Raw genomic sequence first — 57,671 nt, 5'->3', positions numbered from 1 at the left:
CGCATGGCCGCAGCGAGTGGCGCCGGGCTTCGGTGTTGCCGGTGGCCCGGCTGCCCGGCCTTTCCCGGGCTGAAGGGGATCGGCCGGATCGAGGCCGAGCGGACCGGCACGGACGGGAAGCGCGTCGCCTCGGTCCGATACATCGTTTTGTCCCGGCTGCTGTCGCCGGCCCGGCTGGCGACAGTCATTCGCACCCATTGGAGCATCGAGAACCATCTGCATTGGACGCTCGACGTGGTGTTCCACGAAGACGATGCCCGAACCCGCAAGGACAACGCGCCGCAAAATCTCGCCGTCATCCGCCGGCTTGCGCAGAACATCTTGCGTGCCCATCCGCTCGACAAGCCGATGGCCAGCAAAATGCGGCGCGCTCGCTGGAACAAAGAGTTCTTCTTCGAGCTCTTTACATACATGCGATAGCCCTCCCCCCGCGGGAGGGGTAGGGGGAGGGGGTGTCGATCAAAGAGAACCGGCGGCGGTCTCTTGAAAGGCGGGTAGTTGCGGCCTCTCTCATTCGCGCGCGGACGCGCGCAGACCCCTCCCCCTACCCCCTCCCGCAAGGGGAGGGGGAGGCTACAAGAGGAATGCCTGCGGACGCTCTCACGCCGTCTCCGCCGCCTTCAGCCCCAGCTCCTGCTCCATCGCCTGGCGCATCCGGAACTTCTGGATCTTGCCGGTCACGGTCATCGGGAAGGCGTCGACGAAGCGGATGTAGCGCGGGATCTTCTGGTGCGCGATCTGGCCGTCGCAGAAGCCGCGCACCTCGTCCGCCGTCAGCGTCTCGCCCTCGCGGACCCGGATCCAGGCGCACAGCTCCTCGCCGTATTTCGGGTCGGGCACGCCGAACACCTGCACGTCCTGGATCTTCGGGTGGCGGTACAGGAACTCCTCGACCTCGCGCGGATAGACGTTCTCGCCGCCGCGGATCACCAGGTCCTTGATCCGGCCGACGATGTTGCAGAAGCCCTCGTCGTCGAGCACCGCCAGGTCGCCGGAATGCATCCAGCCGGCGGCGTCCACCACCTCCGCCGTCTTGTCCGGCTGGTTCCAGTAGCCCCGCATCACCGAATAGCCGCGGGTGCACAGCTCGCCGCGCTGGCCGCGCGGCACGATCCGGCCCTCGGGGTCGACGATCTTGACCTCGAGATGCGGGTGGATCCGGCCGACGGTGGAGACCCGCCGCTCCAGCGGGTCGTCGACCGCGCTCTGGAAGCTGACCGGGCTGGTCTCGGTCATGCCGTAGCAGATGGTGATCTCGCGGATGTTCATCTGGCCGACCACCCGCTTCATCACCTCGATCGGGCAGGGCGACCCGGCCATGATGCCGGTGCGCAGGCGGGAGAGGTCGAACTCGGCGAAGCGCGGATGGTCGAGCATGGCGATGAACATGGTCGGCACGCCGTAGAGCGCGGTGCAGCGCTCCTCCGCCGCCGTGGCCAGCGTCGCCAGCGGGTCGAAGCCCTCGCCCGGATAGACCATGGCGGCGCCGTGGGTGACGGCGGCCAGGTTGCCCATGACCATGCCGAAGCAGTGGTAGAGGGGCACGGGGATGCAGATCCGGTCCTGTTCGCTGAGCGCCAGGCCGCGGCCGACGAAACAGCCGTTGTTCAGGATGTTGTGGTGGCTGAGGGTGACGCCCTTGGGCGAGCCGGTAGTGCCGCTGGTGAACTGGATGTTGGCCGGGGCGTCGAATTGCAGCGTGCCGGCCAGCTGCGACAGCCGGTCCCGCTCCGCCGCGCCGCCGAGGCTAGCGACGCTGTCGAAGGGGATGGTGCCGGGGGCTGCTACGCCACTTGGGCCGCCGATCTGGATGACGCTGCGCAGCGCCGGCAGCTTCGCCGCCCGCAGCCGGCCGGGGTCGGCCGTTGCCAGCTCCGGCGCCAGGGTGTTGAGCATGCCGAGATAGTCGCTGGTCTTGAACGCGGTGGCGGTGACCAGCGCGGCGCAGCCGACCAAGTTGAGCGCGTATTCCAGCTCGGCCAGGCGGTAGGCCGGGTTGACCGTGACCAGGATCAGCCCGGCCTTGGCGGCGGCGAACTGGGTCAGCGCCCATTCCGCCCGGTTCAGCGACCAGATGCCGATGCGGTCGCCGGGCGAGAGGCCGAGGGCGAGCAGGCCGGCGGCGAAGGCTTCGGCGCGGTCGGCGAGGTCCCGCCAGCTCCAGCGGATGCCCTGGGCCCGGTCGATCAGCGCCGGCCGGTCGGGCCAGCGCGCGGCGGCGCGGTCCAGCGCCCGGCCGATGGTCTCGCCCAGCAGCGGCGCGTCGGCGATGCCGCTGACATAGCTCGGTTCGCTGACCATTGGCGCCTCCCGATCCGCCTCGCTGTTGGAGGCAGTGTAGCGGTCGGGCGGAAAACGGCTAGTCGATCCAGCCGCGCACGTCGTTGGCGGCCACCAGCGCCTTGTCGAAGGCGCGGAGGTCGAAGCGGCGGGCCTCGTCTTCTTCGGCGGCGGTCAGCGGGTCGGCCCGGCGCATCTCGGCCTCCGCCTCGGCGTCGAGGCCCTGCCGCAGCAGGTCGGTGGCGTGCTTCCAGTTGAGCCGCTGCCGCGGGCCCGGGCCGGCGCCGGTCTGCGCCCAGTCGCGCAGGCCGATGCAAAGCGAGGTAAAGAGAAGCAGGCCGGGATCGCTGTTCGCTTCCTGGCTCATGGGGACTCCAAACGGTTCTGTTCCGGAATGACATGGTCCGGAGGCGCAGACGGGCAACCGGAACCGGGCGTCGGCGGGCTGTGCCGGCCCGCTCGCCGTCCGGACTAGACCGAAGAGGAGGAAGCGTCAACGACCGATGACGGGAGACGGGAGAACGGCAGGCCGTCCTCCCCGTCCCGCGGATCAGGCCGGCCGCGCCTGTGCGACCGTGATCATCCAGGACACGCCGAAGCGGTCCGCGACCATGCCGAAGCGCGAGGAGAAGAAGGTCGGGGCCATCGGCATCTGGATCTGGCCGCCTTCGGCCAGGGCGGCGAAGACCTTCTCCGCCTCGGCGTCGCTCTCGGTCTCCAGGGCCAGGGAGATGCCCTTGAACTCCGGCTTGCCCTGGCACATGCCGTCGGACGCGAACAGCATCGTGCCGCGGATGGTGACGCAGGCATGCATCACCTTCTCGGCCATGTCGGCGGTCATCGGGCCGCATCCCTCCTGGGGCGGCGCCTCCGGCTGCGGCGGCGCGTCCTTGAAGCGGAACAGCTGCTCGACCTTGGCGCCGAGGGTGCGGGTGTAGAATTCGAGCGCCTCGTCGCAGCGCCCGTCGAAGAACAGGTAGGGCTTGATCGCCTGGGAAACGGATTGCATGGCGGCGTTCCTCTCCTGGATAGGGGCCCGGATCGGCGCGGCGGATGCCGGCGCCGATCCGAGGACGGTGCGCGGCACCAGAATCCGACAGCGCCGCGGAATATTTTTGCCCCGGTCCGCCGATCCTACGCGGTTCCGGCGGCGATGCCGAGCCGGCCGGTTTTCATCCGCGATTCCAGCGGGTTGGCACTCTCATGCCGAGAGTGCCAAAATTTTTGAGGAAGGTTCTTGAAGCCGATTTTCGGCCTTCCTATGTCGGCATCCGTCGGGCCGGCGCCCCCTGCATTTCAGCGGCGCCGCCCTGCCCACATGACGCTATTGGCAAGACAGGAGTCCGCAATGACATTCCGTCCGCTGCACGATCGCGTGGCCGTCCGGCGCCTCACCAGCGAGGAGAAGACCAGGGGCGGCATCATCATCCCCGACACCGCCAAGGAGAAGCCGCAGGAGGGCGAGGTGATCGCCGTCGGCCCCGGCGCGCGGGATGAACGCGGCGAGCTCGTGCCGCTCGATGTGAAGGTCGGCGACCGCGTGCTGTTCGGCAAGTGGTCGGGCACCGAGGTCAAGATCGACGGGGAGGAGATCCTGATCATGAAGGAAAGCGACATCATGGGCGTGCTGGACGGCGCCGCCCTGCGCCAGGCCGCCTGAGGCGCCCGCGTGGTCGTGTTTCGTTGAGGAGGAATGAGCATGGCTGCCAAGGATGTGAAGTTCGCCACCGACGCGCGGGAGCGGATGCTGCGCGGCGTCGAGATCCTGGCCGACGCGGTCAAGGTCACGCTCGGGCCCAAGGGCCGCAACGTCGTGATCGACAAGTCGTTCGGCGCGCCGCGGATCACCAAGGACGGCGTGACCGTGGCCAAGGAGATCGAGCTCTCCGACAAGTTCGAGAACATGGGCGCGCAGATGGTGCGCGAGGTCGCGTCGAAGACCAACGACCTGGCCGGTGACGGCACCACCACCGCGACCATCCTGGCCTCGGCGATCGTGAAGGAGGGCGCCAAGGCCGTCGCCGCCGGCCTGAACCCGATGGACCTGAAGCGCGGCATCGACAAGGCCGTCGAGGCCGTCGTCGCCGAGCTGCGGACCAACGCGCGCAAGATCACGCGCAACGACGAGATCGCCCAGGTCGGCACCATCTCCGCCAATGGCGACGCCGAGATCGGCCGGTTCCTGGCCGAGGCGATGCAGAAGGTCGGCAACGAGGGCGTGATCACGGTCGAGGAGGCGAAGAGCCTCGACACCGAGCTCGAAGTCGTCGAGGGCATGCAGTTCGACCGCGGCTACGTCTCGCCCTACTTCGTGACCAACCCGGAGAAGATGCGGGTCGAGCTCGAGGACGCCTATGTCCTGATCCACGAGAAGAAGCTGTCCTCGCTGCAGGCGCTGGTGCCGCTGCTCGAGGCGGTGGTGCAGTCGGGCAAGCCGCTGCTGATCATCGCCGAGGACGTCGAGGGCGAGGCGCTGGCGACGCTCGTGGTCAACAAGCTGCGCGGCGGCCTGAAGGTCGCGGCGGTCAAGGCCCCGGGCTTCGGCGACCGGCGGAAGGCGATGCTCGAGGATATCGCGATCCTGACCGGCGGCACCGCGATCTCCGAGGACCTCGGCATCAAGCTCGAGAACGTCACGCTCGACATGCTGGGCCGCGCCAAGCGGGTGGTGATCGAGAAGGAGAACACCACCGTCATCGACGGCGCCGGGTCCAAGGACCAGATCCAGGGCCGCTGCAACCAGATCCGGGCGCAGATCGAGGAGACCACCTCGGACTACGACCGCGAGAAGCTGCAGGAGCGCCTGGCCAAGCTGGCGGGCGGCGTCGCGGTGATCCGCGTCGGCGGCGCCACCGAGGTCGAGGTGAAGGAGCGCAAGGATCGCGTCGACGACGCGATGCACGCGACCAAGGCTGCGGTGGAGGAGGGCATCCTGCCCGGCGGCGGCGTCGCCCTGCTGCGCGCGGCCAAGGCGCTGGACGGCCTGACCTGGGACAACGACGACCAGCGCACCGGCATCGATATCGTCCGCCGCGCCCTGCAGGCGCCGGCGCGTCAGATCGCGCTCAATGCCGGCGAGGACGGGTCGCTGATCGTCGGCAAGGTGCTGGAGTCGGACGAGCACGCCTTCGGCTTCGACGCCCAGGCCGGCGAGTACGGCGACATGTACGCCAAGGGCATCATCGATCCGGCCAAGGTCGTGCGCACGGCGCTGCAGGACGCGGCGTCGGTCGCCGGCCTGCTGATCACCACCGAGGCGATGGTCGCCGAGCTGCCGAAGAAGCCGGCCGAAACCCCGACCCCCGGCGCGGGCATGGACTACTGAGGAAGACCGGATCCGCGGGAAGGCGCAAGCCTTCCCGCCCTCATCAGCCCTCATCATTGGATATCGCTTCGGAGGTATCGCGATGGTGTTCAGAGCCATTCCCGGCCGGTTCCGGGGGGCCCTCGGCGGTGGGCTGGTCGCCCTGACGCTGGTCCTGTCCGGCGCGACGGCCCCGGCCGCGGGCACGCTGCCGCCCTTCGCCGGCCCGCAGTTCAACTCGGTCGCCCCGATCCTGCAGCAGGCGACGCCCGCGGTGGTGAACATCGCCGTGCGCGGCCATGTGCGCGAGCGCAATCCGCTGTTCCAGGACCCGTTCTTCCGCCGCTTCTTCGACATGCCGGAGGTGGTCGAGCGCGAGGTCCAGTCCGCCGGATCGGGCGTGATCGTCGATGCCCGGCAGGGCTATGTCCTGACCAACAACCATGTGGTGGACGACGCCGACACGATCGAGGTCACCACCAAGGACAACCGGCGCTTCAAGGCCCGGCTGGTCGGGCGTGACCCGGCGACGGACATCGCCGTGCTGCGGATACCGGGCGGCTCTTCGCTGACGGAGATGCCGCTCGGCGACAGCGACCGGCTGCAGGTCGGCGACTTCGTCCTCGCCATCGGCAACCCGTTCGGCCTGGGCCAGACGGTGACATCGGGCATCGTCAGCGCCCTCGGCCGCAGCGGCATCGGCCGCAACGGCGGCTACGAGGATTTCATCCAGACCGACGCCTCGATCAATCCGGGGAACTCCGGCGGCGCGCTGGTCGACCTCAACGGCCGGCTGATCGGGATCAACACGGCGATCCTGTCCGCCACCGGCAGCAGCGTCGGCATCGGCTTCGCCGTGCCGATCAACATGGCGCGCGCGGTGATGGACCAGATCATCCGCAACGGCTCGGTCCAGCGCGGGCGGATCGGCGTCTCGATCCGGGATCTGACGCCCGAATTGTCGCAGTCGCTGCGGCTCGACAGGACCGGCGGCGCGGTGGTGGTCTCGGTCGATCAAAGGTCGCCGGCGGCGCGCGCGGGGATCAGGGCCAACGACCTGGTCGTCGCGGTCGACGGCGCCCCGGTGCGAAATTCGTCCGAACTTCGGAACAAGATCGGCCTCTCACCGGTTGGCAGTCGCGTGGAACTCACGATCGAGCGGGACGGCAGGACCCAGACCCTCGCGGTCGAGGTGGCGCCCAGCGGACGCTCGTGATCGGCATGTCCCGGTTCGGGGCTTGAAAAGAGAGGACCAGAATGACCGGTTCCGCTTCTTCGATCAGCGCACGCGTGCTCGCCGCCTATCGCTCCAGCCGGAAGGCCGGGGCGGACGAATGGGCCGCGTGCGACAAGGCCTTGGAGGTGTTCCGCCGGGCTCATCCGGAGGCCTCCTCGGACTTCGCCAACACCTTCGTCTCCGACGTGCTGCGCGAGGCTTACCCGCCCACCCGCATCGCCAGCCTGGCCCGGAGGGCATCGCAGGTGCCCCGGCGGACGATACCCCCGGCGGGACAGCTGGTCCCGCAGGGCAGGGCGGGAAGCGGCGCCCGCCTGTAGCCGCCGCGCGCCCCTGTACCGTCTTCCGCCGACACGGCCCATGGCGGGCCGCATCGCGCAGCCCGCCGATTTCATCGCCCATTCATCTCAGGTCCGACGATGAAGATCGCCCAGATCGCTCCACTCTACGAAGCCGTGCCGCCGAAGCTCTACGGGGGTACCGAACGGATCGTCGCCCATCTGTCCGACGCGCTGGTCGATCTCGGTCACGACGTCACCCTGTTCTCCAGCGCCGACGCCCATTCGCGGGCCACGCTGGTGCCGATGCGCGACCAGGCCTTCCGGCTCGACCCCAGCCCGCTCAAATCCGACTACGCCGCGCATCTGTCGATGCTGCACGAAGTCCGCCGGCGGGCCGACGAATTCGACATCCTGCATTTCCATGTCGACCTGATCCATTTCCCGCTGTTCGAGGCGATCGCCCCCCGCACCGTGACCACCCTGCACGGCCGGCTGGACCTGAAGGACCTGCCGGAGGTTTATCGCCGCTGGCCGGACTACCCGCTGGTGTCGATCTCGGACTCCCAGCGCCTGCCGCTGGCCGGCGCCAACTGGGCGGCGACGGTGCATCACGGGCTGGCGGAGGACCTGTTCCAGCCGACGATCGCGCCGCGGGACGGCTATCTCGCCTTCCTCGGCCGGATCTCGCCGGAGAAGCGGCCGGACCGGGCGATCGAGATCGCCCGGCGCTCCGGCCGGCGGCTGCGCATCGCGGCCAAGGTCGACGCCGCGGACCAGATCTACTTCAAGGAGACGATCGAGCCGCTGCTGTCCGATCCCCTCGTCGAGTTCATCGGCGAGATCGGGGACGGCGCCAAGGCGGAGTTCCTCGGCAATGCCGCCGGGCTGGTGTTCCCGATCGACTGGCCCGAGCCCTTCGGCCTGGTGATGATCGAGGCCATGGCCTGCGGCACGCCGGTGATCGCCTGGAACTGCGGTTCGGTGCCGGAGGTGATCGACCACGGCGTGAGCGGCTTCATCGTCCGGTCGATGGAGGAGGCGGTGGAGGCGGTCGAACGGCTGCCGGAGCTGGATCGCGGCGAGATCCGCCGGAGCTTCGAGCGGCGCTTCTCCAGCCGGGTGATGGCGGAGCGGTATCTCGAGCTGTACGGCCGGCTGGCCGGCGACGGCGGCGTTCCCACTACCCTGCTGGCCGCCGAGTGAGCCGGCCCGAGCCCGAGCTGACTCCGGCCGAACCGGTCCCGGAGACTCCGCCGCCGCCCGACGCCTCGGCCCGGCGCGTGCCGCTGCGCATGTACGCGCTGAAGCATGGCGACACCTTCCTGGTGGCCGACGCCCTCGGCAACATCGCCGGCGACGATGATGGGCTGTTCCACAACGACCCCCGCATCCTGTCCCGCTTCATCGTCCTGCTCGGCGGCGAGCTGCCGTCGCTGCTCGGCGCGGGCCTGAGCCAGGACAACGCCGTCTTCACCAGCCATGCGACCAACCGGACGCCGTCGCCGCTGGGCGATGAGGGGCTGCCGGAAGGGGCGATCCATCTGCAGCGGTCGATGCTGCTGTGGGACGACCGGCTGTACGAGCAGATCCGGATCGAGAATTTCGGCCAGGCCGAGGTGCGGGTCCCGCTCGCGATCCGCTTCGGAGCGGATTTCCGCGACATGTTCGAGGTGCGCGGCGCCTCGCGGCTGCATCGCGGCCGGCTGGCCGGGCCGGAGGTGCGCGGCGACGCGGTGGTGCTGCGCTACACCGGGCTGGACAAGGTCGCGCGCCAGGCGGTGATCCGGTTCTCGGAGGCGCCGCAGCGCCTCGACGGCGACACGGCGGAGTTCCTGTTCCGGCTGCCGGGGCACGGCGCCTTCGACCTGTATGTCGAGGTCGGGGCGGAGGAGGCGGCCGAGGCGCCCGGCCGGGTCCGGTTCCGCCACGCCACCGCCCGGGCCAAGCGGCGGATGCGGACCCTGTCGCGGCACGGCACGGTGCTGCGCAGCTCCGGCCGGCTGTTCAACGACTGGATCGACAAGTCGCGGGCCGACCTGTCGCTGCTGGTCACCGAGCTGCCGACCGGGCCCTACCCCTATGCCGGCATCCCCTGGTTCTCGACCACCTTCGGGCGCGACGCGATCATCACCGCGCTGCAGACGCTGTGGCTGAGCCCGGTGCTGGCGCGCGGCGTGCTGCGCTTCCTGGCGCAGCACCAGGCGCTGGAGGCGTCGGCCTTCAAGGACGCCCAGCCCGGCAAGATCATGCACGAGGCGCGCCGGGGCGAGATGGTCGCGCTGGGCGAGCTGCCCTTCGGCGAATATTACGGCGGGGTCGACACCACGCCGCTGTTCGTCATGCTGGCCGGCGCCTATGCGAGCCGGACCGGCGACCTGGCGCTGATCGACGAGCTTTGGCCGGAGCTGCTGCGCGCCATCGGCTGGGTCGAGCGGGTGGCCGACGGCAATGACGGCGGCTTCCTCGACTACGCCCGCAGCTCGGAGAAGGGGCTGTCGAACCAGGGCTGGAAGGACAGCCACGATTCCGTCTTCCACGCGGACGGGCGCTTCCCGGAGGGGCCGATCGCACTGGTCGAGGTGCAGGGCTATGCCTTCGCCGCCCTGCGCACCATGGGCGATCTGGCGGCCCAGCGCGGGCTGGCCGACGATGCGACGCGGTGGCGGGTGCGGGCCGAGGCGCTGCGCGTCGCGGTCGAGGACCGGTTCTGGATGGAGGATCTGGGCTTCTACGCCCTGGCGCTGGACGGCCATGGCCAGCCTTGCCGGGTCCGCGCCTCCAATGCCGGGCATCTGCTGTATTGCGGCCTGCCGGCGCCGGACCGGGCGGCCAGCGTCGCGCGGCAGCTGCTCGACACGCCGTTCTACTCGGGCTGGGGCATCCGCACCCTGGCCCGCGGCGAGGCCAACTTCAACCCGATGTCCTATCACAACGGCTCGGTCTGGCCGCATGACGGGGCGATCTGCGCCGCCGGCCTGGCCCGCTACGGCGAGCGCGCCGGTGTGGTCCGGCTGCTCAGCGGCCTGTTCGAGACGGCGGTGAACTTCGACATGCGGCTGCCGGAGCTGTTCTGCGGCTTCCCGCGGGCGCGCGGCGAGGGGCCGATCGCCTATCCGGTGGCCTGCCTGCCGCAGGCCTGGGCCTCGGGCGCCGTGTTCATGACGCTGCAGGCCTGCCTCGGCCTCCGGGTCGACGGCGCCCGCAACCGCATCCGCATCGACCGGCCGCATCTGCCGATCGGGATCGAGACCCTGACGGTCGAGGCGCTGCCGGTCGGCGAGCGGCAAGTCACCCTGACCTTCCAGCGCATCGGCGACCGGGTCGTGGTCTCCCCCCAGGGCGCCCGGCCGCCGGAGGTCGACATCATCATCCGGATGTGAGGCCACCCGCCCGGCTGACCTGGTTCCCGCCCGGCGCTAGCATGGCGGCAAGGGGAGCCGGAGGCGGAACCATGGGCAATGGCTGGGAGGAGTCGGCGGAGGCCTGGATCGCCGACATGGGTGAGCACGGCGATTTCACGCGGCGCTTCGTGCTCGACCCTGTGATGACCGGGCGGATCGCCGGGCGCGGCTTCGCCACGGCGCTGGATGTCGGCTGCGGCGAGGGCCGGTTCTGCCGGATGCTGCGCCGCCACGGGATCCGACCGGTCGGCATCGACCCGACCGCGGCGCTGCTGCGGCGAGCACGCGCGCTGGACCCGGGGGGCGACTATCGCGAGGGCCGGGCCGAGCAGCTGCCGTTCGAGGCCGGCGCGTTCGACCTGGTGGTCAGCTACCTGACCCTGATCGACATCCCCGATCTCGACGCCGCCGTCGCCGAAATGGCGCGGGTGCTGCGCCCGGGCGGCACGTTGCTGATCGCCAACCTGGCCAGCTTCGTCACGGCGAACGGGGAGGAGGCCCACTGGGTGCGCGACGATGCCGGCCGGCCGCTGCACTTCCCGGTCGACCGCTATCTGGAGGAGCGGACGTACTGGACCAGCTGGCGCGGCATCCGGATCCACAACCGGCACCGTCCGCTCGGCCGCTATATGGCGGCGCTGCTCGGCCAGGGGTTGATCCTCTCGTTCTTCGCCGAGCCGGACGCCGTCGCGGGCGCCGATCCGGACGCGGCGGCGCGGTACCGGCGCGCGCCGTATTGCCTCGTGATGGAATGGACGAAGCCGGGCTGAGGAGATTTTCGCGGCGCATCCTATGAACGAATGACGCCTCGCCGGCCGGGGGCTGCCATCTTGCCGATGGCACCCCCGACGGCGTTCCCGCGCGCATCCCGCGGGCGCTCCAGCCGCGGCAGGCGGAGCGACGGTCCTGTACCGGCGCCCCGGGGGGCCACAGCGCCCGTGTCTGCGGGATCGAGGGACCCTTCGGACGGATGCGCCGGTCCTATTGCAGCATCGCCTCCGGCAGCGGCGAGCCGTGGTACTTCTGGTAGATGTCGTTCAGCTTCCTGTTCTTCAGATTGGCCGACACCCACTCGTTCAGCTTCTCCATCAGCCGCGGCTCGCCCTTGCGCAGCCCGATGGCGAGATCGAAGGTGCGGATCAGGAACTTCGGCTCGAAGGCCCGGTCAGGGCTCTTCTCCCGGATCTGGTTCACCAGCGTCGCCGAGGTGGCGACGATCTGGGCCTGGCCGGAGACGGCGGCGGTCACCATGGTCGCGTCGTCGTCGTAGCGCACCACCTGGAAGCCTTTCTCCGCCGCCAGCTTGGTCAGCTCCGTGTCCTGGGTGGTGCCGCGGGTGACGGTCACCGACTTGCCTTGCAGATCGGCCCAGTCCTTGATCGGCGCGTCCTTCGGGGCGCCGATCACCGACTGCAGCGCGGCATAGGGCTTGGAGAAGTCGATCACCTTCGCCCGCTCCGGCGTCACCGACAGGGTCGAGATGATGATGTCGGCCTTGCCGGTCTGCACGTTCGGGATGCGGGTGGCGCCCGTGGTCTGCACGAACTCCAGCTCCAGCCCCCAATCCTGGGCCAGGAGCTGGGCGGTCTCGACGTCGGAGCCGACCGGCTTCATCTGGCCGTCGATCATGCCCGAGGGCGGGATGGCGAGATCGGTCGCGATCCGGATCTTCTTGGCGGCCATGATGTCGTCCAGCAGGTCCGCCCGGGCGCTCACGGCGCCGAGGCTCAGGGCGAAGGCCAGGGCCAGCGCCCGGCTCCAGCGGATGGTCGGCTTCATCTGCGTCTCCTCCATGTTTGCGGATGTTCTGGTTGCGCGCGCGGGGCTCAGAGTTCGTTGGCGACGAACTGCTGCAGCTCCGGCGTTTCGGGGCGGGCGAGGATCTCGGCCGGTCCTTGCTCGTGCACCCGGCCGCGATGCATGAACACGATCCGATCCGCCACCCGGCGGGCGAAGCCCATCTCGTGGGTGACCATGATCATCGTCATGCCGCGGGCGGCCAGGTCCTCCATCACCTTCAGCACCTCGCCCTTCAGCTCGGGGTCGAGGGCCGAGGTGACCTCGTCGAACAGCATCACCTTGGGCTGCATCGCCAGCGACCGGGCGATGGCGGCGCGCTGCTGCTGGCCGCCCGACAGCTGCTCGGGATAGGCGTCGGCCTTCTCGCCGAGCCCGACCTGCTCCAGCACGCCGCGGGCCAGGGCGCGCGCCTCGGCCCGCGGCACCTTCTTCACCGAGACCGGGGCCAGGGTGATGTTCTGCTCGATGGTCAGGTGCGGGAACAGGTTGTAGCTCTGGAACACGATGCCGACGTCCAGCCGCAGCCTGCGCAGGTCGATCCCCGGATCGCTGACCCTATGGTCGCAGACCGTGATCTCGCCGCCGTCGATCGTCTCCAGCCGGTCGATGCAGCGCAGCGCCGTGCTCTTGCCCGACCCGCTGCGGCCGATCAGGGCCGTGACCTGGCCCTTGCCGACGGCGAAGGACACGCCGTCGAGCACGGTCAGGTCGCCGAAGCTCTTGCGCACGTCCTGCAGCATCACCATCGCGGTCATCGCGTTCTCTCCCTGACTTGTCTTTGTGAGGCCCGTTCAGGCGAGGGCCGGTTTCAGCCGCGGCGCGGGACCCGTCCGGCGCTCCAGCCGCCGGCTCAGAAGCGAGATCGGGTAGCACATGGCGAAGTAGAGAACGGCGATCACCATGTAGATCGCGAAGGGCTGGAAGATCGAGTTGTTGACGATCTGCCCGGCCCGGGCGAGCTCGACGAACCCGACCACCGAGGCCAGCGAGGTGTTCTTGATGATCTGCACCATGAAGCCGACGGTCGGCGGCGTGGCGATGCGGACCGCCTGCGGCAGGATCACCTTGAACAGGCGCTGGGCGCGGCTCAGCGCCAGGCATTCCGCCGCCTCCCATTGCGGCTTCGGCACGGCCTCCAGGCAGCCGCGCCAGATCTCGCCGAGATAGGCGCTGACATAGATCGTCAGCGACACACCGGCGGCCAGCAGCGGCGGCACCTCGATGCCCAGCGTCGGCAGGCCGAAATAGGTCAGGAACAGCAGCACCAGCAGCGGCGTGCCCTGGATCAGCTGGACGTAGCCGCCGACCGCGGCGCGCAGCAGGCGGCTCGGCGCGATGCGGCCGAGGGCGACGCCGAAGCCGACCAGGCCGCCGCCGATCAGCGCCATCAGCGACAGCACCAGGGTCCAGAGCGCGCCCTGCAGCAGGAAGTCGAGATGGTTCAGGTTCAGTCCGGTCTGCATGGCGTCCTCGCGGGTCAGAGCGGCGTGCCGAGCCGGCGGCGGCGCGGGAACAGCACGAGGCCCAGCCCCCAGAAGCCGGCCCGCATGAGGAGCGAGAGGGCGATGTAGAGCAGCGCGACGACGATGTAGGTCTCGAAGGCGCGGTAGGTGTCGGACTGGATGAAGTTGGCGACCGCCGTCAGCTCCTCGGCCGAGATCTGCGAGACGACGGAGGAGGCCAGCATCAGCAGCACGAACTGGCTGGTCAGGGCAGGGTAGACCCGCTCCGTCGCCGGGCGCAGCACCACGTGCCAGTAGACCTGCGCCCGCGACAGGCCGAGGCACTCCCCGGCCTCGATCTGCCCCTTGTGGATGGAGTCGAAGCCGGCGCGCATGATCTCGGCGGTGTAGGCGCCGACATTGATGGTCAGCGCGATCACCGCGACGGTGACGGCCGGCAGCGACAGGCCCAGGCTGGACAGGCCGAAATAGACGACAAAGATCTGCACCAGGAAGGGCGTGTTCCGGATCGCCTCGACATAGACGCCGCACAGCCGCGACAGCCAGACCGACCCGCCGCGCCGGCCGATCGCGCACAGCGTGCCGAGCGCGAAGCCCAGCACGGTCGAAGCCAGCGCCAGGCGGATGGTCAGCCAGGCGCCGTCCAGGAACATCGGCCAGCGCTCGAGCACGACGGAGAAATCGAGGGACACGCCCATCGCCTGCTCCTCTATCCGGCGCCGGGGGAGGGGGCCTGCCCGGTCATGCGGTCATAGACGCGGAACAGGGCCTGGTTGCCGTTGCCGCCCTCGCCATGGGCCCGGGCGTCGAGATACTGGCTGGTGACCAGCGCCGTGGCGGGCAGGGGGACGGCCTTGCCGAAGGCCAGCTCCTGCACCAGGCGCAGGTCCTTCAGCATCAGGTCGATGCGGAAGCCGGCGCCGGCGTCGCCGGAGATCATCGCGGGACCGAGCCGGTCCAGCATCCAGGAGGCGGCGGAGCCGCCGAGCAGCACCTCGCGCATCTGGGCCAGGTCGACGCCGCAGGCCCGGCCCAGCGCCAGCGCCTCGCAGATCGCCTGCAGGTTGATGCCGCAGATCAGCTGGTTGCACAGCTTCACCGTCTGGCCGGCGCCGCTGTCGCCGACATGGGTGATGGTGGTGCCCATGCCGCGCAGCACCGGCAGCGCCCGGTCGAAGGCGGAGCGGGCGCCCCCGGCCATGATCGTCAGCGTGGCGGCGCGGGCGCCCTGCGGCCCGCCGGAAACCGGGGCGTCCAGCAGGTCGATGCCGGCGGCGGCGAGGTCGGCGTGCATCCGCCGCACCGCCTGGGGCGAGATCGTGCTCATGTCGACCACCAGCCGACCAGCCGGCGGCGCCGCCAGCAGGCCGCCGGGGCCGTACACGACCTCCTCCACCTGCGGCGTGTCGGGCAGCATGGTGACGACCAGGTCGGCGCCCTCGGCCGCCTCGGCCACGCCGGCGGCAGGGACTGCGCCCTGCGCCGCCAGCGCGTCGATTGCCGCGGGCAGGACGTCGAACGCTTGCACCGCGTGGCCGGCACGCAGCAGGTTCACCGCCATCTCGCGGCCCATGGTGCCGAGGCCGATGAAGCCGACCGTGTGGCGGGACTCCGCCATGGCTCAGCCCTCCCGCTCCAGCTGCGCCAGCTTCTCGACCCGGCGCTTGAAGTCCTCGCTGGGCTCGAACTCGGCGGCGAGATAGGCCGCGACCAGGTCGCGCGCCAGCCAGGGGCCGATGATCTGGGCGCCGACGCACATGACGTTGACGTCGTCATGCTCGACCGCCTGATGCGCCGAATGCACGTCGTGGCACACGGCGGCGCGGATGCCGCGGATCTTGTTGGCGGCGATGGCGGCACCGACGCCAGTGCCGCAGACCATCAGGCCGCGATCGGCCGCCCCGCCGGTGACGGCGGCGCAGACCGCCCGGGCGATGTCCGGGAAGTCGACCGGATCGGGGGTGTGGCTGCCCACATCCGTCACCGCATGGCCGAGGCCCGCGACGAAGTCGGCGATCTCTCGCTTCAGGGGAAAGCCGGCATGGTCGCAGCCGATCACGATCTTCAACACGAGTCTCCTTGGGCAGTCTGGTCTGGGCTCGGCAGACGGGCCGTCAGCCGGGCGTCGTGGTCTCGAAGGCCTTGCGGCGATACTCGTCGCCGATCTCGAAGTGGCGGCGCAGCAACTCGTCCGAGCGCTGCACGTCGCGCGCTACCAGGGCCTCGAAGATCCGGTGGTGATGGTCGATCAGGAAGGACCGGATGCCCGGGACCTTCAGGATCAGCTCGCGCCGCCCGCGATGCGACCGTCGCAGCAGGTCCGAGATGGCGGCGTAGACGCTGCGCAGCGTCTCCGACCGTCCGGCCTGGACGATGCCGTTGTGGAAGTCGAAATCGGCCTCGCCGCCCGCCACCGGGTCGTCGATCGTGGCCTCGATCCGCTGCAGCGCCGACCGGATGCGCTCGAAATCCGCCAGGGTGGCGCGGCGGCAGGCCAGGCGCACGGCCTGGCACTCGATGGCGATCCGCGCCTCCATCACGTCGTCGATGACGTCGGACTGCTGGGCCAGGACGAAGCTGAAGAACTCGCCCAGGGTCGAGGCGTCCGGCTGACGCACGATGGTGCCGACCCCATGCCGGATCTCGACCGCGCCCAGCATCGCCAGCGCCCGCAGCGCCTCGCGCAGCACCGGCCGGCCGACCTCCAGCCGAGCCGACAGATCGCGCTCCGGCAGCAGCCGGTCGCCGGTCTTCAAGGCGCCGGACAGCAGCTGCTCGCGCAGGAAGGCGAAGACCTTGGCATAGCCGCCGGGTGCATCATCGGGATCGCGGGTGAGCTTGACGATGTCTGTCATAGTGATCTTACCGTGGTAAGACCACTTAATCGCCGAAGGAACCGGCTGTCAATCCATCCGTTTGTCCGGACCAGACCGCTCCGTCGGACGGGGCGGCGCGGCCCGTGCGGCGTAACGCTCCGTCACCTTAACCAGGGGCGTCCGGCCCCCAATATGACCTGCAGCGCCTTGCTCGAAACCAGATGGATCCCGCCGGCCTGTGCCGCACATCGACACCACCGCCCCGTTCCAACCGCTTCCCGCCCGTGAGCCCGAGCCCCCGCGCCTGGTCGGCGTCGAGATCGAATTCATGGGGCCCGGCGCCCGGCATGCGGCGCAGGCCCTGGCCGCTGACCTTGGGGGCGAGGTCGTCGAAGAGGACGCCCATGCCTTCGCGGTGCGGGGCACGGCCCTGGGCGATCTGGCGGTCGAGCTCGATCTGCGCTTCACCCATCCGCAGCGGCACGGCAAGACCCTGCCGCTGCGGATCGGGCCGAAGGCCGCGGCCGGGCTGGGATGGCTGGTCTCCGGCGTGGTGCCGCGCGAGCTGATCGTGCCGCCGCTGCCGGTGGACCGGCTGGCCGAGGTCGACCGCGTCCTGGATGTGCTGCGCGCGGCCGGCGCCCGGGGGCGCGGCGCCACGATGTTCGGGTCGCTGGGCCTGCATTTCAACATCGAGGCGCCGGCTGCGGACCTGCGCCGGATCACGGCAGTCATGGTGGCGTTCGGGCTGATGGAATCCTGGCTGCGCCAGGAGATCGCGGCAGGGCGGCGGCACCCGGAGCGGCACCTGCCGCCGCCCTATCCGGACGCGTTCCTGCATCGGATCACGGCGCCGGACTACCGGCCGGACCAGGCCGGGCTGATCGACGACTACCTGGCCGCGAACCCGACCCGCGACCGCGGTCTCGACCTGCTGCCGCTGCTGCTGGGCCTGGACCCGACGCGGGTGCGGGCGAGGCTGCCCTATGAGAAGATCGCCGCCCGCCCGGTGTTCCACTACCGCCTGCCGCAGGCCCATCTCGGCGAGGCCGGCTGGAGCATCGCGCCGGACTGGAACCGCTGGGTGGCGGTCGAGCGGCTGGCGGCCGACGAGGAACGCTTGGCCGCCGCAGCCAAGGCCTACCGCACCGGGGGCCGTGCCCGGCCCGCCGGTGACGGCCTCCTGGATGCCGCCCTGCCGGCGGCCCCGCGTCAGAACAGGCTGCTCTCCTTGAGATAGGCCGTCGCGACCGCCTCGATCGACTTCTTCTGCACGTCGACCTCGCCATTCAGGCGCTGCATCGTGGCATCGTCCAGCCGGGTGGCCAGGGTTTCGAGCAGGGGCTTGAGGTCGGGATGGGCGTCGAGCACGTCCTGCCGCACCACCGGCACCAGCGCGTAATTGGGGAAGAAGCCCTTGTCGTCCCTCAGCAGGATCAGGTCCATCGCGGCGATGCGGCCGTCGGTCGCCGCCACCACGGAGACGTCGACATCGCCGTTGGCGAGGGCCGGGAACACCAGGCCGATCTCCATCGGCCGGACATTGGCGCGGCCGGCCTTGAAGTCGTAGGCCTTCTGCAGGCCCAGCAGCCCGTCCTCGCGCTTCGGGAACTCCGCCGTGGTCGCCATCACCGGATCCTTGCCGTCTTTGTAGGCGGCGGCGAGGTCGGACAGCGTCGCCATCCCGTCGGTCTTCGGGTTGTTCTTGCGGATGGCCAGCGCATAGGTGTTGTTCGCCTTGGACGGGGCCAGCCACACCAGCCCCCTGGCGCCGTCCAGCTCCCTCACCCTGGCGTAGGTCTCGTCCGGCGTCAGCTTGTCGGTGACCTTGTTGAAGGTGACCAGAGAGGTGCCCGTGTATTCCCAATAGAGGTCGACCTCGCCGCTTTCGAGGGCGGCGCGGACGATGTTGGTGCCCATCCCGTCCTTTTTCTCGACCGTGTAGCCCTTGCTCTCCAGCAGCTGCTTCGTCATCTCGGCCAGCAGGTACTGCTCGGTGAAGTCCTTGCCGCCGACGGTCAGCTCGGCCGCGCCGGCCGCGCCGCCGAAAGCCAGCAGCGCGATCGCCGACAGGATCGCCCGCTTCAACGTCGTCTTGATCATCGTCCTGCTCCCCTGTTTGCCTGTGTCTTCACCGCAGCGGGTTGATCCCGCGCGGCACGAGATGGAGCTGCAGCCGTCCGACCAGGACATCGGTCAGTACGGCCAGCAGCGCCGTCGGGATGGCGCCGGCCAGCATCATCGGCAGGTCGTTCAGCGCGATGCCGGTGAAGATCAGCTCGCCCAGGCCCCCGGCGCCGATCAGGAAGGCCAGCGGCGCGGTGCCGACGCAGATCGACAGGGCGGTCCGGACGCCGCCGAAGATGACGAACAGCGCGTTCGGCAGCTCGACCCGCCAGAACACCTGGCCCGGGGTCATGCCCATGCCCCGCGCCGCCTCGATCAGCGGCGTTGGCACGTTGCGCAGCCCGGCATAAGTATTGCGGACGATCGGCAGCAGAGTCGCCGCCCACAGGCCGAACACCGACGGCACCGTGCCGATGCCGAGCACCGTCATGCACAGCGCCAGCACCGCCAGCGTCGGGATCGTGGTGCCGAGATTGAACACCTGCAGGATCAACTCGGCCGAGCGGCGGAAGGCGGGGCGGGACAGCACGGCGCCGGCCGGCACCCCGGTCAGGATGGCGAGGCCGCCGGCCCAGGCCACCAGCTCGATGTGCTGGACGCCGAGGAAGACGATATCCTCCTCATAGGACAGGATCTCGGCCGGCATGTCGCTCGTCAGTCCCCACAGCACCGACGCCGCGGCCAGCAGCAGCCACAGCAGCGCCGCGATGCCCGGGACGGGGAGGGGACGCCCGGCCGAAGGCGGCTCCACACGCCCGGTCCAGGCCTTGATGTCGCTCATGCCGACGCCCTTCGCGCCGACAGGCCGCGGACGATGGCGGCATAGGTCAGGGCGCCCTGGATCCGGCCCTCCGCGTCGACGCATGGCAGGAGCGGCATGTCATGCGCGAACATCAGCGCCAGGGCGCTGCGCAGGTCGGCGGTCAGCGGGATGGTGGCGCGGATCGGCTCGGCGCAATCGCCGCAGGTGCCGCTGCGGACGGCCCCCGCCCGGCTGCCGGAGACCATGGCGCCGGGCCGTCCGTCCGGATCCAGCACCAGCACAGCCGGGCAGCCGCTGGCCTGCATCAGCTCGCGCGCCCGGCCGACCGGATCCTCGCGCCGGACCGTGCCGGGCCGGCCCAGCGGCACGTCGGCGATGCGCACCAGCCGCAGCCGCTTCAAGGTGCGGTCGGTGCCGAGGAAGGTTTCGATGAACGGGGTCGCCGGATTGGCCAGCAGCTGGTCGGGCGTCGCGAACTGTTCCAGCCGCCCGGCGCGGAAGATGGCGATCCGGTCGGCCATCTTCACCGCCTCGTCCAGATCGTGCGAAACGAAGATGACGGTCTTCCGCAGCGCCGCCTGCATGCGCAGGAACTCGTCCTGGATCGCCTCGCGGTTGATCGGGTCGATGGCGCCGAAGGGCTCGTCCATCAACAGCACCGGCGGGTCAGCGGCCAAGGCGCGGATCACGCCGACACGCTGCTGCTGGCCGCCCGACAGCTCCTTCGGATAGCGGTCCATGAACACCGCCGGCTCCATCGCCACCAGCTCCAGCAGCTCGGCGGCGCGGGCGCGGGATCTCTTGCGGTCCCAGCCCAGCAGGTCGGGCACGACGCAGATGTTCTCGGCCACGGTCTTGTTCGGGAATAGCCCGATCTGCTGGATGACGTAGCCGATCGACCGGCGCAGCTGGATCGGGTCGACCGCCCTGGTGTCGCGGCCGTCGATGAACACGGTGCCGCCGGTCGGCTCGATCAGGCGATTGATCATCCGCATGGTCGTGGTCTTGCCGCAGCCCGACGGGCCGAGCAGGACGCAGATCTCGCCGGCCGGCAGGTCGAAGCTGACCTCGTCGACCGCGGTCACCGGGCCGGCGGGGGTGTCGAAGACCTTGGTCAGGCGGTCCAGCCGGATCATGCCATCGCCCCCCGGGCCAGCCCCTTCGAGGTCAGCCGCCGCTGCGCCAGCGCCAGCAGCAGGTCGACCGCGATCGCCAGCAGCGACACCGCGACCGCGCCGGTGATCAGTTGCCGCGGGTCGGACTGGCTGATGCCGCGCGAGATGAAGGTGCCGAGACCGCCGGCGCCGATATAGGCGGCGATCGCCGTGACGCCGATGTTCATCACCGCGGCGGTGCGGATGCCGGCCATGATCACCGGGATCGCCAGCGGGATTTCGACCTGGCGCAGCCGCTGCGCCGGGCTCATGCCCATGCCGATGCCGGCCTCGCGGAGCGCCGGGTCGACATCGACGATGGCGGTGTAGGTGTTGCGGATGATCGGCAGCTGCGAATAGAGGATGATCGCGATCACGGCCGGCACGGTGCCGATGCCGTGGCCGATCGGCGACAAAAGCGGAATCATCAGCCCGAACAGCGCCACCGATGGCACCGTGATCATCATCGAGGCGAGGTAGAGCACGACGTCGGCCGCCCGCTTCGACTGTGTGATGGCGATGCCGATCGGGACGGCGGTGACGATCGCGATCGTCACCGCGACGGCGACGATCGACACGTGTTCCAGCGCCCGCGCCGCGATCACGTCCAGGTTGTCGTAGGCAAAGGTGAGCGTCTCCATCAGGCCGCGTTCCCGTGATTGCCCCGCCGTCAGAGGTCGAGATAGAGCCTCGCCGCGTTGTCGTAGGTGAAGCGCAGCGGCACCGATCCCTGCACCCGCCAGGCCTCGACCGTGTCGCCTTGCATCAGCCGGCAGGCGGATGCGGTGTCGACCACGGCGCCGCCGTAGAGCCGATTGGCGAGGTTGAGGATGGCGGTCTGATGCATCGCCGCGCTGCCGCTGCCGCAGGCGTCTTTCACCAGCGCGACCCGGAAGCCGAGCTCGACCGCGTCCTTCACGGTCTGGGCGATGCAGGCCTCGGTCCACACCCCCGCGACGAACAGCCATTCGGTGCCCAGCGCCGACAGCCTGTCGGCCAGCCCGCCGCCGGCGAAGGCGCTGGCATCTGACTTCACCAGCACGGGCTCGCCGTCGGCCGGGCCGACTTCGGCGCAGATCTCCGACATCGGGTCGTTGGCGTCGCTGAAGGCCGAGGTGCCGTCGGCCATCACCGGATGGAACGGCTTCGCCCGCTGGGTCGCGAGATCGACCACATAGGCCGAGTGCAGCACCGGGAGGCAGGCCGTCCGCGCTGCCCGCTGCAGCCGCTGCACGTTGCCGAGCACGGCGTCGAAGCCTTCGACCAGGTAGCGGCGATCCTTCCGGTGCTCCTCCTGCAGGTCGACGAACAGCGCCGCCGCCTTCTGCGGCTGGATGGACAGCAGCGTCCTCATCACACCTCTCCGCCCAGCAGCTCGTCCTCGTAGGGGAAGCGCGACAGCACCTCGGTGCCGGTCTCGGTGATCAGGATCTCGTCCTCCAGCTTGACGCCCTCGCGGCCGCCCTTCTCGCCGATATAGCTCTCGACGCTGACCACCATGCCCGGCAGCAGATGGCCCTCCCGGCCGTAGGTCTCGTAGTCCATCGCATGGGCGATGAAGGGCGTCTCGCCATGCATGCCGACGCCGTGCATGACCGAGGTGTAGCGCTGCTCGACGAAGCGGTCGGGGATGGTCCAGGCCTTCTCCGCCACCTCGCGGAAGGCCATGCCCGGCCGGACGATGCCGATGTTGTGCCGGATCTGGTCATGCGCCATCCGGTACAGCATCTTCTGGTGGTCGGTCGGCTTGCCGGGCCCGCAGCGGAAGGTGCGCGAGAAGTCGGAGTAGTAGCCGTAGCAGCCGATCGTGTCGGTATCGAGCGCCACCAGCTCGCCCGGCCGGACCTTGCGGCCGCCGGCCTCGCTGAACCAGGGGTTGGTGCGCTGGCCGGAGGTCAGGAGCCGGGTCTCGATGAACTCGCCGCCCTGGCGGATCACCTCGTGATACATGATGGCGAACAGCTCGTTCTCGGAGATGCCGGGCCTGATCGCCTCGCGCACCGCGGCGACCGCCGCCTCGGCCCCGGCCATCGAAGCCTGCAGGCACTTGATCTCCTCCGGCGTCTTCACCGCGCGCACGGCCAGGATCTCGCCCTGGCAGTCGGTGACGGTGCAGCCGCGCTTCTCCAGCGCCAATGCGTGCAGATGGTTGCAGCGGTCGAGGCCGATCTTCATCGACCCGCCGCCATAGGCCCGCAGCAGGTCGGCGATCTCGTCGGCGAAGGCCCCGGCGCTCTCGCCGTCGCGGTTCGACACCGAGGACCAGACCAGCTTGGACGGCCGCGCCTCGTCGACCGTGTCGAGCACGGTCGAGACGTGGTAGCTCTGCGGATACTCGAACAGGACGATCGGACCTTCGGTCGGGACGAAGAAGTACCGGGTCGAGTTGCGCAGGAAGTACCCGAACATGTTGCGCGATCCGGTGGCATAGCGCTGGTTGTACGGGTCGAACAGCACCACCGCGCCGTAGCCGGATTCGGCCATCCAGCGGCGCAGCCGGGCGAGCCTGCCCTGGCGCAGCGCGTGGACGTCGACGAAGGACGGCTCGGTGTCCGACAGCCACATGCCGACGGCCTCGTCCGCGGTCGCCGGGTGGCGCATCCGCTCGGCGAAATCGACGTCCTCGACGCTGTCGGGGTTGAACACCACGATGCTCATGCGCGTCTCCCTGTTCGGCCCAGGATGCGACGCCCGGCAGACGCTGTTCGTGCGAAAATCCGCAGAGACCGTGCGGAATTCCGCTACATGGTGTTTTGATGGACGACCTCAGCCCCGGCGCGCGGCGCGGGGCGACACGCCCTCCTGCTCGCGGAACGCCCGGGCGAAGCTGGACATGTCGGAGAAGCCGCAGGCCAGGGCGACGTCGCGCACCGGCAGGGTGGAATGGGCCAGCAGATCCGCCGCCCGGCGCAGCCGCAGCCGGCGGTAATAGGCGCCGGGGGAGGTGCCGGCGGCCGCGCGGAAGGCGCGCTCCAGCCTGTCGGCGGAGACGCCGAGGCGGCCGGCCAGATCGGTCATCCGCAGCCGGTCCTCCACGGCTTCCTCCATGATCGCGATCGCCGACAGCACCAGCTCGTCCCGGATGCCGGTGCGCAGCCGCAGCGGCATCAGCTTGCGGTCGACGCTGGAGCGCAGCGGGCTGTGCACGAACCATTCGGCGACGCCGGCCGCCAGCTCGGCCCCGCAATCCGTGCCGATGATGTCCAGCATCATGTCCAGGCTGCCGACGCCGCCGGCCGAGGTGAAGCGCCTGCGGTCGATGACGTAGAGGTCGCGGCGCAGCTCGATCTCGGGAAAGGCCTCGGTGAAGGCCGGCTGGCTGGTCCAGTGCAGGGTGCAGGCATGGCCGTCCAGGAGGCCGGCCCGGGCCAGGAAGAAGGCGGCGTCGGCGACCGCGCCGATCCAGGCCCCGGCCCGCAGGTTGCGGCGGATCCAGGCCACCGCCTGCTCGGCCACCACATGGTCGGCGTCGCCGCCGGAGCACACCACGATGCGGTCGACCAGCGGCGCTTCCTTCGCCCCCAGCACCGGCTCGATGGCGAAGCCGTTCGACGCCCGGACCTTGCCGCCGGACAGGCCGACGGCGATCCAGCGGTAGCACTCCCGCCGGGCCAGGATGTTGGCGGCGCGCAGCGGCTCGATCACCGAGCTGAAGGCCATGGTCGGGAAGCCGGGGAAGACCAGGACGGCGAAGGTGGTCGGCGTCCCCTGCTGTGCGCGTCCGCCTGGGGCCGGTGCCTGAATCACGTTGCGTCCCCGGCGCTGATCGTTGCATCCCTGTCGGACCGCGGAGTGTTCCGCCCGGCGGCGCCGCGGTCAACGTCCCCAGTCCGGATCGCGTCGCATGAGCGTGTCATGGGCCACATCGAGTCCCGCGGAGCTGCGGGCGCATCACGCCCGGGATGCCGAGGAAAGGGCCGGTCCGCTGCCCGGGGATGTGAACGAGTCGGCGGTCGGGGAGGCGGGCGCCTTCCGCGGCGGGCTGCTGTACACGCCGCCGGATCCCGCGCCGGGCGTCGCGATCCTGTATTTCCACGGCGGCGGGTTCGTGGCCGGAAGCCCGACGACCCATCGCTGCGTCACGGCTTGGCTGGCGAAGCTGACCGGGATGCGGGTGCTGTCCGCGCGCTACCGCCTGGCGCCGGAGCATCCGTTCCCGGCCCAGCGCGACGACGCGGTCGCGGCCTGCGCGGCCCTCGCCGCGACGGGCGGGGACAGGCTCGTCCTGGCCGGCGACAGCGCCGGCGCCTGCGTCGCCCTGTGGGGCCTGCGGGGGCTCGATCCGGCGATGCGGGCCCGCATCGCCGGGCTGGCCCTGCTGTATGGCGGGTTCGGCGGCATCGAGGGCGGCAGCATCGCCCGCCGCGGCACGGCGGAGAACGGGCTGGATGCGGAGACGCTGTCGATCATGTACCGGCGCCTCGACCCGCAGGAACCGGGCATCTGGCCGCTGGCCTTCGCCGGCGAGGTCGCCGTGCCGGCCTATGTCCTGGCGGCGGAGCTGGACGCGGTGTTCGACGATTCCGCCCTGCTGTTCCAGCGCCTCGGTCCCCGCGCGGACAGCCGCTTCGCCGTGGCCGCCGGCCAGGACCACGGCTTCCTCAAGGGCGCGGGCAGGGACCCCGCCGCGCTGCGGGAGCTCGAGGCACTCGCCGGCTGGCTCAAGGGGCGCGTCGGCACGGCCTGACGCCATCTCCACCAGGGACGCCACAGGTTACGACGGATGGTCGCCTTGCATCGTATCTCCTGGCCACCGAAGGGATAGCTCATCAATCGAATTGAATAATCGGAAGCCCGAATTTCGAGCTTTTGCCCTGTTCCTCGCGAATAAATACTAGAGGCGTTCTTTGAGGTGGTGAAAATTATGGGCCGATCCACTCATTTTCGGTTGATGAACCCACTTGAACCGCATACCCGGAACGTCACGATTGGTGGAAACCGCACCAGCATCCGGCTGGAGCGGCAGTTCTGGAGCGGGCTCGAGGAAATCGTGACACGAGAGGGCGTTCCCATGAACGCCCTCGTGAGCCGGATACGGGCCTCACAACGGGGTGACGGCAGCCTGTCCAGCGCGGTTCGCGTCTTCATCCAGGCCTACTTCTTTGCGCTGGCCCACAACCGCCGTCCGGTCGTTCCGAAGGGCTACGCCTAGCGGAGCCGGACCTGGCACAGCCGGGCCGTGCGGCGGAGAGTTGATGGTCATGGCCGAGTCCGCATGCCGTCACGGATTGCGCCGGGTTGCCGAAGCGCCGATACGCGTTGGCGGCCGCTGCCTTCGGGCGGCGATCATCGTGATCGCGGCCGCAAGTCTCGTCGACGGTGCGCAGGCCCAGCTCCAGATCGACCCGCCGGCCCCGCTGCTGAACCCGGACCGCCCGCCGGCGAAGCCGGTCCCGGCCTATCCGCTGGTCAAGCCGGGGCTGCCGGCACCGGGACCGGGGATCGGGCAGCCGGCACAGCCTGCGCCGGGGGAGCAGCCTTCTTCGGCCACATTCCGCGTGCGGCAAAGCAAGACGCATCCAAACGGCATGACCATCCTGGTCGATACCGTGAGCTTCCTGCCCTCCAGCATCGTCGTCGCCGTCGAGATCTTTAATCCGGCCAGCGGCCGGCAGCGGCTCAATCCGTCCGGCAGCCTGCTGCTGACCGATGACCGAGGCTGGAGCTATCCCTTCCTGGCCCCGCCGGACAATCCGGAGATGGAGATCGCGCCGCAGTCGCGTGTCTTCGGCCGCCTGGTGTTCCTCGGCGGGGTCAACTGGCAGGCGCGGTCGCTGCGCCTGACGATCAACCATCCGCTCGGCAGCCCGACCGACCGTTTGACAGCGACACCCCTGTTCCAGTTCAGCCTGCCGGCGGAGCCGCGGTCCTAGCATCGTGCTCGCTCCAGGCGGCCACCCGGCCCGCCGGGTGGATGTCATAGACCCTGAGCGGCGCGCTCTTGCCCTTGAGGGCGATCGGATCGAGGGCGCGGGACAGCAGCGGCAGGTCGGGCTGCGACGTCGTCGCGGCCTCGACCGCGGCGGCGGTGGCGAGGGTCTGCCGGGGCTTCGCCGCCGCGCACAGGCGCGCGGCGACGTTGACGCGGTCGCCGAGCACGGTGAAGTCCATGCGGTCCCTGGCGCCGATCGCCCCCATCACCACCTCGCCCATATCGATGCCGATCCCGATGGAGAGGTTCCGGTCCGGGTTGGCGGCCGACAGATCGGCCATGTGCGCCTGCATCGCCACCGCGCAGCGAAGCGCGTCGGCGGCCATGGCGGGGCCCTGGAACACGGCCATGATCTGGTCGCCGACGAACTTGTCGATGTCGCCGTGATGGGCAGTCACCAGATCGGCCAGCGCCGCGAGATAGAAGTTCAGCGTCTCGATCACCGTCTCCGGGTCGCGGCTTTCGGCAAAGGCCGTGTAGCCGCGGATGTCGGCGAAGAGGATCGCGACCTCGCAGCGGCTTCCGCCCAGATGGACACCGGTCTCGTCCGAATGCTGGATGGCGTCCATGGTGCCGTGGGACACGAATTTGGTGAGCTCGAAGCGCTCGTTGATCTGCACGATCATGTGGTTGATGCGCTTCGCCAGCTCGCCGATCTCGTCCCGGGAGCGCACGGTCCTGACCTGGACATGGTAGTTCCCCTTCGCCACCTCGTTCGCGGCCTCTCCGATCGCCAGGATCGGGCGGCTGATGCGGTGGGAGAACACCGCGGCGCCCAGGACCGCGACGGCTAGCCCGCCGACCACCCAGAAGAACAGGCTGTCGATCATGACGTCGGCGGCATAGTAGGCGTCCGCCTCCTTCTGTTCGACGATCACGGCCCAGTCGAAGCTGCGGGTGAAGGCGAAGGTGCCGAGCATCGGGGTCCCGTCCGGCCGCAGATAGGTGTCGACGCTGATCGTGCGGGCGCGGTTGCCCTCGCGGGCGGCCAGCGCCTCGCCGACGATGTCGCGCCGGCCCAGCTGCTTGACCCGGCCCGACTCGTCCAGCTCGGCGTCGAAGAGCTTCCGCCCCTCGGCGTCGACCGTGGTGATCATGCCGACCTGGCGGAAGGGCTGGCTCATGATGAAGCTTCGGATCCGGCCGAGATCGATTCTGGCCGAGAGCACGCCGCGCGCTCCGCTGAACCGGCTTTCGAGCGGCAGGACGACGGTGGCGAGCCAGGTCTCGGTCTTCGGTTCGTACATGACGGCGGAGATCCGCGCGGCCGCCTCCTCGCCAGCAGCCGCCGAGGCCAGCATCACCTCCGGCGGCGCCCGCAGCACGTTCAGGGGCTGGATGCCCGCCTCGGTGAGCCGCGTGCTGAAGCGGTCCTGCGAGATCACCAGCGGCAGCCGGCCGCCATCGACGGTGACCTGCAGGGCGACGATGTCCGGCAGCTGGGCGATGCCATGGGTCAGGATCGCGACCTTCTCCCCGATATTGATCTTGTCGCTGTCGATGGCGCTGCGGATCAGGAGGAGGGGGGCCAGCCAGGCACGCTCGTAGATGTCGTCGATCTGGCCCGTCACCTCGCCGACGGTGGTGACCAGCCGCTCATTGGCGGCGCTCTTCATCTCGTCGCGGGCGATCCGGATCAGCGACTGCCCGGCGAACAGCAGCGGCAGCGCCGCGATCAGCGCCGAGAACAGCAGCAGCTTGCGGCGGAGGCTCAACGACATGACGTCGGCACCGCCGTCACTCCCGGGATTCCGCCGACGGCACCTTGGTCACCAGCATCGGAGCGCGCCGGCGGACCGTGACGATCGTGTCGTCGCTGGCCACACCGCAGGGCAGGCCGGAGCTGTCGGTGACCGTGAGCTCCACCGGGATGTCGCCGGCCTGCCGGAACAGGTGGCGGACGCGTTCGCCCGACTCGGTGGTGCCGTCGCCGATCCGCCAGACATGCGTGAGAGCGCCGCCATCGGGGTCCCTGGACCCGGGGCCGTCGAGCAGCACCGCATCCGCCGCGCCGCCGATGAAGGCCTCGAAGGGGGAGCCGGCATCGGCGACCGGCGGCGCGTTGACCACGATCGGCACCGACCGGCGGGTCGCCGCGCAGCTCGACTCCGTGTCGTCCGTGACGGTCAGGGCCACATCGTAGATTCCCGGCGCCTCGAAGACATGGGTGGCGGTCGGGCCCAGGGCGCCGCTGCCGTCGCCGAAATCCCATTCATAGCGGACGATGCGGCCATCGGGATCATAGGACGAGGTGCCGTCGAAGGCGACCTCGGCCATGGGGCAGACGGCACGCTGCGGACCGGGCATCGCCACCGGGGGCCGGTTGACGTGGAGGATGCGGGTCTGCGGCCGCCGGCTATCGGCGAGGTCCCTGCCGTCATCCGGGATGACCGTCACGTCGTAGCGGCCCGGGGTCTCGAAGCGCCGGACGAAGCTGTGAGCCCCGTCCGTCATGCCCGCATTCCGCCAGCCGCCCTCCATCGGCTTCGCCGCCGCCGCCCCTTTGACGATAAGGCGGACATCCTCGCCGGTGCAGGCGGCGGCCGGCAGCACGATCTCGGGCGCGGGCGGCGGACGCACGGCCAGCATCGCCTCCGCCGTCGTGGAGGAGTTCTCGACGCCGGCCTCGTCGGTCACCGTCAGGCGGACCTTGTAGGTCCCGGCGGCCGTGAAGCGGTGGTTGACCCGGACGCCCTTCGCCGTTCCGCCGTCCCCGAAATCCCAGTCATAGGCCGAGATCGCCCCGTCCGGATCATGCGACGGGCCAGCATCCAGCAGCAGGTCCTCACCCTGGGAGGCGCCCTCCGGCGCCGCGATCACGGCGACCGGCGGCGCGTTGACGGCCACGACATGGGTGGCGGCCACGCGCTGGCAGGTGGGCGAGGCGGAATCGCTGGTCACCGTGAGGGTGACCTTCTTCGGGCCGGGTTCGGTGAAGACGTGGCTGACGGTCGCGCCCTCGGCGGTGGCGCCATCCCCGAAATCCCAATGCCAGCCGGTGATCTTGCCGCCCGGCATGTGCGAGCCGGAGCCGTCGAAGGCGACCTCGCCGAGCGGCGCAGCCGAACGGGCGTCGATCTTGACCACGGGTCCCTGCATGATCCTGACCGCCATCTCGTCGGTCGAGTGCGGGTCGCACTGGCCGACGCGCTGGCCTTCGATCTTCAGGAAGACCCGGTATTCGCCGGGTTGCTCGTAGACATGGCTGGGCTTCTCGCCGATCGCGAACCTGCCGTCGCCGAAATCCCAGTCGTAGCGCTTGATCGTCCCGTTCGGATCGAAGGAGCGCGAGGCGTCGAACTCGATCGACGACATGGCGCAGGCCTTGATGTCCGGGCCGGCATCGGCCGACGGTCCCTGGTCGACCTTGACCGACACCCTGTCGGCATCGACGCTGTTCGCGAGGTTCGCGCTGTCCCGCACCGACAGGGTGACCGGATAGACGCCGCCGCTGCGGTAGGTCTTGGTCGGATTGACGATGTCCGAGCTGGTCCCGTCGCCGAAATCCCAGGCGTAGCGCAGGGCGCCGCCCTGGGGATCGAGGGATTTCGAGCCGTCGAAGGTGATCACGTCGCCGGTGCAGACCTGGCGATTGCCGCCTGCATCCGCCACCGGCGGCTGATGGATGACGAGGGACCTGGCGGCCTGATCGACGGAGTTATGCAGGCCCTTGCCGTCGTCGACGACGAGGATGATCGGATAGGTGCCGGCCGCCGCATAGGTGTGCTGGACCCTGGCGCCGGTGGCCGAGGCCCCGTCGCCGAAATCCCACCGATAGGTGAGGGGATCGCCGTCCGGGTCGATCGAGGCGGTGCCGTCGAAGGAGACGATCAGGCTTTCGGTCAGGGCGTCGCGGCCGGCATCCGCGACCGGGGCGTGGTTGACCGCGATGCCGATCTCGCGGGAATCGAAGCCGTTGGAGGCGCCGCTGTCGTCGGCCACGGTGAGGCGGGCGGTGTAGAGACCCGGCGCGGTGAACCGCCGCTCGACCTGCGCGACGGACACCGGGGCGCCGCCGTCGCTGAAATCCCAGCGATAGCTGACGATCCGGCCGTCCGGATCATAGGAGGCGGCGGCGCTGAGCCGGACCGGATCGCCCGGCGCGGTGATGAGGTCGCCGCCCGGATCGGCGACCGGCGCGGCGTTGACGGTGATCCGGGCCTCCTTGTAGTCGACGGCATCGGCATCGCCGCTGTCGTCGGCCACCGCCAGCCTGACATCGTAGATCCCCGGCCGGGCGAAGCTGTGCGATGCGATACGGCCCCGGGCCTCGCTGCCGTCGCGGAAGTCCCAGCGATAGTCGGCGATGTCGCCGTCCTGGTCGAGCGAGCGGCTGCCGTCGAACACCACCTTCTCTCCGGGCGCGACGATCCTGTCCGGCCCGGGATCGGCCACCGGGCGGGCATTGATCACGACGGTCATGTCGTCGCTTGCCGAGTTCCATTTGGTTCCCGACCGGTCCGTCACCGTCAGGCGGACCGGGTAGCGGCCGGGCGCCTCGTAGACATGGGTCGGCCTGGGGCCGGCGCCGGTGCTGCCGTCACCGAAATCCCAGGCATAGTCCGCGATCGCGTCATCCCGGTCGAAGGAGCCGGTGCCGTCGAAGGAGACGGCGCTGGCGGTGACCAGCCGATCGCCCCCCGCGACCGCGACGGGGGGATCGTTCACGCGCACGCTGAGCGTGCTGTCGCCGGTCGCGGAGCTGGTTCCGGAATCGTCCCGGACGGTGAGCCGCACCCGATAGATGCCCGGCCGGCTGAAGGCGTAGGTGGTCTTCTGCCCCGTCCCGGTGTCGCCATTGCCGAAATTCCAGTCCCAGGTCAGGAGGCGGCCGTCCGGGTCGCTGGAGGCGGAGCCGTCGAACACCAGCGGTTCGCCGACGGCGGCCGACTGGTCGTGGCCGGCGACCGACACGGGCGGGGCGTTGACGACGACGGTGGTCGTGGCCGAGGCCATGGAATCGGGCAGCCCGGCGTCGTCCGTCACGGTCAGCCGGACGATGTAGGTGCCGGGCCGGTCATAGGCGTGGTCCGGCCGGGCGGCGTCGCTCCGCGTGCCGTCGCCGAACTCCCAGGCATAGGCCGTGATCCGGCCGTCGGCATCGAAGGATTGGCGGGCGTCGAAGGCGATGGCCTCGCCCGCCGAGACGCGGCGTGCGGGGCCCGGGACGGCGACCGGCGGCGTGTTGACGACGATGGAGGCCTCGGCCGTGTCGGCACCGCAAGGCTGGCCGGAGCCGTCATCGACCGTCAGGCTGGCGAGATAGCGGCCCGGCCTGTCGAACCGCCGGCCCACCTTGGCGCCCTGGAGCGTGGCGCCGTCGTTGAAACGCCAGGTCACGCGCTTGATCGGCAATCGGCCCGCGACCGATGTGCTGCCGTCGAAGGCGACATCGGCGCCGACCGAGGCGGAGAGCGGAGCTTCGATGATCGCTTCCGGGGGCACCGGGACGTCGACCTGGATATCGGCTGCGGCGCCATCGCCGATCCTGGCGGAGGAGCCGAGGATCTCCAGGCGGGCCATATACCGGCCCGGCGATCTGTAGTCGTGGCGGACGAGGGGGCCTTCCGCGACGGAGCCGTCGCCGAAATCCCAGCGGTAGGCGAGATGCCCACCCTTGGGGTCCACGGACCGGCCCGCGTCGAAGGACACCGACCCGCAGGCCGCCAGGTCCGAACGGTCGATCGCCGGTTTCGGCCGGACCAGAGCCGGCCAGAGCGTCACCGGAAGCTCGAAGCGCACCGGATGGCCGGCGCCATCCGCGATCATGAAGGTGGCGTCGTTCGGCATCTCCGCGCCGCGGCCGAATTCGAGGGCCGCCTCCGCCCCGCCCAGGCCGGATGGGACCTCGGCCGCCTGCCACGCGTCCTGGCCGGAGGCCTTGAGCGGAATCGACGCGAAGGCGGTCGTCAGGTCGAGGCTGCCGAAGGCCAGATCGAAGTTGTGGACGACCAGCCGGTCGGTCCCCGCCGGCGGGCGGAACCGCAGCTCGGCGAAGGATCTCTGATCGGGGACGCGGACCACCGGCCGATAGGCGAAGATCTCCAGCCCTTCGGGCCGCAGCTGCCGTGTCTCGCGGGCGCTCACCGCGACGTCGAAGACGTTGCCGGCCGCGCCTTCCAGACCCTGCACCAGGAGGCGGAGGATCCGGCGCCCGTCGACGGCGTCGCCCTGGCGCGGGTCGACGACGGCCACCGTCTTCCACTGGCCCCCCGCATCCGGCTCGTCGCCGAACACCTTCTCCGCGATCAGCGTGCCCGCGGATGCCTGCTCCGGCGGTGGAACAGCGGGGACGAGCGGAGGGGGCGAGAAGGCGCCGGGGCCGCCGAACACCGCGTAGCGGGTCCGGCTGGCCCCGGGCTGGCCCGTCGACTGGTCGTACTCCGCGCTGATCCCGGGGTCGAACACGTTGATCCACAGCCGCTCGGTCGAGCCCGCGGGCACGCTGATGTAGATCGTCTGCTCGCGGTAAAAATCGCCTTCCCGGGTGAGCGCCTTCGGGCCATAGGTGATGAGAGCCGGCCTCTCCTCGGCCTGCGCCGGCGATACCGACCCGCCCGCCAGAATGGCCATGACGGCGACGAATGATGCTGCTCCCGTCCGACCTGCCCTCATGTCCATGGCCCCACCGTGCCTGCCCGAAGCGATCTCCCGTCAGTCGATGCGGTACGACTGCCGATTGCCGGCCGCATCCGTCAGCTCCACTGTCCGGACCGCCGCCGATCTCAGCTCGCCGCGGGGGACGGGAAGCGATCCCTGATAGGCCTGCGCGGCTCGATTGAACCGCAGCACGGCATCCGCGGTCCCCGACCCGTACCCCACGGTCGCGAGCGCGGTCGCCGCCAGTCCCGAAGCGTCGGAGGCGCGGATCTCGATCGCCGCATGCGAACCGGCATCACCCGCCTCGGGCGTGAGCTTCGCCGCCACGAGGCGAGGCGGATCCTGGTCGAGCGTGACCGTGAACCGGGCCACGTCGGTGTTGCCGAGCGCGTCGACGGCGACGAGCTCGACCGGGTTGTCGCCGGCGTGCAGGCTGACGATCTCATCGAAGGCGCCGTCCCTCAGCCCGACCTCGCCGCCATTGATGCGCAGCGTCGCGTCGGCCTTGGCCACGTGGCCTTTGACGAACAGCGTTTCAGACGCGGTCAGACGGGGCAACTCTTCCGAAAGAGTGATGGTCGGCTGTTGGCGGTCGACCGCGACGTCGATCCTGTGCGCGCTGCGGAAGCCCGAGGGCGCGGTCACGACGATCGAGAGCGCCTCCTCGTCGGCGCCGAGCCCGATGTTGAGGGCGAAGCGGCCCTCGGGGCCGCTGGCCGTCGAGCCGCGGAGGGCGCCGTCGGCGCCGACGACATCGATGCGGGACGCCGGCCTGGTGCGACCCGCAAGGGAAACGGTGTCGCCGGCGGCCAGCACCCTGCCCGCCGGATCCCGGGGCACCGACGCGTCCAGGGCGACCGCTTCGGACCGGTCCGGCATGAAGCTGAAGCGGCGCTGCAGCCGGGTGAGATTGCCCGCGAGGTCGGTGGCCACGACCTCGACTAGGTTGTCGCCCTCGCTGGCCGTCATCGGTCCGGCAAACCGTCCGGCGGCCGTCACCTCGACCCGACGTCCGTTCACGGAAACGGTGGCGTCCGGTTCCGTCTCGCCCCGGATCTCGACCGCGGATTCGCGCTCGATCGCTCCCTCGGCCGGCGTGTCGATCCTGAGATACGGCGCGAGCGTGTCGATCACCACCGTGAAGCGCCAGGGGGCGCTCCGCTCGCCGGGCAGGCCGAAGGCATCGAGGGCGGAGACCCGCCAGTAATAATCGCCGGGAGGCAGATGCTCGGTGCGGAACGCGGGTTTCCGAAGCCCGAATTCCGAGACGAGCATCGTGTCGAACGACTGGTCGGCCCCGATCTCGAGCCAGTAGCCTCCGGCGCCGTCCGGGCTGGTCCAAGCGAGATCGACGGATGCCTCGTAGACGACGCCGTCGTTGGCCGGCGTGGAGAGGTGAGGCGCGTCGAGCACGTCGCGCTTCTCGGTGGTCTTGCCCTTCGTGGACAGGACGAGCCCCTCGTTCCGCCCGAGCACGACGGTCTCATCTCTGGCCACGACGGCAACGGGACGATCGTCGTAGTTGGTGAACTTGGCGCCGGCATCGCCGCTGCTGACCCAGAAATCGCCGGACTCGATGCGGGCCTTCGCCTCGGGGATGTCGACGGCAAAGCTTGTGCGCCCGCTCTCGCTGGCGAGCAGGGCGTAGAAGTCGCCTTCGACCAGGCTGACCTTCGCCTCCTCCCGGCGGGTCAGCGGGTCGTAGCGCATCTGCTGGATGATCGCGTTCGAGTTGGCGTTGAGCCTGAGCCTGCTGGCGTCGCGGAAGGTGAGCTGGGCGGTCGATTCCGACAGGGTGCGGACCTTTTCCTGCTCCACCAGGATGGCGCGGAGCTTGACGTCGTTCCAGGCTAGATCCCGCGGCTTCCGGGCCTCGACCCATCCGTTCTTGTCGCTCAGCAGCGCCTCGGCCGCCTCGTCGCGCCGCTGTTCCGAGATGGCGAGGGCTCTTGCAGCCTCTGAATGAGATTCGAGGGCGAGATCCTTGGCGTCGACCCACGCGCGTTCGACGCGGCGGCCAAGCGCCCGATCGTAGAGGCCTATGGCGCGACCGATCTCGTCCGGCGCGAAAAGCTGCGCCCCCGCCAGATTGGCCAGCCTGATCTGGTCGGCGCAGCGGGCGAGGGCGCGTTCGGCGGCGGCGATCAGATCGACCGGGATCCTCAGCGGCTGGCCCGGGGACAGATGCGCGACCGAGGCCACATCGCTGGCTTCGAGAATCTCGGGCCAGAGATCGGGATCTCCCAGATACCGCTCCGACAGCTGCCGAATGGTCTGGTTGGGCTCGAGGCGGACTTCGATGGTCTCGGCCCGGGCGTCGGGAAGCCAGGCCGCGAAGACAGATGCCACCAGGGCCAGACCACCGAAAGCGGCCCGTTCGATCCATCTGACGCGGATGGTGGCGTAACCCAAGAATGCCTCCGGACCAGGCGAAGGACCTCAGTGGCTCCTCTGAAAACCATGAGGACTCAGGTGGAGCCCATCGTCGGATCGAGATTGTTTTTTTCGATCAATCCTTCAGAAAAATTCAGTTAATTATCTCATAAGCTCGAAGATCATCAAAGAGGAAGAAATGTCCTGTCGAGCGATGGTGTCGGCCGATGTTCCGTAGAAGCTTGGGCGGAGGTTCCGGAGCCGAGGTCCTGATGTGGAAAAGACCGCCCGAAAGGCGGCCTTCTCGGCTCCCAGCGTTCTTTCCCGATCCGTCAGCACGGGCAAGAATATTCTATCCGCGAAGCCGTGTGTCGGGTGACGGCCCGAACACATTCATTTCCTCGGCCGAAGCATCGAAATGATAACATCGCAAAACGACGGTCCAATTACCTCTTTCGGCGGAGGCGCTTTATCACCAAGGACGAATATCCGGTTGCGAGGAGCAAGGATAGGGCAGCTCTTCGATATCTTTGGAGGCGTCGCCGCTGATGGTTCGAACTCCGGCTTCACGGAGAATGACTGTGTGAAGGAGCCCGGTGACCTCGTCTGCATTGATCTGTCGGCCCAGGCTGGGATGGAGAAATCACGGAGTATCGATGGAAAGGAGTATTGCACTTGACCCCGGGGGGGAGCCTGCTCCTCTTGAAGATCGGTCCGGATCGGCGCGATCCCCCAAAGTGTATCTAGGTCAAAGCCGACCTCGCATCTAGGCTTTCACTCGGGAATTGATGGGCTGAGACGTCCCCGCTGATCAGCCTCGCAACTCCTCTACATGGGACCGGGCGAGCACGATCCGACGTCAAAAGAAAGCGGCTTGCCCGGTCCTGTGCCAATTCGGCGAGGCGGGAGGGTCTCGAAACGGGCGAGGAGCTGGTGATATCTCCGGCCGACAACGGCATCCGGCTCGACCGGGCACCGAACGGCGCTCGCTTCATGGTCGCGGTACTGCTGATCTCCGCCGGCAGCGGCTGCTTCGCTGCGGAAGGGCTGGGAGCCCGCCGGGCCGAAGCCGGTTCCCTGGCTGCAGGTGGCGAAGAGCCACAGGTGTTCGCCCTCGCACCCACTCCCGCAGCCGCGGCTCAGCAAACCTCGCCCGCAGCTCCGGCGTGCGTTCCGGCTGCAGCATCGCCGCCGGGAACCGGCGCTGCCGCCGCTCCGGCCAATAGCCGGGCCGCGGAGCTACTGCTGCCCGACACGGCCTCTGCGGAGTTGCGCAGCCTGGCGCGCAGGGCCATCGCCGGCGAAGCGGATGCCGAGCATGATCTCGGTACGTTCTACGCGCTCGGCATCGAGGTGCCGCGGAATTTTGAGCGCGCCGCCTGCTGGTATCGCCGATCCGCGGATCAGGGCGTGGCCAGCGCCGCATACAATCTCGGCGTGCTGCTGGCACGAGGCGTTGGCCTGTCGCGCGATCCGGAAGCGGCGGTGGCGCGCTTCCGCGAGGCCGCGAAGGCCGGGCACGCCGGCGCGCTGAATGCTCTAGGCCTCGCCTATCGCGACGGCTCGGGCGTGGCGCGCGATCCGGCGGAGGCGCTGATCTGGTTCCGGCGGGCCAGCCTCGGCGGCAATCCACGCGGCGCCTACAACACGGCCAGGCTGTATGAGAGCGGCGATCTTGGGACACCCGATCCGCAAGCCGCCGCCGGCTGGTACCGGGTCGCGGCCGATGCCGGAGACGAGCAGGCCGCGGCGGCGCTGGCGAGGCTGCAGGCCGCAGCCTATGGTGACGGTCCGGCCGCGCCTCGGATCGGATTTGTCAGCCTGGCGCCGGAATCCGGTCTTCTCATTCTGGACCAGACCATCATGCCCGCCGCCGGCGCGGACCCGATCCTCGATGACCTGGCCGCGCAGATGGCGGGCCGGCCGCCGCCCGATCCGGCCGAGCTGGTCCCGGCATCCGCCCCGGCGGCGCGGCCTGCGGCCAGGCCGCGGCGAGCCACGGTGGCTGAGATCAAGGAGATCCAGCAGCTGATGGCGAGGCTGAGTTTCGATGTGGGGCCGATCGACGGCCTGGTCGGGCGCCGGACCCGGGCCGCCATCGCCCGCTTCCAGCGGGGCCAGGGCCTGCCCGTGACGCGGCGGGCTTCGGTGGAGCTGCTGGATGCGCTTCGCGTGGCCACGCTGCTGGCCAGCAAGGACTGACCGAAGGGCGCGGGTGCGCCGGGAGACGGCGCCGGGTGGCCGATACCGGCACGGTCCTCATTCGTCGACGGACGTGCCGAACCAGCGGGCGCGGGTCTTCTGGTAGTCGGGCTCCGGATCGTAGACCTTGACCGGCAGGCCCATGTCCTGCGCGGTCAGGGTGCCGATCGCGTTGCGCAGCTGATAGCCCGCGACCACCTCGTTGCGCCGGGCCTGCACCAGGCTGAGCTGGGCCTCGAGCAGGTTCTGCTGCTCGGTCAGCACGTCGAGCACGGTACGCGACCCGACCTGGGCCTCCTGCTGCAGGCCTTCCACCGCCAGCTGCTCGGCCTTGACCGCGGCCTGGAACGACTTGATCGCCGCCCGCGCCGTCACCAGCGCCTGCCAGGCCTGCACCGCCCCTTGGATCGCCGTGCGGCGCTGCGATTCGATCTGGATCCGCCGCTGGCCATGGGTGTAGCGGGCCTGGCGCACCAGCGATTCCTGGTTGCCCTGGGAATACAGCGGGATGGTCAGCTGCGCCACGATCGCCGCGGAATCGATGCGGTTCTGCGCCCCGCTGCTGCTCTTCGGATGCGAGACCGTCGAATACTGCCGCTGGATCCGCGCCTGCAGGCTCAGCTGCGGCAGCAGCGCGCCGAACTGCAGGTCGATGTTGTCGGCCGCGGCCCGCTCGGTGAACACCGCCGCGACGATGCCCGGATAGTTGGCTTGGGCCTTCGGGGGCGCGTCCTGCATCGAGGTCGGCAGCCCGGCCGGCACCGCCGGCGTCTCCAGCGTCCCCGGCGGCTGGCCGATGAAGCGCTCGAAGGTGGCCCGGCTGGCGCGCAAGGTGCCCTCGGCCTCGATCCGCCCGGCGGTGGCGCTGGCCAGGCTGGCCTCGGCCTGGCTGACGTCGGTCCGCGTCACCTCGCCGGCCTTGAACCGGTCCTGGGGGGCCTGCAGCTGCCGCCGCAGCACCGCCTCGGTGGTGCGCTGCACGTCCAGCGCCGCCTGGGCCTGGACCACGTCGGCATAGGCGGTGGCGGCGTCCAGCAGCACCGTCTGCTCGGTGGTCTGGACCACGGCGCGGGTCGCCATCACCGTGTTCTCGGCCTGGTTGACCGCGGCCTCGGTCTGCCCGCCATTGTAGACGTTCTGCGTGATCGTGATGCCGAGCGTGGCCGGGTTGACCTCGTGCCAGTAGCCCTCGCGGCCGCCGCCGTTCAGAGGATCGCCTCTCTGGCCACTGGGCTGCAGCTGATCGATGATGCCGCCCGAGGTCGGGACGTTGTCGCTGGTGGTGTTGGTGAACTGGCTTGAGATGCTGGCGCTGGCGCTCACATTCGGCCGGTAGCCGGACAGCGCCTGGGCGACGCCTTCATTGACCGCCTTCAAATTGGCGATGTCGGCGGCGAGGTCCGGATTGGTGGCATAGGCCGACGCCAGCGCCTCGGTCATCGACTGGGCCGAGGCCGGGCCGGCCCCCAGCACCAGCACGGCGGACAACACCGCGGTGGAGAGCCCGAATCGTCCGTATCGTGTCATCGTCGACGCTGCCGTATTCTTGGGCGCCACCAGACGCATAAGCATCGATGCCGTCCGGTTTGAAAGCGATCCGCCATGCCGTGGGCATGCATTTCCAAGAGATGATGGTTTCCCGATCTCCGCCGGATTTCAATTACTTCAAAAGAGATATTCCGATGATTATGGGATGTACTGTCTATGAACTGCCGGTTGAGAGGTCAAGTGTGAGTCAGAACTTGTCCTGGATCGTAAATCAACTAAGTGCTTCTTATTGGGGTATGCAGTGACTGAGCGCTTAGGGAATGTGAGCAGGAGCGGAGACTCAAATTGCTTCTTCTCAAATATGTTCCGTTTATCTAAAATTATCAGATTCGGTGCTGTGTCTCAGATACCAGTCTGCTTCGCTCGGAAATTGGATACGCCTCGGTGTCATCGAGGACCCCGATCGGCAATATTTCAGCCTTGGGAGATAGGTCATTATTCGTCTTCGCCGCGGATGGAAACAGGGGCTGCCCGGAAAAGCGGATCTCCTGACTGCGCGTCAGGCAAGGCAGTTTTTTCTCGTGTTCCAACCGATCGTGGCGATCTCCGACGGAGATTTGTGGGGCTTCGAAGCGCTGATGCGCTGGCGCCATCCGACCCGTGGCGAAATCGCTCCCAGCATTTTCATCCCGGTTGCCGAGGCGTCCGGCCTCATCGCCTATCTTGGCGAATGGGCGCTCCAGGACGCCTGCCGACAGGCGGCCTCCTGGCCATGGACCGCGCAGGTCTCGGTCAACATCTCCGCAACGCATGTTCGGTCCAGCGCTTTCCCGTCGGCGGTAATGACGGCGCTGGCCGCCGCCAAACTGGCCCCGACTCGCTTGGAGCTCGAGATCACGGAATCGGTTCGGCTCGAGGCATCAAAGGAAATCGCCGGGGTGTTCGAGCAGTTGAGGAGCCTGGGCATTCGGCTGGTGCTCGACGACTTCGGCACCGGCTGGGCTTCCCTCGACATGCTGCGCCGCCTTCCGTTTGACGGGCTGAAGATCGACCGGAGTCTCGTGGCGGATCTGCCATCCAATCCGCGTGCCGTCGCGATTGTCCGTGCCACGATGCAACTCGCGAGGGAGCTGGACATCCGCGTGACGGCCGAAGGCGTCGAGGACGCAACCCAGCTGCGGATCCTGCGGGATCTCGGCTGCGAAAGGCTGCAAGGGTTTCTGGTTGCGATGCCGGAACGGACGGCGGCGGTGCCGAGCCGGGATTTTTGGCGCACGCCGATGCACTGATCGATGGACAAGGATGAAGGTCCTGCCGCTGAATGGATGGCCCGCGGGCGCCGCCGGGCGCCTGATGGCCGGGGAGGCTGAATGGTCGCGATTGGTCATGGAAGAAGCGTCTCGGCTGCGACGGCGATCGAGCAGTGCCGTGCGACGTTGGGGAATATCGTCCCGCAACTGCTGCTGGTGTTCTGCGGCGGAAAGCATGAGGGTTCCGACGTTGTCGAGGCGCTCAGGACCACCTTCGGGGACGCAGTCGCAATTGTCGGCGGATCGGCGGCCGGCGTCATCTGGCGAGACGGCCTCGGCTACAGCGGATTGGAGGTCGGGGTCGTGGCTTTCGGAGCGGAAGATGCCCTGCCGCAGATCCTGGTCAACCGCGATCTGCGGCAGGGTGAGCGCGCCGCCGGCTTTTCGCTCGGGCAGAAGCTGGCCGAGACCGCCGAGCAGGACTCCGTCGTGCTGATGTTCTATGACAGCGTCGCCGACCCGTCGCCGCTGCGTCTGCATCCGGCGAGCGATCTGGTCGAGGGGCTGCAGTCGGGTCTTGCCGGCCACAGGATCCGGCTGATCGGCGGGGGGACCCTGACCGACATGAATCTGTCCGATGCCTGGGTGCTCGACGGCACGTCCGTCGCCAAGCACGCGGCCGTCGCGCTTGTCTTCCCATCCAGCCTCAAGGACGAGACCGTCATCCTGCACGGCTGCCGCCCGGTCAGCACCTTCATGGAGATCACGCGCATCGAAGGGGCCGAGGTGTTCGAGCTCGACGGCCGGCCGGCGCTCGAGGTGATCGAGCAGATGCTGGGCGTGACGCTGGGCGCCACCTCATCACACGACCTGTCGCTGATCGCCACGCTGGGCGAGAAGCAGGGGGATCCCTACGCGGCCTATGACGAGAACAGCTACGTCAACCGTCTGATCCTGCGCGCCAACCGGACCACCGGCTCGATCACCCTGTTCGAGAGGGACTTCCGCCTCGGCACGCGGGTTCAGATCATGTCCCGGGATAACGCGCTGATGCTCGACAGCGTTCGAAACGGCATCAGCGCGATCAACCAGACGCAGCGGGACGGGCAGCCTCTTCTGGCGATCTATATCGACTGTGCGGGCCGCGCCAGTGCCCGCAGCGGGGCCGCGATCGAGGAAGCCCGGCTGGTGGCGGACCATCTCGATCCGTCGATTCCCTTTCTCGGCTTCTATTCCGGCGTCGAGATCGCGCCCTTCGACGGCTACAGCCGGCCCTTGGACTGGACCGGCCTCCTGACCGTGTTGTCGGCACGATGAACGGCGGCCCGCGGAGGACTGTCGGCGTGTCGCCCGGTCAGCTGGAACGGGAGCTCGCCTATTACCAGCGCGAGTGCAACGATCTCGGCGCGCGCCTGCTTCGGCTGCAGGAGGAACAGAGCCAGGCCTTCCGAGAGGCGCGGCGCAGCCGGACGCTGGCCAAGCTGATCCGTGAGGCCCACCGTCTCGCCGACACGGTGATCGGCCCGGAGGATCTCGGCGACCGGATCCTGGAGATCGTCGTCGACAATGCGATGTGCGACCGCGCGGCGCTTCTGGTCGAGGAGACCCCCGGCAGCCGGACCTTTCGTGTCACGCACGCCATCGGGCTGCGCGAGAAGGCGACCGCGCCGATCACGCTGCCGAGCGTTCCCGACTTCTTCTTCACCACCGCTCAATCCAGAATCGAGCCGCCGGCCTATGAGCTTACGGGCATCCTGCAACTGCCCTATGTTCTTTGGGCTTATGATCGCACGACGGGCCAGGCCCTGATGATCGGCAACCGGTCCGAGGCGAATGTGAGCCGGGCTTTCGAATCCGCCGACCAGGAGCTCATCGAAGGCGGCCTCTCGGTCTATATCGACGTCCTGGCCCGCAAGCAGGCGGAGCAGGAGCTTCGGCGCGCCATGCACGCAGCGGAGCAGGCCGACGAGGCGAAGGCCGCATTCCTCGCGACGCTGAGCCATGAGCTGCGGACGCCGCTGAACGCCATCATCGGTTTGGCCGACATCCTGTCCGCGAAGCGTCCCTCCGGCCTGACGATCGAGCGATCCGTCGCCTATGCGACGGAGATCGGCGGCTCGGGCCGCCATCTGCTGCGCCTGATCAACGATATTCTGGATTATTCAAGCATCGCCCGGGGTCATCTCGCCATCCAACCCGAGTGGATCCGCCTGGAGCATGCGGTGGCAGCCGCCGTTCGGGCGGCGCATGGCATGGCGGCGGAGCGGGGCGTCGCCCTGTCGATGTCGCCGATCGATCCGGCCTTCGGTCTCCTTGTCGACGGGGTTCGCTTCCGCCAGATTCTCGACAATCTGATCGGCAACGCGATCAAGTTCACGCCGCAGGGAGGGCAGGTCGTCGTCGATGTCGAGATCGGAACGGACCGATCGATCCAACTCCTGGTCACGGACACCGGGATTGGAATGCGGCCCGAGGAGATCGCGATCGCGATGGAACCGTTCCGTCAGCTCGACAACGCGTTGACCCGCAAGACCGCCGGCACCGGGCTGGGGCTGCCGATCACCAAGGGCCTTGTCGAGGCCCATGGCGGCTCGCTCGTGATCACCAGCGAGCCGGGAGGCGGAACCACCGTTCGTGTCATGTTTCCCGCGGCGCTCGGAAGCCCCGGGCAGGCCGACCCCCCGAAAGCCGGCTGATCCGGGCTAGTGGGGCCATGTCGGGACGGCGCCTTTGGGCGTCGCCGACAGCGTCGCGAGATTCTCGTCGATGGCGCGGAACAGTCCCCAGGTCTCGCCGTAGTTCAGGGGAAAGCCGGGGCATCCGGCGTCCACATCCTTCTGCCGGGCATGGATGTAGTCGGTCCACTGTTTGGTCGATGGGCGCCGGTGATGGAAATCGTGGCATGGAGCGTCCCCGACCAGGACGATGACGCGTACGAGAAGTTGGATCGTGAGCATGTTCGCCCACCAGCCGCACCAGGCGGCGAGCCCCGCGGGCGACCACGCCGAATCTCGCGGCGGAGGGGCGCCCGGAAATACGCCGGCGGTCGCCAGGCAGACGAACTCCTTGTCCCGCGCGGCGATCAGCGCCGGCTCGGGAAAGCGGTGCTCGCAGAGGATCCGGCCGATCGTCGCCCATTGCAGGAGCAGGGTCAGCGGCAGGAGCCAGATGACGAGAAAGGCGAGGGCATGGCCGGTGAGGGCCGAAGCCAGCGCCGGAATCGCCAGGGCGAACATCGCCACGATGTTGTGCTGCGGATCGTGCGAGCGCATCGCAGCGCGGATTCGGCGAAACAGGAACCGGACATGGAAGCCGGGGGAAAAGACGACGTTGACCAGCACGCGGCGCCACAGTTCGCGCTTCGGCAGCTCCGGCTCGAGGCGGCACATGCCGAGGACGAAGTCGGCGAATTCGTCCTCCTCGGTCAGCAGCTTGCGGGCGCTGTGGTGATGCATGTGCTCTTTTCGGTAATGGTCGAAATGCTTGAACAGGAAGACGGCGGAGATCAGCCGGCCCACGGCTCGGTTGCGCTCCCAGGTCCGGAAGACGGTCCCATGAGCGCAATGGTGAAACACCACGACCTGAAACACGCCGAGGCCGGATGTCGTGAGAATCAGAGAGATGAAGAGCAGGAGGGCGCCCGGGATCGTCGGAACGACGGTCCATAGGACGCCGAACGACAGGCCGGCCATGACCAGCAGGCATCCCTGATGCACGAAATGCATCGGGGTGTGTGCGGCCTCGGCCTCCTGCGGCGCCGGCCGGGCGGTCAGCCAGGACAGGAACGGCTGGACAGCGGCCGGAAGGCGTTCAGCCATTTCGGCTCGGGGGTCTCGCCGCGCGGTGTGCGCAGCCTCGCGGGACCCGACATGTTCAATACCCGCAACGAAGGTGGACATGAGGTGCTCCTTCCGCATCGGCACGGCAGTAATCCGTCACAGTTTTGAGGCGGACGAAAGCCGTCTCAAAGGATGGGAATTACCTAAAAAGACCGCTTTATGCTCGCGAGACATGAGTGCAGCAGCGCTGACCGTCAATAGACGGGCGCTCTGAATGCTGATTGCAGCGTATTCCTCGGATCAGGGCGTCGTCCACGTCGAGACGGTCGAGGACGATCGAGCGGCCGGGCCGAACCCACCTTGCCGGCGTGCTCGGCCGGGGTCAGCCACCCAAGGCAGTCCGGCCGTCCCGGCCTGTCAGCACCGTGACCTCGACCCGGTTACGCCCCCGCGCCTTGGCGAGGTATAGCGTGCGGTCGGCGGCCCGCATCAGTTCATTGATATCGGTGTCGCAGGCCTGGGCCACCGCGGCGCCGATGCTGACGGTCAATGGGAATGCGCTCTCCTGTGTCGGGGCGAACTTTTCCGCCGCCAGCTTGGCCCGGACCCTCTCCGCCGTGGCAGCGACCTCGTCGACGCCGGCACCGATCATGACGACGGCGAATTCCTCGCCTCCCAGACGGGCCGCGAGATCCACGGCCCGGACCTCGAGGCGAAGCCTTTCCCCCAGAAGTTCGAGCGCAGTGTCGCCGGCCTGATGGCCGAACCGGTCGTTGACGATCTTGAAACTGTCGACGTCGATCATCAGCACGGCGATGTTCGCCATCTGCTTTGCCGCCAGCACGCCTTCGAGGTGCCGCATGAAATAACGACGATTGTAGAGGCCGGTCAGCGGATCGGTCAGCGCCATCTTGAGAGCGCCGTCGAGCGCGCTTCGCAGCCGGTCCTGATAGAGTTTCCGCCGGATCTGATTGCGGGCCCGCACCCTGAACTCATTCGGGTTGAACGGCCTGGAAATCCAGTCGTTCACGCCCAGATCGAAACCGCGCAGGATCAGGTCCCGATGATCGGGCTCGGCGATCAGGAGAAGAGGTATGTCGCGGCTGGCCACATTGGCGCGAAGCCGCGAGGCGAGGCGCAGGGGTTCGAATCCCCTCATCGAGAGATTGATGATGATCAGGCTCAACTGGTGGCTGGCGCCGATGGCGGTCGCTTCCTCCTCGTTGGAGGCCCGAACGGCCTGGATGCCATCTTCTGCGAGCGCATTCTCGACGCTGGCCGCGCCGAGATCCCAGTCGTCCACGATCAGCGCGCGAGTCCCGCTCACCTCGACCTGGGTCCGCGGCTCGGGAGCGAGGCCCAGGGCCCGCGTCGTCTCGTGCCTTGCCCTCCATTCATCGAAAAGCTGCTTGAGACGAACAAGGCCTTTGATCCTGGCGAGGAAGGTCTCGGTATCGATCGGCCGGGTCAGGAAATCGTCGGCACCGCATTCGAGCCCGCGCAGCCTTTCGGCAGCGCCATCGAGCGCGGTGACCATGACGACCGGGATATGCATCGTCCGTTCGTCCGCCTTCAGCCGACGGCAGGTCTCGTAGCCATCCAACTCGGGCATCATCACATCCAGGACGATAACGTCCGGTTGCCAGTTCTGCGCCAGCAAAATCGCCTCGGCGCCGCTCGATGCCGTCAGGACGGTATAGTATTGGTCCTCCGCGACAACGCTCAATATATGGGCGTTTGCTTCTGTATCGTCGACGATTAGCACCTGAGCGGTCATCGGCTCTGTCTCAAGTTGAAATCATCGATATGGGGAAATCATGTCAAACTATACCGGACGTGTGATCGCTGGGCCTCAATAGGGGGGACGTTGCAGCCACGAGAAAGAATATCACGTTGGGACGGAATGATACACCAGGATTAGGTATTCCTAACCTGCGCGCAGCTCTTCCCGTAGCAGCCTGACCGCGTTGTGCATAAGAATATATGAGGGCGGCCGACGAAATCCCGAAGATATCCTGCTCTGCGCCCCGGAAATCGTATCCGGTCGAAGTCGGTACGATAGGACAACGCAGGGCCGGCGGCCGACGGGGTGCTTCCGTGCCTGTGGCTTCGTCGATATCCATGGCTGGCTGTCGACAAAGCGGGGCGCAGCATCTTGGCGGTTCTTCTCGGCATCGGTGTTGCCGGCAGTGATTTGCGGGAGGGGTGCCTGAGTCATCGGAGGGTACCACCAAAGGATATCTTCAAATTCCATTTTGGCCCGCATATTGTAAATATTAAATAAGGAGAGAAATTGTGTATAACTTAACTGTTAATTTTTATTCAGAATGCTTCGGATTTCAGAAAATGAGTGTCGGCGGAAGCAAGAATGATGGAAGCATCTGATGGGTGGCGATGGTGTTTTCCACGGCGAATGTTATCCCGGCGGCTCGTCGTGACGCCAGGAAGGCTACGCGTGAGGGCGGTCGAAACGGGTTCCCGGGCTGATCCCTGTCTCCGGCTTTCCTCATGACGGCCATTCTCGGCATCCGGGCCGTTCGGCAGGAGAAGGGTTGATGTGCGGGATTGTGGGGATCGTGGGGAGGCGGCCGGTGGCGTCGCGACTGGTCGAGGCGCTGAAGCGTCTGGAGTATCGCGGCTATGACTCGGCGGGCATCGCCACGCTGGTTGGGGGTCGGATCGAGCGCCGCCGTGCCGAGGGCAAGCTGGTCAATCTGGAGCGGCGCCTGGGCGAGGACCCGGTCGACGGCACCATCGGCATCGGCCACACCCGCTGGGCGACGCATGGCCGGCCGAGCGAGACCAACGCCCATCCGCATGCGACCGCCCGGGTGGCGATCGTGCACAACGGCATCATCGAGAATTTCCGGGAGCTGCGGCGCGAGCTCGAGGGCCTCGGCCATGTCTTCGCGACCGAGACCGATTCCGAGATCGTCGCGCATCTGGTGACGCATTACCTCGACCGGCAGATGGCGCCGCGCGAGGCCAGCGCCGCGGCGTTGCGGCGGCTGGAGGGGGCGTTCGCGCTGGCCTTCCTGTTCACCGGCGAGGAGGACCTGCTGGTGGTCGCCCGGCGCGGCTCGCCCTTGGCGATCGGCTTCGGCGACGGCGAGATGTATGTCGGCTCGGACGCGCTGGCGATCGGGGCCTGGACCGACCGGATCTGCTATCTCGACGAGGGCGACCGGGCGGTGATCGCCCGGAGCGGGGTCGAGATCTACGACGCCGGGGACCGGTCGGTGGCCCGGCCGGTGAAGCCGATCGCCCAGACCGGGGCGCTGATCGGCAAGGGCGATTTCCGGCACCACATGCTGAAGGAGATCTACGAGCAGCCGGCGGTGGTGGGCGACACGCTGCGCACCATGCTGGATCCGGCGACCCGGGCGATCGTGCCGCCGGCGCTGCCCTTCGACTTCGCCCGGGTGCCGCGGGCCACCATCGTCGCCTGCGGCACCGCCTTCTATGCCGGCATGGTGGCGAAGCACTGGTTCGAGACCGTGGCCCGGCTGCCGGTCGAGATCGACATCGCCTCGGAGTTCCGCTACCGCGAGGCGCCGCTGCCGGAGGGCGGGCTGGCGATCTTCGTGTCGCAGTCGGGCGAGACCGCGGACACGCTGGCGGCCTTGCGCTACGCCCGGTCGCAGGGCCAGCGCGTGCTCTCGGTGGTCAACGTGCCGGACAGCTCGATCGCGCGCGAGAGCGACGCGGTGATCCAGACCCTGGCGGGGCCGGAGATCGGCGTCGCCTCGACCAAGGCCTTCACCACCCAGCTGACCGTGCTGGCCTGCCTGGCGGTGGCGGCGGCGCGGGCGCGCGGCGCCATCGACGCGAAGCGGGAGGCCGAGCTGTCGACCGCCTTGACCGAGGTGCCGGGCCGGCTGGCCGAGGTCCTGAACCACGACGCCACGATCCGCGACCTGGCCCACCAGGTGGCGCTGGCGCGGGACGTGCTGTATCTCGGCCGCGGCCTGTCCTATCCGCTGGCGCTGGAAGGGGCCTTGAAGCTGAAGGAGATCAGCTACATCCACGCGGAAGGCTACGCCGCCGGCGAGATGAAGCACGGGCCGATCGCGCTGATCGACGACAAGGTGCCGGTGATCGTGCTGGCGCCGCGCGACCCGGTGTTCGACAAGACCGTGTCGAACGTGCAGGAGGTGATGGCCCGCGGCGGCAAGGTGATCTTCGTCTCCGACCCCGAGGGGATCGAGAGGCTCGGCCCCGGCCCGGTGGCGGCGATCGGCCTGCCGGGCATCGATCCCTTCGTCGCCCCGATCCTCTACGCCGTGCCGGTGCAACTCCTGGCCTATCACACCGCCGTCGCCAAAGGCACCGACGTCGACCAGCCCCGAAACCTCGCCAAAAGCGTCACCGTGGAGTGAAGAGGGAGCGGATCGGGCGTGTCGTTGCTGCCGGTCATGGGAGTGGGCATTTCCCTGACCATCGAAGATACTCCGAAAGGAGTAGGGTTCCCGCCAAATTGAGTATGGGCGAATTGAAATTTTCATAAAAATAGAGATAAATGCCTTGACCGCGTGCCCCTGGTCGGGTTTCATGTCCTACGACTTCTGCTTCTATTCGCATTTGGTGACCTCGCCGAGCTTCCTCCTGGAAGCTCGGGCACTCTCAATAATACCGAAACTGATATAAAGATCTGCTTGTATTCGAGATTATTCACGTCGACGACTGGCCTGTCATTGGCGAGCTTTGTGCCCGATCAGGAGGAGATATGCTGTCTTGCAGGGACGATGCTGAGAAAGCTGCAGCTCCGGGGAATCTTTCCGAAACAACGAAGATCGCGATTATTGATCGCAGGGTCCTGGTTCGGGAGGCTCTGACGGCGGCCCTCATGACGGCCGATGGGGGATTCCGAGGCATTGGATTTGCGGATACCGGCGAGTGGCTGGCCTGCGGGGCTCGGAACGATGCATCGGCGATTCTGTTCGGCATTGACGGAGAGGGTGCCGATGATCCTGATCTGATGCAGGATCTCCGGCTTCTCGCTCAGGACCGCCCGGACAGGCCGGTCATCGTCATCGGCGACCGCGACGAATCCTGCCATGTCCTCAAGATCCTGTCGTCCGGGGCACGCGGCTATATTCCGACGAGCGTCAGCCTGAGCGTTGCGATCGGCGCGCTGTCGCTCGCCATCGCCGGCGGGATGTTCGTGCCGGCCACCGCCCTGGCCATGGCGGGCCGAATGGAGCGGGAGGGAGGGCCGGAGCGCACCAGGCTCCCTTTCGACCTGACCGATCGGCAGGCTGCGGTGGCCGAAGGCCTTGCCCGCGGAAAGCCGAACAAGATCATCGCCCACGAGCTCAATCTCTCCGAGGGAACGGTCAAGGTTCATATCCGCGGCATCATGAAGAAGCTGCAGGCCCGGAACCGGACCGAGGTTGCCTTCAAGCTGCACAGCATGAAGGCGCGCCCGCGATCGGCGTATGGCCTTCCGATCATGCCGCCGGCCTCGTCGGGCCCACGGGAAGGTCTCCCGCGGGCCGCGTCGCCTCACCGCTGCGCCACGTAAGCCGATCGTTTGGATGGCTGAGCGGCCGGGGGAGGCGAACGCGTCCTGCGGACGGGATGATCGCCTCGTCTGTCCCCCGGACCCCGCGGCGCGGCGCCGATCTCAGCTCGGCAATCCGGCGCGGCGCAGGCCGTCGAGGTAGCGTCGCAGCAGATCCGGCTCGAAATAGTGCAGGGCGTCGGCGACGGTCGCCACGGTGAGCCCGGGTCGGGAGGCCGTGAACCGCGCCAGCGCCTCGCGCGCGGCATCGATCTGCCCCGCATGGGCGAGGAAGGTGGCGAGGTCGCGGAACATCCAGGTCGCCGTCGGCTTCTGATGCAGCGCCTTTCGGGTGAAGCCGGCGGCCTCTGCGGGGCGCCCCTCGGCGAAGGCGGCGAGACCCAGGCCGATGAAGCAGTTGAAGCTGAACGGGTCGAGGGGGCTGAGCCGGATCGCTCGCTCGAAGCAGGGCCGTCCTGCGGCAGGATTGCCGCGATAGACGTGCAGGAAGCCGCGGCGTGTCCAGGACCAGGCGTGGTTTGGGTCGAGCGCCAAAGCCTGATCGACGAACTGCTCGGCCCGACCGATATCGCCGAACAGGAGCATGGTTGCCGTGGCCAGGGCGCTCAACGCGGTCGCATCGTCCTGGGACCCTTCCGATGCCTGCTTGATCAGGCGATCGCCCGCCGCCCGCTCGGCGTCGTAGTCCGAAGCCCAGTTGTAGGTGACCTGCTGGGCATGCGCCCAGGCGGCGAGGGCGGCCGCGCGGCTGTAGTCCGGATCCAGCCGCAGGGCCTCGTCGAGCAGCCGGATGGCTTCGACATTCTCGGGTTTGCGATGGGCCCAGAGATGCGGCAGCGCCCGCATCATCAGGTCGTAGGCCGCGACGCTGTCGGGCCGCTTGCGCAGCGCCAGCGTGATTTCCGCTGCCCGGATGGAGGGGTGGAGCGCTCCGGCGACGCCTTCGGCAATCCGGTCCTGCAGGTCGAACATGTTCTCGACCGTCCCGTCATAGCGCCCGGACCACAGGTGCAGCGCGCTGGCGGCGTCGATCAGCTGCGCCGTGATCCGAACCCGGTTGCCCGACCTCCGCACGCTGCCTTCGAGCAGGTAGCGGACCTTGAGCGTGCGGGCGATCACGCGGGGGTCCTGGGGCCGTCCCGCGGCCCGGTACGCCTCGGCCGAGTGGCGGGCGATGACGGGGAAGTCCCGGATGCGGGAGAGGGTGGCGGTGATCTCCTCCACCGCGCCGTCGGCGAGGGCGGACACGGCGGGATCGCCTGAAAGATTGTCGAAGGGCATGACGACGATCGAGGGCAGATCCTCCTCGTCCACCACCCCGACGGTGCGCTTGGTCGCTTCTTCGGCACCTTCGCCGGCAGCGCCCCCAGGGCTCCAGATCCAGACCTCCATCGGCTCCGCGATGTCCTTGAGCGTTTTCATCACCCGCATGAAGGGCGTGGCCAGCGCCTTGCCGAGCTGCCAGCGCACGGAATGGGTGATGGCGATCCCGCCGGGCGGCGCCGCTTGCTGCAGGCGGACGACGAAGGCGACGGCGGCCCCGAACCGGTCTTCCCCTTCAACGAAGACGTCGGCGAGCGCGATGCCGGCGCGCACCAGGATGGGCCGCTTGGGCCGCCGCGCCTGACGGGCCGCCATGGCCTCCTGGAACTCCACCGTCCAGCAGACCGCATCCTCGATATTGGAGAACTCGATCAGCACGCCGTCACCCATGGTCTTGAACACATGGCCGTGACGGGCCCGGAGGGTCGAGCCCAGCAGCTCGCGGCGGATCGAGGCGAGCGCGGCCAGCGTGCCGCGCTCGTCCTCCTGCACGAGGCGCGTGAAGCCCGCCACGTCGAGCGAAACGATGACAGTGAGCCGGCGCTGGACTCGCATCGGCAATGGCCTCCGGCAATTCCATCAGCTTGCGACGGACCTGCCGATCCCGCAATGCGGCAGGCAAGCCGCGCGAAGATCGTCTCACGGTTCGCGCAGGCTCTCGTCCAGGCCGCGCAGCAGAGGATAGAGGAAATAGGAGAGCACCCGGCGCCGCCCGACCTCGATCTCGGCCGTCAGGGTCATGCCGGGCAGCAGGCGGAAGGTGTCCGGAACCGACCGCAGCGTCGTATCGATCAGCCGGATCCGAGCCCGGTAGACCGGCGGCGCCGAGGCGTCGACATTGCCTTTGTCGTCCCGAGCGTTGGAGGCGAAGCTGTCCTGGCTGATGGTGCGGACCGTGCCCGAGGCCGTGCCGTGCTTCTGGAAGGGGAAGGCGTCGATCTTGAGGCGGGCCGGCTCGTCGGTTCCGAGCTGGCCGATATCCTTGCTGGCGGTCGAGACTTCGGCCTCGGGGGGAACGGTGAGCGGCACCAGCGTGAACAGCGGCTCGGCCTCCCGCACCACCGACCCGATCGATCGTTGCGCGATATCGAGGACCACGGCGTCCGGGGGGGCCGACAGCACGATCATGTCGCGACGCAGCTCGGCCTTCTTGAGCTCCTCCGCCGCGGCGGCATAGGCCTCGCGCGCCTTGACCAGATCTTCCAGAGCGGCTCGGCGGAACTCTTCGACATGGGCCTGCCGCTCCGATCGCGCCTTGTCGATGGCCAGGGCCAGATCGGCCTGGATGCCGCGATTCCGGGCAAGCTGGGATTCGATGTCCAGCCGCGTGTCCTTGGAGACGAGATAGTTGAGCCGAGAACCGGTTTCGCTGGCCATCAGCTGCTGCCGCATCTGCTCGACCTGTTCGAGGGTCGCGACGCGCTGCGCCAGCAGCTGTTCCTCGTCGCGGCTCGCCGCCAGATTGGCTTCGGCGCGCGCGATCTGGTCGTCGAAATTGCGCAGCTGGGACTCGTAGGCCGCCTTGCGCTGCGCGAAGAAGCGCATCTGCAGCTGCGCATCCGCGCCGGCATCGGCGGCGGGTTCATAGGCCAGCCCCGCGAGCTCGGCCTCGATCCGGCCCATCTGCGCCTCGAGCGCAGCCACCTTCGCGCGCAGCTGCTCGACATCCGACTGGGTGAAGGTCGTGTCCAGGGCGGCCAGCTGCTGGCCGGCACGGACGATCTCGCCGACCGCGACGTCGATCGACCGGACGACCGAGGTCTCGAGCGGCTGGACCACGAGGTTCGGCTGGGTGGTGATCAGCTTGCCGGGCGCGACGACGATCTCGTCGACCGTGGACAGCGCGGCCCAGGCCACAGCGCCGACGATCAGCGCCGTCACGGCGTACAAGGTCAGGCGCGTGATCCGTGGTGGCGCCCGCGCCTCGAGCTCGACGGCATCGCGCTGGAACTCGGCGATGGCCGGATGCGCTCGGGACAGCGGCGCGACGGTCGGCGCCCGGACCACCGGCAGGGTCTGGCGCTCCGACGATGCGGATCGCTCCGGGATCATGCGCTTTGCCTTGTCTGCTGGGTCCAGAGGTGCCGGTAGGTCGTGCAGCGCGACAGCAGCTGGTCGTGCCGTCCGATGTCGGCGATCCGGCCCCGGTCGATCACCAGGATGGCATTGGCGTCCATCAGGGTGGACAGGCGATGGGAGACGATGATGACCGTACGCCCCTCCGCGATGCGCCGCAGATTCTGCCGGATGATGGCCTCGCTTTCGGGATCGAGGGCGCTGGTCGCCTCGTCGAAGATCAGGAGCCGGGGATTGGTCACAAGGGCGCGGGCGATGGCCAGGCGCTGACGCTGCCCGCCGGACAGGTTCTCGGCGCTCTCCTCCAGCATCGAGTCGAAGCCGCGCGGCATGCGCTCGATGAACTCCTCGGCCCCGGCCATCCGGGCCGCCTCGACGATCTCCTCGAAGCTGGCGCCCGGCCGGGCGGCGGCGATGTTCTCGCGCACCGTGCCGCGGAACAGGAAATTCTCCTGCAGCACGACGCCGATCGCCTTGCGCAGATGGACCAGGTCGAACTCGCGCATGTCGACGCCGTCGATGCGCACCACGCCCTGCTGCACCGGGTAGAGACCCTGGATCAGCCGGGTCACCGTGGTCTTGCCGGAGCCGCTTCGCCCCACCACCCCGAAGACGCTGCCCTCCGGAACCGTGAAGGAGATGTTGTCGAGCGCCGGGTTGGCATCTGCGGAATAGCGGAAGGACACGTTCTCGAATTCGACACGCCCCTTGATCGCCGGACGCAGGCCGTCGGTCCGGCCGTGCCGCTCCGGCCGTCGGTTCATCACCTCGCCCAGCATCCGGACGGACAGCGCCACCTCCTGGTACTCATGCACCATCGTCACGATCTGGACGAGCGGGCCGGAGACCCGGCCGGCCAGCATGTTGAAGGCGATCAGGGCGCCGATCGTCATCGTCCCGTCGAACACCGCGACGGCGCCGAGCCCGATCACCGCGACGCTCATCAGCTTCTCGACCAGCCCGGTCACGGACTGGGCCGTGGTCGAGATCTTCTCGACGTCGAAGCGCATCGCGACGCTTTGGGCCGAACGGTCGTCCCAGACCCGGCGCTGCATCGGCTCCATCGATAGCGACTTCACCGTCCGCATGCCGTGCACGGTCTCGACCAGCAGGGCTTGGCGCTGGCCTTCGGCCTCGTACAGGGCGCGCAGCCGGCTGCGGAAGGGACCGATCAGCAGCAGGATCACCAGCGCCACCAGCAGTGCGAAGGACAGCACGACCAGGGTCAGCCAGGGGCTGTACATCAGCAGCACGGGCAGGAAGACGATCAGCGACAGGCCGTCGAGCAGCGTGAGAAACAGGCGGCCGGTGAGGAACTCCCGGATCCGCTGAGCCTGCTGCATGTGCTTGACCAGGATGCCCGCCGACGCCTGCTCGAAGAAGGCGATCGGCAGGCTCAGGAGATGCGCGAAGGTCCGGGTCGCCAGCCGGATGTCGATCCGGTTGGTGGCATAGAGCAGGAGATAGCGCCGCAGGAAGGTGAAGACGGCGTCGAACAGCAGGGCCACGACGATGCCGCCCGACAGCACGTACAGCGTCATGTAGCTGTTGTGGACCAGCACCTTGTCGATGATCAGCTGGAAGAAGATCGGCGTCGCCAGCCCCAGACCGTACAGGAACAGCGCCGCGACGGCGACGTCGGCGAACAGCCGGCGTTGGCGCAGCAATTCGGGGACGAACCAGCGGAAACCGAAGGGCTGGTCGGGATCGGCGATGCGGTAGCTGCGCTTCAGCAGGACCATCTCGCCGGACCAGCGGCCGCGGAACGCCTCCTCGGGAACCACAAGCGCCTCGGGCCGCTCGGCCAGCGGGTCGAGCAGCCGGACGGCGCCCTGTCCCTCGGCGTCGGCGACCACGCCGGCGATCAGCACCCAATTGCCGTTGTTCAGCAACGCCAGCGCCGGGAAGGCCTCATCCAGCCGCGCCAGCCCGGCCCAGTCGAGCTGCAGCCGGCGCGCCCGCAGGCCCGATTCCCGCGCCATGCGGAGGAGCAGGGCCGCCGAGACCGCCTCGGCGCCCAGGGCATAGCGGTGGGTCAGGCTGTCGACCGAGATGTCGAAGCCATGGTGGCGCAGGACGACGGCCAGGCAGTACAGCCCGGTGTCGCGTCCCCCGGCGGCCGCGGCCGGTGCGCCTTCTCCGGCCGCGGCGTCCGGCGCGGCAAGCATCAGGCGAAGTTCGGCGACGTGTTGCGGTGGAGAGCGCCGTTCGGGGAGGGAGGGACCGGAGCCCGATCGGCGACGACGGCCGGCGCCGCGGCCTCCGGCGCCCGGCGCTGGATGGCGCCGGCCTCGATCAGCCCTTGCATCACCTTCTGGATCAGGTCCGAGGCGTTGGCGAAGCCGTCGAGCGGCATGATGATCCGCTGCCGGAACGCCGCCCTGGGGGCGCCGGCGGCATCGCGCTCGGTCGCCGACAGGCTGACCAGGTCGATACGCAGGACGGACCCCGTGACCGTGATTTCGCCGATGCCGTCTGCGTAGATTTCGGTCTGCATATGCATGTCCTCGTTGCGAATGGTGATCTGAAAATCGACGGAACGTCAGGCGGCGTGGCCGATCTGCCAGTCGGGGAAAGGGTCCTGCAGCCCGCGATAGGCGGCGCGGTCGTAACGGAGCGGGGAGCCAACGAGGCAGGCGTCCAATGCCTGGCGGATGGCGTCCTCGTCATGCCCGCAGCCGATGAACACCAGCTCCTGCCGCCGGTCGCCCCAGATCAGGCTCCAGTGCTGCTCGATCCGGCTTTGCCAGTCCGGGTGGCGCGGCCAGTGCTGCGGCGGGACGGCCGCCCACCACAGTCCTTTGCCGTCGACACGGCGCTGGCTGCCGGCGATCGACAGCTGGCCGATCCAGTCCGGCCGGGTCGCGAGCCAGAAGAAGCCCTTGGCCCGGATCAGTCCCGGCCAGCTGCGCCCCAGGAACTCCTCCAGCCGCTCCGGGTCGAACGGGCGACGGGCCCGATAGACGAAGCTCGATATCCCGTAGAGCTCCGTCTCCGGCGTGTGTCCGCCTGGCCCGAACAGCTCCCGGTGCCAAAGGGGATGGGTCGCGGCCTTCCCTTCCACGAACAGGCCGGTGTCGAGGATCGCGTCCAGCGGAACCCGGCCGTACTCCGCCTCCACCACCTGGGCATCGGCGTTGAGGGCGCGGAGGATGCGGCGGATCTGGACCAGCTCCACGGCGGACACGTCGAAGGCCTTGTTGAGGACGACCACATCCGCGAATTCGATCTGTTCGACCAGCAGGTCGGCCAGCGTGCGCGCGTCGCCGTCATGGGCGGCCTGGCCGCGGTCGCGCAGCAGGTCGCGGCCGGCATAGTCCCGCAGCAGACCGATCGCATCGACCACCGTGACCATGGTGTCGAGCCGGGCGACATCGCCGAGCGAGGCGCCGCCGGCATCGCGGAAGGAGAACGAGGCCGCCACCGGCAGGGGCTCGGAGATGCCGGTGCTCTCCACCAGCAGATAGTCGAACCGCTGCTCGGCGGCCAGGCGGCGGACCTCGTGCAGCAGGTCGTCGCGCAGGGTGCAGCAGATGCAGCCATTGGTCATCTCGACCAGGGACTCGCTGGTGCGGCTGAGATCGGCGCCGCCGTCGCGGACCAGGTCGGCGTCGATGTTGACCTCGCTCATGTCATTGACGATGACGGCGACCCGGCGGCCTTCGCGGTTGCGCAGGATATGGTTCAGCAGCGTCGTCTTGCCGGCCCCGAGAAAGCCGGAGAGGACCGTGACGGGAAGGCGCGGCGGAGAGGTCATGCCGCGCCCCTCAGGCGGCCAGTTGCGGGTTGAAGACGACATCGGCCGAGTAGTTGGTGCGGTTGAAGCTGCCGGTCGGGAAGCTGCCGCTGGCGCCATAGGCGAAGACGCCGTTGCCGCCGCCTGTGGCATCGGCGAGGGCGCGCAAATGGCCGTTGACGACGTCGTCCGCGAAATAGTTCGGCGTGGCCGCGTAGTAGCCATTGCTGTGGTAGGAGGTGATGTAGGTCGTGTTCGCGTCGATCGCGACCGGCTGGGCGAGGACCGCCGTCTGCCAGCCGCTGGCGGTCTCGTTGGTGAAGGTGACCGTGGCGAGCAGCTGACCGGTGGCGGTCCAGAGATGGCCCTGATGGGTGCCGGTGTCCTGGGCGCTCTTGTAGTAGCGCAGGGCGGTGATCGTGCCGGCGACATCGGCCTGGAACTTCATGCCCAGCTCGACCGGCGATGGATCGTTGACGCTGGCGATGGCCGGCGTGTCCGAGGCCGAGAACAGGCTGCTTCCGGCCGGGGGCGGCGCCACCGTCAGCGAGGCGGTCGCCGAAGCGGTGCCGCCGCGGCCGTCGGAAATGGCATAGGTGAAGCTCGCCGTCCCGGTGAAGCCGGCGGTCGGGGTGAAGGTGACGGTGTTGGTCTGGCTGTTCAGGCTCACCGTGCCGTTGACCGGGTTGCTGACGCCGGTCACCGTCAGCGCGTCGCCGTTCGGATCGGTGTCGTTGGCCAGCAGAGTCGAGGTCGGGATCG

The 57,671-nt window shown here is 68.8% G+C and carries 46 protein-coding genes and 1 pseudogene (2 of these 47 only partly in view); 18 read left to right on the top strand and 29 right to left on the bottom strand.

Annotated elements, in window-relative coordinates; genetic code table 11:
• Positions 1 to 420, top strand: a pseudogene (locus LG391_RS28850) (ISAs1 family transposase) (it extends 667 nt beyond the left edge of the window).
• 180 nt (positions 421 to 600) lie between these two features.
• Here the strand turns inward: LG391_RS28850 and LG391_RS28845 are convergent.
• The 3 genes from LG391_RS28845 to LG391_RS28835 form a co-directional block, all read right to left on the bottom strand.
• Positions 601 to 2,301, bottom strand: a complete 1,701-nt coding sequence (locus tag LG391_RS28845; protein WP_225771545.1) for an AMP-binding protein — start codon at positions 2,299 to 2,301, stop codon at positions 601 to 603.
• 58 nt (positions 2,302 to 2,359) lie between these two features.
• Positions 2,360 to 2,647, bottom strand: coding sequence for a hypothetical protein (locus LG391_RS28840; RefSeq protein ID WP_225771543.1), 288 nt, complete (start codon positions 2,645 to 2,647; stop codon positions 2,360 to 2,362).
• Between the two features lie 183 nt (positions 2,648 to 2,830).
• A complete protein-coding gene (locus tag LG391_RS28835; protein WP_225771541.1) occupies positions 2,831 to 3,289 on the bottom strand; it encodes a VOC family protein in 459 nt (152 codons plus the stop codon).
• A 339-nt stretch (positions 3,290 to 3,628) separates the two neighbouring features.
• Here LG391_RS28835 and groES point away from each other — a divergent pair, with 339 nt between their 5' ends.
• The 7 genes from groES to LG391_RS28800 all read left to right on the top strand — a co-directional run bounded on the left by groES (position 3,629) and on the right by LG391_RS28800 (position 11,273).
• Positions 3,629 to 3,940 carry a co-chaperone GroES gene (gene groES / locus LG391_RS28830; RefSeq protein WP_225771539.1) on the top strand — a complete coding sequence of 104 codons (312 nt, stop codon included), beginning with the start codon at positions 3,629 to 3,631 and terminating at the stop codon, positions 3,938 to 3,940.
• A 39-nt stretch (positions 3,941 to 3,979) separates the two neighbouring features.
• Complete coding sequence (gene groL / locus LG391_RS28825) at positions 3,980 to 5,605, top strand: chaperonin GroEL (RefSeq protein ID WP_225771537.1); 1,626 nt, start codon at positions 3,980 to 3,982, stop codon at positions 5,603 to 5,605.
• A gap of 82 nt (positions 5,606 to 5,687) precedes the next feature.
• A complete protein-coding gene (locus LG391_RS28820; RefSeq protein WP_225771535.1) occupies positions 5,688 to 6,800 on the top strand; it encodes a Do family serine endopeptidase in 1,113 nt (370 codons plus the stop codon).
• 41 nt (positions 6,801 to 6,841) lie between these two features.
• On the top strand, positions 6,842 to 7,141 hold the full coding sequence (locus LG391_RS28815; protein ID WP_225771534.1) for a hypothetical protein: 300 nt from the start codon (positions 6,842 to 6,844) through the stop codon (positions 7,139 to 7,141).
• 99 nt (positions 7,142 to 7,240) lie between these two features.
• Complete coding sequence (locus LG391_RS28810; protein WP_225771532.1) at positions 7,241 to 8,305, top strand: glycosyltransferase family 4 protein; 1,065 nt, start codon at positions 7,241 to 7,243, stop codon at positions 8,303 to 8,305.
• Positions 8,302 to 10,482, top strand: a complete 2,181-nt coding sequence (locus LG391_RS28805) for an amylo-alpha-1,6-glucosidase (protein WP_225771531.1) — start codon at positions 8,302 to 8,304, stop codon at positions 10,480 to 10,482. The genes LG391_RS28810 and LG391_RS28805 overlap by 4 nt, the downstream gene beginning before the upstream one ends.
• Positions 10,483 to 10,553: 71 nt before the next feature.
• Positions 10,554 to 11,273, top strand: coding sequence for a class I SAM-dependent methyltransferase (locus LG391_RS28800; protein ID WP_225771529.1), 720 nt, complete (start codon positions 10,554 to 10,556; stop codon positions 11,271 to 11,273).
• A gap of 211 nt (positions 11,274 to 11,484) precedes the next feature.
• Here LG391_RS28800 and LG391_RS28795 read toward each other — a convergent pair whose 3' ends face one another.
• The 7 genes from LG391_RS28795 to LG391_RS28765 are packed head-to-tail and all read right to left on the bottom strand — an operon-like array spanning position 11,485 to position 16,621.
• Positions 11,485 to 12,282: a transporter substrate-binding domain-containing protein gene (locus LG391_RS28795; protein WP_225771527.1), complete on the bottom strand. Its 798-nt coding sequence runs from the start codon at positions 12,280 to 12,282 to the stop codon at positions 11,485 to 11,487.
• 47 nt (positions 12,283 to 12,329) lie between these two features.
• A complete protein-coding gene (locus LG391_RS28790) occupies positions 12,330 to 13,049 on the bottom strand; it encodes an amino acid ABC transporter ATP-binding protein (protein WP_225771569.1) in 720 nt (239 codons plus the stop codon).
• Between the two features lie 45 nt (positions 13,050 to 13,094).
• Positions 13,095 to 13,766 (bottom strand): amino acid ABC transporter permease, encoded by a 672-nt coding sequence (locus tag LG391_RS28785; RefSeq protein WP_225771524.1) that lies wholly within the window; start codon positions 13,764 to 13,766, stop codon positions 13,095 to 13,097.
• A gap of 14 nt (positions 13,767 to 13,780) precedes the next feature.
• The gene (locus LG391_RS28780; protein WP_225771522.1) at positions 13,781 to 14,464 is read right to left on the bottom strand and encodes an amino acid ABC transporter permease; all 684 of its coding nucleotides are present in this window, start codon (positions 14,462 to 14,464) and stop codon (positions 13,781 to 13,783) included.
• A gap of 11 nt (positions 14,465 to 14,475) precedes the next feature.
• Positions 14,476 to 15,384, bottom strand: a complete 909-nt coding sequence (locus tag LG391_RS28775) for an NAD(P)-dependent oxidoreductase (RefSeq protein WP_225771520.1) — start codon at positions 15,382 to 15,384, stop codon at positions 14,476 to 14,478.
• A 3-nt stretch (positions 15,385 to 15,387) separates the two neighbouring features.
• Entirely contained in the window at positions 15,388 to 15,825 is a 438-nt protein-coding gene (gene rpiB / locus LG391_RS28770; protein ID WP_225771567.1) for a ribose 5-phosphate isomerase B, read from the bottom strand.
• A 55-nt stretch (positions 15,826 to 15,880) separates the two neighbouring features.
• Entirely contained in the window at positions 15,881 to 16,621 is a 741-nt protein-coding gene (locus LG391_RS28765) for a FadR/GntR family transcriptional regulator (protein ID WP_225771518.1), read from the bottom strand.
• 199 nt (positions 16,622 to 16,820) lie between these two features.
• On the opposite strand from LG391_RS28765, the gene LG391_RS28760 reads away from it, so the two are divergent.
• Complete coding sequence (locus tag LG391_RS28760; protein WP_225771516.1) at positions 16,821 to 17,822, top strand: amidoligase family protein; 1,002 nt, start codon at positions 16,821 to 16,823, stop codon at positions 17,820 to 17,822.
• Here the strand turns inward: LG391_RS28760 and LG391_RS28755 are convergent.
• The 7 genes from LG391_RS28755 to LG391_RS28725 form a co-directional block, all read right to left on the bottom strand.
• Entirely contained in the window at positions 17,795 to 18,685 is an 891-nt protein-coding gene (locus tag LG391_RS28755) for a glycine betaine ABC transporter substrate-binding protein (RefSeq protein WP_225771514.1), read from the bottom strand. The genes LG391_RS28760 and LG391_RS28755 overlap by 28 nt on opposite strands.
• Before the next feature lie 28 nt (positions 18,686 to 18,713).
• The gene (locus LG391_RS28750) at positions 18,714 to 19,490 is read right to left on the bottom strand and encodes an ABC transporter permease (protein ID WP_225771513.1); all 777 of its coding nucleotides are present in this window, start codon (positions 19,488 to 19,490) and stop codon (positions 18,714 to 18,716) included.
• Positions 19,487 to 20,608, bottom strand: coding sequence for an ABC transporter ATP-binding protein (locus tag LG391_RS28745; protein WP_255646911.1), 1,122 nt, complete (start codon positions 20,606 to 20,608; stop codon positions 19,487 to 19,489). Before LG391_RS28745 ends, LG391_RS28750 begins: the two co-directional genes overlap by 4 nt.
• A complete protein-coding gene (locus LG391_RS28740) occupies positions 20,605 to 21,267 on the bottom strand; it encodes an ABC transporter permease (protein ID WP_225771511.1) in 663 nt (220 codons plus the stop codon). The genes LG391_RS28745 and LG391_RS28740 overlap by 4 nt, the downstream gene beginning before the upstream one ends.
• 29 nt (positions 21,268 to 21,296) lie before the next feature.
• The gene (locus tag LG391_RS28735; RefSeq protein WP_225771509.1) at positions 21,297 to 21,980 is read right to left on the bottom strand and encodes an isochorismatase family protein; all 684 of its coding nucleotides are present in this window, start codon (positions 21,978 to 21,980) and stop codon (positions 21,297 to 21,299) included.
• The gene (locus tag LG391_RS28730) at positions 21,980 to 23,284 is read right to left on the bottom strand and encodes a Xaa-Pro peptidase family protein (protein WP_225771507.1); all 1,305 of its coding nucleotides are present in this window, start codon (positions 23,282 to 23,284) and stop codon (positions 21,980 to 21,982) included. Before LG391_RS28730 ends, LG391_RS28735 begins: the two co-directional genes overlap by 1 nt.
• 108 nt (positions 23,285 to 23,392) lie before the next feature.
• Positions 23,393 to 24,373: a GlxA family transcriptional regulator gene (locus tag LG391_RS28725; RefSeq protein WP_225771505.1), complete on the bottom strand. Its 981-nt coding sequence runs from the start codon at positions 24,371 to 24,373 to the stop codon at positions 23,393 to 23,395.
• A 97-nt stretch (positions 24,374 to 24,470) separates the two neighbouring features.
• On the opposite strand from LG391_RS28725, the gene LG391_RS28720 reads away from it, so the two are divergent.
• From LG391_RS28720 to LG391_RS28710, 3 genes are all read left to right on the top strand, one after another.
• Positions 24,471 to 25,313: an alpha/beta hydrolase gene (locus LG391_RS28720; RefSeq protein ID WP_225771503.1), complete on the top strand. Its 843-nt coding sequence runs from the start codon at positions 24,471 to 24,473 to the stop codon at positions 25,311 to 25,313.
• Positions 25,314 to 25,490: 177 nt separating this feature from the next.
• Entirely contained in the window at positions 25,491 to 25,778 is a 288-nt protein-coding gene (locus LG391_RS28715) for a ribbon-helix-helix domain-containing protein (protein WP_225771501.1), read from the top strand.
• Between the two features lie 139 nt (positions 25,779 to 25,917).
• Positions 25,918 to 26,499 (top strand): hypothetical protein, encoded by a 582-nt coding sequence (locus LG391_RS28710; RefSeq protein WP_225771499.1) that lies wholly within the window; start codon positions 25,918 to 25,920, stop codon positions 26,497 to 26,499.
• Here LG391_RS28710 and LG391_RS28705 read toward each other — a convergent pair.
• The 3 genes from LG391_RS28705 to LG391_RS28685 form a co-directional block, all read right to left on the bottom strand.
• Positions 26,471 to 28,279 carry an adenylate/guanylate cyclase domain-containing protein gene (locus tag LG391_RS28705; protein ID WP_225771497.1) on the bottom strand — a complete coding sequence of 603 codons (1,809 nt, stop codon included), beginning with the start codon at positions 28,277 to 28,279 and terminating at the stop codon, positions 26,471 to 26,473. The genes LG391_RS28710 and LG391_RS28705 overlap by 29 nt on opposite strands.
• 16 nt (positions 28,280 to 28,295) lie before the next feature.
• Positions 28,296 to 33,131, bottom strand: coding sequence for a PKD domain-containing protein (locus tag LG391_RS34910; protein WP_304608574.1), 4,836 nt, complete (start codon positions 33,129 to 33,131; stop codon positions 28,296 to 28,298).
• A gap of 81 nt (positions 33,132 to 33,212) precedes the next feature.
• A complete protein-coding gene (locus LG391_RS28685) occupies positions 33,213 to 35,570 on the bottom strand; it encodes a FecR domain-containing protein (RefSeq protein ID WP_225771494.1) in 2,358 nt (785 codons plus the stop codon).
• A gap of 894 nt (positions 35,571 to 36,464) precedes the next feature.
• On the opposite strand from LG391_RS28685, the gene LG391_RS28680 reads away from it, so the two are divergent.
• On the top strand, positions 36,465 to 37,733 hold the full coding sequence (locus tag LG391_RS28680; RefSeq protein WP_225771493.1) for an SEL1-like repeat protein: 1,269 nt from the start codon (positions 36,465 to 36,467) through the stop codon (positions 37,731 to 37,733).
• A gap of 57 nt (positions 37,734 to 37,790) precedes the next feature.
• On the opposite strand, the gene LG391_RS28675 is transcribed toward LG391_RS28680, so the two are convergent.
• Positions 37,791 to 39,260, bottom strand: coding sequence for a TolC family outer membrane protein (locus LG391_RS28675; protein ID WP_225771491.1), 1,470 nt, complete (start codon positions 39,258 to 39,260; stop codon positions 37,791 to 37,793).
• Between the two features lie 455 nt (positions 39,261 to 39,715).
• Here LG391_RS28675 and LG391_RS28670 point away from each other — a divergent pair, with 455 nt between their 5' ends.
• The 3 genes from LG391_RS28670 (at position 39,716) to LG391_RS28660 (ending at position 43,167) form a co-directional block, all read left to right on the top strand.
• On the top strand, positions 39,716 to 40,510 hold the full coding sequence (locus tag LG391_RS28670) for an EAL domain-containing protein (protein ID WP_308013072.1): 795 nt from the start codon (positions 39,716 to 39,718) through the stop codon (positions 40,508 to 40,510).
• 81 nt (positions 40,511 to 40,591) lie between these two features.
• Positions 40,592 to 41,788: an FIST signal transduction protein gene (locus tag LG391_RS28665; RefSeq protein ID WP_225771489.1), complete on the top strand. Its 1,197-nt coding sequence runs from the start codon at positions 40,592 to 40,594 to the stop codon at positions 41,786 to 41,788.
• 26 nt (positions 41,789 to 41,814) lie between these two features.
• Entirely contained in the window at positions 41,815 to 43,167 is a 1,353-nt protein-coding gene (locus LG391_RS28660) for a sensor histidine kinase KdpD (RefSeq protein WP_225771487.1), read from the top strand.
• Between the two features lie 6 nt (positions 43,168 to 43,173).
• On the opposite strand, the gene LG391_RS28655 is transcribed toward LG391_RS28660, so the two are convergent.
• Together LG391_RS28655 and LG391_RS28650 are read right to left on the bottom strand one after the other, a co-directional pair.
• On the bottom strand, positions 43,174 to 44,370 hold the full coding sequence (locus LG391_RS28655; RefSeq protein ID WP_225771485.1) for a fatty acid desaturase: 1,197 nt from the start codon (positions 44,368 to 44,370) through the stop codon (positions 43,174 to 43,176).
• Positions 44,371 to 44,632: 262 nt separating this feature from the next.
• Entirely contained in the window at positions 44,633 to 46,027 is a 1,395-nt protein-coding gene (locus LG391_RS28650; RefSeq protein WP_225771484.1) for a PleD family two-component system response regulator, read from the bottom strand.
• 778 nt (positions 46,028 to 46,805) lie between these two features.
• Between LG391_RS28650 and glmS the strand changes: the two genes are divergently transcribed.
• Together glmS and LG391_RS28640 are read left to right on the top strand one after the other, a co-directional pair.
• The gene (glmS, locus tag LG391_RS28645) at positions 46,806 to 48,629 is read left to right on the top strand and encodes a glutamine--fructose-6-phosphate transaminase (isomerizing) (RefSeq protein WP_225765311.1); all 1,824 of its coding nucleotides are present in this window, start codon (positions 46,806 to 46,808) and stop codon (positions 48,627 to 48,629) included.
• Between the two features lie 347 nt (positions 48,630 to 48,976).
• Entirely contained in the window at positions 48,977 to 49,774 is a 798-nt protein-coding gene (locus tag LG391_RS28640; protein ID WP_225771482.1) for a response regulator transcription factor, read from the top strand.
• A 102-nt stretch (positions 49,775 to 49,876) separates the two neighbouring features.
• Here LG391_RS28640 and LG391_RS28635 read toward each other — a convergent pair whose 3' ends face one another.
• The 6 genes from LG391_RS28635 to LG391_RS28610 all read right to left on the bottom strand — a co-directional run.
• Positions 49,877 to 51,652 (bottom strand): adenylate/guanylate cyclase domain-containing protein, encoded by a 1,776-nt coding sequence (locus LG391_RS28635; protein WP_225771480.1) that lies wholly within the window; start codon positions 51,650 to 51,652, stop codon positions 49,877 to 49,879.
• 84 nt (positions 51,653 to 51,736) lie between these two features.
• On the bottom strand, positions 51,737 to 53,149 hold the full coding sequence (locus tag LG391_RS28630) for an HlyD family type I secretion periplasmic adaptor subunit (RefSeq protein WP_225771478.1): 1,413 nt from the start codon (positions 53,147 to 53,149) through the stop codon (positions 51,737 to 51,739).
• A complete protein-coding gene (locus tag LG391_RS28625; RefSeq protein WP_225771475.1) occupies positions 53,146 to 55,341 on the bottom strand; it encodes a peptidase domain-containing ABC transporter in 2,196 nt (731 codons plus the stop codon). The genes LG391_RS28630 and LG391_RS28625 overlap by 4 nt, the downstream gene beginning before the upstream one ends.
• Positions 55,341 to 55,670, bottom strand: a complete 330-nt coding sequence (locus LG391_RS28620; RefSeq protein WP_225771474.1) for a hypothetical protein — start codon at positions 55,668 to 55,670, stop codon at positions 55,341 to 55,343. Before LG391_RS28620 ends, LG391_RS28625 begins: the two co-directional genes overlap by 1 nt.
• A gap of 45 nt (positions 55,671 to 55,715) precedes the next feature.
• Positions 55,716 to 56,930, bottom strand: coding sequence for a GTP-binding protein (locus LG391_RS28615; protein ID WP_225771472.1), 1,215 nt, complete (start codon positions 56,928 to 56,930; stop codon positions 55,716 to 55,718).
• Between the two features lie 10 nt (positions 56,931 to 56,940).
• On the bottom strand, positions 56,941 to 57,671 hold the final stretch of the coding sequence (locus tag LG391_RS28610; protein ID WP_225771470.1) for a DUF4082 domain-containing protein. It continues 4,162 nt past the right edge of the window; the window shows 731 of its 4,893 coding nt (coding positions 4,163-4,893); its start codon lies beyond the right edge, outside the window; it ends in the stop codon at positions 56,941 to 56,943.

The organism is Inquilinus sp. Marseille-Q2685 (assembly GCF_916619195.1).
Taxonomy (GTDB): domain Bacteria; phylum Pseudomonadota; class Alphaproteobacteria; order DSM-16000; family Inquilinaceae; genus Inquilinus.
This window is presented reverse-complemented; position numbering and strand designations above follow the sequence as displayed.

Bases quoted from the DNA above. Each gene is read 5' to 3' on its own strand.
- LG391_RS28735 (WP_225771509.1), bottom strand. From the start codon at position 21,980: ATGAGGACGCTGCTGTCCATCCAGCCGCAGAAGGCGGCGGCGCTGTTC.
- LG391_RS28840 (WP_225771543.1), bottom strand. From the start codon at position 2,647: ATGAGCCAGGAAGCGAACAGCGATCCCGGCCTGCTTCTCTTTACCTCG.
- LG391_RS28750 (WP_225771513.1), bottom strand. From the start codon at position 19,490: ATGAGCGACATCAAGGCCTGGACCGGGCGTGTGGAGCCGCCTTCGGCC.
- LG391_RS28745 (WP_255646911.1), bottom strand. From the start codon at position 20,608: ATGATCCGGCTGGACCGCCTGACCAAGGTCTTCGACACCCCCGCCGGC.
- LG391_RS28765 (WP_225771518.1), bottom strand. From the start codon at position 16,621: ATGACAGACATCGTCAAGCTCACCCGCGATCCCGATGATGCACCCGGC.
- groES (WP_225771539.1), top strand. From the start codon at position 3,629: ATGACATTCCGTCCGCTGCACGATCGCGTGGCCGTCCGGCGCCTCACC.
- LG391_RS28615 (WP_225771472.1), bottom strand. From the start codon at position 56,930: ATGACCTCTCCGCCGCGCCTTCCCGTCACGGTCCTCTCCGGCTTTCTC.
- LG391_RS28705 (WP_225771497.1), bottom strand. From the start codon at position 28,279: ATGTCGTTGAGCCTCCGCCGCAAGCTGCTGCTGTTCTCGGCGCTGATC.
- glmS (WP_225765311.1), top strand. From the start codon at position 46,806: ATGTGCGGGATTGTGGGGATCGTGGGGAGGCGGCCGGTGGCGTCGCGA.
- LG391_RS28795 (WP_225771527.1), bottom strand. From the start codon at position 12,282: ATGAAGCCGACCATCCGCTGGAGCCGGGCGCTGGCCCTGGCCTTCGCC.
- LG391_RS28780 (WP_225771522.1), bottom strand. From the start codon at position 14,464: ATGGGCGTGTCCCTCGATTTCTCCGTCGTGCTCGAGCGCTGGCCGATG.
- LG391_RS34910 (WP_304608574.1), bottom strand. From the start codon at position 33,131: ATGGCCATTCTGGCGGGCGGGTCGGTATCGCCGGCGCAGGCCGAGGAG.
- LG391_RS28635 (WP_225771480.1), bottom strand. From the start codon at position 51,652: ATGCGAGTCCAGCGCCGGCTCACTGTCATCGTTTCGCTCGACGTGGCG.
- LG391_RS28775 (WP_225771520.1), bottom strand. From the start codon at position 15,384: ATGGCGGAGTCCCGCCACACGGTCGGCTTCATCGGCCTCGGCACCATG.
- LG391_RS28815 (WP_225771534.1), top strand. From the start codon at position 6,842: ATGACCGGTTCCGCTTCTTCGATCAGCGCACGCGTGCTCGCCGCCTAT.
- LG391_RS28650 (WP_225771484.1), bottom strand. From the start codon at position 46,027: ATGACCGCTCAGGTGCTAATCGTCGACGATACAGAAGCAAACGCCCAT.
- LG391_RS28675 (WP_225771491.1), bottom strand. From the start codon at position 39,260: ATGACACGATACGGACGATTCGGGCTCTCCACCGCGGTGTTGTCCGCC.
- LG391_RS28620 (WP_225771474.1), bottom strand. From the start codon at position 55,670: ATGCAGACCGAAATCTACGCAGACGGCATCGGCGAAATCACGGTCACG.
- LG391_RS28755 (WP_225771514.1), bottom strand. From the start codon at position 18,685: ATGATCAAGACGACGTTGAAGCGGGCGATCCTGTCGGCGATCGCGCTG.
- LG391_RS28785 (WP_225771524.1), bottom strand. From the start codon at position 13,766: ATGCAGACCGGACTGAACCTGAACCATCTCGACTTCCTGCTGCAGGGC.
- LG391_RS28640 (WP_225771482.1), top strand. From the start codon at position 48,977: ATGCTGTCTTGCAGGGACGATGCTGAGAAAGCTGCAGCTCCGGGGAAT.
- LG391_RS28665 (WP_225771489.1), top strand. From the start codon at position 40,592: ATGGTCGCGATTGGTCATGGAAGAAGCGTCTCGGCTGCGACGGCGATC.
- LG391_RS28790 (WP_225771569.1), bottom strand. From the start codon at position 13,049: ATGGTGATGCTGCAGGACGTGCGCAAGAGCTTCGGCGACCTGACCGTG.
- groL (WP_225771537.1), top strand. From the start codon at position 3,980: ATGGCTGCCAAGGATGTGAAGTTCGCCACCGACGCGCGGGAGCGGATG.
- LG391_RS28715 (WP_225771501.1), top strand. From the start codon at position 25,491: ATGGGCCGATCCACTCATTTTCGGTTGATGAACCCACTTGAACCGCAT.
- LG391_RS28630 (WP_225771478.1), bottom strand. From the start codon at position 53,149: ATGATCCCGGAGCGATCCGCATCGTCGGAGCGCCAGACCCTGCCGGTG.
- LG391_RS28720 (WP_225771503.1), top strand. From the start codon at position 24,471: ATGAGCGTGTCATGGGCCACATCGAGTCCCGCGGAGCTGCGGGCGCAT.
- LG391_RS28740 (WP_225771511.1), bottom strand. From the start codon at position 21,267: ATGGAGACGCTCACCTTTGCCTACGACAACCTGGACGTGATCGCGGCG.
- LG391_RS28730 (WP_225771507.1), bottom strand. From the start codon at position 23,284: ATGAGCATCGTGGTGTTCAACCCCGACAGCGTCGAGGACGTCGATTTC.
- LG391_RS28625 (WP_225771475.1), bottom strand. From the start codon at position 55,341: ATGCTTGCCGCGCCGGACGCCGCGGCCGGAGAAGGCGCACCGGCCGCG.
- LG391_RS28835 (WP_225771541.1), bottom strand. From the start codon at position 3,289: ATGCAATCCGTTTCCCAGGCGATCAAGCCCTACCTGTTCTTCGACGGG.
- LG391_RS28800 (WP_225771529.1), top strand. From the start codon at position 10,554: ATGGGCAATGGCTGGGAGGAGTCGGCGGAGGCCTGGATCGCCGACATG.
- LG391_RS28845 (WP_225771545.1), bottom strand. From the start codon at position 2,301: ATGGTCAGCGAACCGAGCTATGTCAGCGGCATCGCCGACGCGCCGCTG.
- LG391_RS28810 (WP_225771532.1), top strand. From the start codon at position 7,241: ATGAAGATCGCCCAGATCGCTCCACTCTACGAAGCCGTGCCGCCGAAG.
- LG391_RS28655 (WP_225771485.1), bottom strand. From the start codon at position 44,370: ATGTCCACCTTCGTTGCGGGTATTGAACATGTCGGGTCCCGCGAGGCT.
- LG391_RS28820 (WP_225771535.1), top strand. From the start codon at position 5,688: ATGGTGTTCAGAGCCATTCCCGGCCGGTTCCGGGGGGCCCTCGGCGGT.